Here is a 57,671-nt window from a genome sequence, read left to right as displayed (position 1 = left end):
ATCGTAATGACTGGCTGTTCATATTTTGAATCAATATTAATCTTAATTTCCAAATAGCATCACCTCATATAGAAGTATCTCATATCTCAAATCGCAAGTACCATAATATGGGATAAGATGACTTGAATAACGTTTAAATATGGTGAATTTTTTACTTAAATGTTTATTTCATTTAGCTAAGGGTAAATAAATGGGTGGACCATCAGAAATAAAGATAATAAGATTTTTGGAAATGAAAGGTTGGTCATTCACTTTGTCTATTCATCTAAAATCAGCACTTAAAAATAAATCGGTTAAAAACTTTGAAGAAGCTACCGATAATATCCTTCAATTTATGAGTAAACTGATCAACATTAATACGTTGTTTATTGCAAAGAACGATAAACAAATAAATGAGATAAAAAAGGCAGTTAATAAAGACAAGGTATTGATTTCAGAAGGTACAACCATGCCTTTTCAGGAAACGTTTTGTAAAGTGAGTGTTGATCAAGGCAATGAAATCCTTTTAATTAAAGATATTACGGAGAACGAACGAACGAAGCACTTGAACGTGACAACAGATTTAGGTGGGGGAAGCTTTATTGCGATACCGATCTATTATGAAGATGGTGAAAATTATGGGACCATCTGTGGTTTAGATACTGAAAGCTTTGAATTTACAGATCAACACATCGAGCTTTTTCAGACGATGTCCTCCTTATTGACATACGTATTAGAGTTGGATAAAGCAAATAAAGAGATAAAAGAACTTTCAGTGCCGATCGTTCCTTTAACAAAAGGTGTAGCGATTCTTCCAATCATTGGTCACATCAATGAATATCGAGCAGAAATCATCATTCAAAGCACGCTTGAAAGCAGCATGAGTTTAGAACTTGAATATATGATTATTGATCTTTCAGGAGTGAGTCGAATTAATAATTCTGTTAGTGAATATCTTTTAAATATTGTAAAGTTGTTAAGATTAATAGGTGTTACTCCGATTCTAACGGGATTCAGACCTGATCTTGCGCTAACCACTCTACATGTAGATGTAGATTTTAAAGGAATCATGATCACGAACAATTTAGAGAGTGCACTCACGCAAATCGGATTCAGTCTAAATAAAAACGAAAATAACCATTCAAGATCACAACCTGTTATGTGATCTTTTCTTTTTAAAATTTTCAGGTGTTTTTGGATTCTGGCCTGAGCTTTCCAAAGAGTGAGAGAAGAGCTTTCTTTTTACATACATGCTATAGAAGTTTCTAAGGTGGTAGCACGCAACGTAATACAAGGTGAACTATAAATATAGTCATCAAAGAAAACAGTAGTCATAATATTCATTTTTTTATATAATTGTAATAATATAAACTTATCAGTCGTTTTTATGTATTTACCAATCGGAGGGGAAATAATGAAGTCGTTTGAAGAGAAGTTAGATCAATACGCTGAATTAGTGATAAAGGTTGGATTAGGTCTTAAAGAGGGACAAAGATTGCTCATCAGTTCGCCGATTGAAACGGCAGAATTTACGCGTAAGGTGACTAAACATGCGTACGAGAACGGTTGTAAACGAGTGATGGTCGATTGGACTGATACACAAACAAGCCGCATTCACCTTACTCTTGCAGAAGAAGAGGTTCTTAAAAACGATCTGCCTTCTTGGGAGATTGATAAATATAACAGCCTTGTGGAAAATCATGATTGCTTTTTGATGATTACTGGGAATGATCCAAATGCATATAAAGGGGTTCCTTCTGAGCGAATGATGTTCGTTCAAAAAAATCGCGGTGAGAAACTTCAAGCTTTTTCAGCCGGACAATTAAGAGGAGATATGCACTGGGCGATCGCAGGTGCACCTACAATTGGTTGGGCTAAGAGCGTATTCCCTGATAAAACCGATGAAGAAGCGGTGGATGCATTATGGGAAGCGATATTTAAAACCGTAAGAGTCGATCAGAATGATCCTGTAGCAGCATGGGACGAACATGTGAAAACACTGACTGATAAAGTGAACTACTTAAACGAACAGAAGTTCAAAACGCTTCATTATAAGTCAGAAGGTACTGATCTAAGCATCGATCTTCATCCAGATCACACGTGGATCGGTGGAGGTCACCATTCAACGTTCGGAACGTACTATATACCGAACTTGCCAACGGAAGAAGTGTTCACGACACCGAGAAAATATGGTGTGAACGGTAAAGTTTCAAGCTCAAAACCACTTTCAGCGATGGGTAATATTATTGATAACTTCAGCTTAACGTTTAAGGATGGAAAAGTGATTGATTTCACGGCTGAGGAAGGGTACGACACGTTGAAACAACTGCTTAGCATTGATGATGGAATGGGGTATTTAGGGGAAGTTGCATTAGTTCCTCACGATTCGCCGATCTCAAACTCAGGAATCACATTTAATAACACGTTGTATGATGAAAATGCTTCTTGTCATCTAGCGATTGGAACATCAATCACGATGTCAGTGAAGGATGCAGGAAATCTTTCACCAGAACAAATGGAAGAAAAAGAAATAAACTTCAGCCGCGGCCACACTGATTTTATGATCGGTTCTGCTGATCTTGAAATTGAGGCTGAATATGAGGATGGGAAACGTATTCCGTTATTTAAGAATGGAAACTGGGCGATATAATGATTAAAAGACTCCACGCTGGTGGAGTTTTTTTTGATCTGTTTTTGAACACATGGCCGCTGTTTGTAAGTGGTTGATTTCCGCTCCAGGTTGCACGCTTTCCACGGGGCGAACGGTGAGCCTCCTGCCGCTTTGCGCCGTTATGAGTCTCCACCTGACCGCTCGTCCCGTAGGAGTCGGCAACCTTCCGCTCCAATCAACTTGCATAGGAAGTAAACATTCAAAAGCAAACCAATCTTGTAGTAATTGCCGCTCTTTAGGACACAAGGTAGTTGCTTTTTTGTAACTCATGAAAGCTAAGAAGCTAACAGAGTTGAAGGTACGGGTTATCAATTTTTTAAAAAGAGAATAGGACAAACCTCTTCATGGAAAAATAACGAAAATGAAGGAGGTTTGTTTATGAAAAAGATAGTCGCGCTATTAGCGACGTTTATTATTGTACTTAGCGGCTGTGGCAACTCTAATAATATGAAGGAAAGCGAAGCCGCTCCAAAGAACATGAGTAACGAAACGCGAAATAGCCCAAGGTTAGAACAGATTAATTCGCCACAGAAAAAACAAGTGGATATCTCAAAAGCCGAAACGAATCATGGTAAAACGAAGATTGAGACTTTAGGATTCTTAGAGCCAATCGAAGCGAAACAATCCATAAAAGATGTACAAGAATCGGTAAATGATCTAACATACGTAGCGTTTTTTAGTTATCAAGTAAATAAAGATGGATTACTTAAGCCGATTAAGGATTATGCGGCGCTTCAAGAGGTGAAGAAATCTAAAGCAATGCCGATGATGGTGTTAACAAACTTTATTGATGGGAACTTTTCACCTGAGATCGCACATAACATTTTCACAGATAAAACAGCTTCAAAAACGCTGATTGGAAGTGTTATCAGCACGATGAAACAAAAAGGGTATAAAGCACTGAATATTGATTTTGAACATATTAAAGAAAAAGATCGAGAGCTTTATAACGGCTTTTTAGAAACGATCATTCCACAAGTTCAAAAAGAAGGATTTAAAGTTTCAACTGCATTAGCTCCAAAAACTAGTGATGAACAAAAAGGACCGTGGCATGGAGCACATGATTATAAACGTCATGGAGAGCTAGCAGACTTTGTGGTTCTAATGACGTATGAGTGGGGCTGGTCTGGTGGACCTCCAATGGCTGTTGCACCTGTACCACAAGTAGAGAAAGTAGTGAAGTATGCAACTTCAGTCATTCCTCCAGAAAAAATTGTGATGGGTGCACCGTTATACGGATACGATTGGACACTTCCTTATAAGAAAGGAAATAAATTTGCAAAACGCGTAGCGCCTGCTGAAGCACATGACTTGGCACTAAAAGAAGATGCTACAGTAAAATATGATAACGAGTCTCAAGCGCCGTTCTTTAATTACAAAGATGATAACGGTAAAGAGCACGTTGTATGGTTTGAGAACGAACAAAGTGCAGAAGCAAAGAATCAACTTGTGAAGAAGTATAAATTAAGAGGTCTTGCTTATTGGGTGCTTGGAGAACCTTTTCCTGAGAACTGGACACTACTTAGAGACCAATTTAACGTTGTGCACAAATAAGACAAAAAGGATTAAGCATTTTCGATGCTTAATCCTTTTGCTTGTTTAAGTTATAGAGCGGCAGACAAACATTTTTCGACAACAACACCTCTTCGATCTGGAAAAACCGTTTCAAAGTGGTACTGAGGAAACAGTGCAGTCAGTTGTTGTGTGATCGCTGCTGCTTTTTGGTGAGGCGTGAAACAGACGATGGATGGTCCTGAACCACTTATAGCTGCACCATATGCACCGAGCTCAATCGCTTTTTCTTTTAGTTCAGTATATAAAGGTACCCATTTTGAACGAAACGGCTCGTGAAACAGATCGCGGTTCATCATATCGGCTGCTTTCTTCCAATCGTTCTTCATTAAAGCAGCAACAAGCACGTTACTGATCGCACTGCCTTCAACCGCTTTGTTGAAGGGAAGAAGGTTTGGCAGAGAGCCTCTTGATTGTTTCGTATGCAGAACTCCATCAGGAATAGCAATGATCATCTCAACTGCTACATCAGGAACATGAACCGTTTCTACCACTTGACCATTGTAAAAGCTAATAGTAAGACCACCAAAGATGGCAGGAATTACATTATCAGGATGTTCTTCAAGTGAGCTTGCAAGGAGAGATTTTGATTCCTTGGAAAGTTCAAGATCTAAAAGAATGTTCGCCAGTTCGATTCCTGCCACAATTGCAGATGCTGAACTTCCCATCCCTTTAGATGTTGGAAACGTACTAACCACATCTAACTGACACGGAGGCAATTTCTTTCGAAAAGAACCTGCGGTGAAATGTGCAGCTTGTATGATTAAGTTGTTTTCATCCTTATTGAATGCTTGAAGTTCTTCTCCGTGAAATGTTGTTTTACGGGGAGCGAACGGTTGAACGTGAACCGTTAAGTATCTGTTTATCGCAAGTCCAACAGAATCAAATCCCGGACCAAGGTTGGCTGTACTTGCTGGAACGTGGATAGAAAAAGGTTCTGCTTTCATTTATACAACACATCCTTTTAGTTGTTGACGTAGTGAATCAAAATCATTCGGAATGACGATCGGTTCTTGTGAAACTGTTTTTAGTGCGATATCAGGGTCTTTAAGACCGTTTCCTGTTAGAACGGCGACAACGGTAGCTCCGTTTGGAAGCAGTCCTTGTTTGTGTTGTTTATACAATCCAGCAATCGTACTGCATGAAGCAGGTTCTGCGAAAACGCCTTCTTTGGAAGCGAGCATCTGATACGCTTCTAAGATTTCTTCATCTGTAACAGAGTCGATTACTCCACCCGATTCTTCTAATGCCGATGAAGCTAACTTCCAGCTGGCAGGATTCCCGATTCGGATGGCAGTTGCAATCGTTTCAGGTTTTTTTACAATAGATCCGTTTACGATAGGGGCTGCACCTGCTGCTTGAAACCCATGAATGCGGGGGAGACCAGAGGATTTAACCGCATCATACTCTTTGAACCCTTTCCAATAGGCACTTATATTACCGGCGTTTCCGACCGGTATAGCTAGAATATCAGGTGCTCCGTCAAGCGCATCAACCAATTCGAAAGCAGCTGTTTTTTGTCCTTCAAGACGATATGGATTTACAGAGTTAACAAGTGTGAAGTCTTCTTCTTCACTCATTTTCCGTACCATCTGAAGAGCTTCATCAAAATTTCCTTCTAAGGCAAAAATCTCTGCGCCATACATTTTTGCTTGAGCTAGTTTTCCTTGAGCGATTTTACCGTCAGGAATGACAACGATACATCTGAGGCCAGCTCTTGCGCCATAAGCTGCAGCTGCAGCAGATGTATTTCCTGTAGATGCACAAATGATCGCTCTGCTGCCTTCTTCTTTCGCTTTTGCTACAGCCATGACCATCCCTCTATCTTTAAAAGAGCCTGTAGGATTCGCTCCTTCGTACTTCGCATAAAGGTTGATGCCCCATTCCTTTGATAGATGTGTTAGAGGAATAAGTGGAGTATGCCCTTCGTTTAAAGATAGAAGGGGAGTAGACTCGTTAACTGGCAAATATTCTTTATATTGATGTAGTAGTCCTTTCCAATGCATGTTAAGCTCCCTCCACACGATAGTGACTTTTAATTTCTTGTACCACTTCAGAGTCACGAAGCAGGTTGTAGACGTGGCTGTCTTGTTGCTTGTTCGTCCCGTGTGTTACGATTACAATTTCTGCTACCCCTTTATGATCAACAGGGCTTTGAATCAATTTTTCAAGTGAGATGTTGTGCAGTGCAAACAGTGAAGTGATCGAAGAGAAAGCACCTGCCTCATCTTTTACGTACAAGCGGTAAAAGAATTTTCCGTCGATCTCGTTCGGCTGTTTTAATTGTTTATCAAACTGTGGAGCAACAACGCTTTTCCCGTTTACTCCAAGTCGCATGTTTTTAACAACAGCTACTAAATCTGAAACAACTGACGTAGCAGTCGGGAGCTGTCCGGCACCTGGACCGAAGAACATGGTTTCTCCCACAGACTCACCGTACACATAGACTGCATTGTATTCATTTTGAACACTTGCTAGCGGATGAGAGTCAGGTAGGAGAGTAGGCTCAACACTGATCTCCACTTTTCCGTTATCCTTTTTTGCATTTCCGATCAGTTTCAGCGTATAACCGAACTGACGAGCATATTCAAGGTCCTCTTGTGTAACTTTTGATATTCCCGACACAGCTACATCATCTAGATTGATGTGCATGGAGAATCCGAGTGTAGAGAGAATCGCCATTTTTCTCGCTGCATCAATCCCTTCTACATCTGATGTGGGGTCTGCTTCTGCGTACCCTAGGTCTTGAGCTTCTTTTAGTACTTCCTCATAATTGCGCTGTTGTTTATCCATTTTTGTAAGAATATAATTTGTTGTTCCATTGACGATGCCCATCATTTTCGTAATTTTGTCTGAAGCTAGCCCATCAACGAGTGAACGAATAATAGGGATACCTCCTGCAACACTTGCTTCATAAAATAGATCACATTCATTCTCATGTGCCACTTGCAGGAGCTCTGCACCATATAGGGCCATCAAATCTTTGTTCGCCGTAATCACATGCTTTTTATTTTGAAGAGCAAGTGTGATATATTCACGTGCTAATTCAATACCACCCATTACTTCTATCACGACTTGTATATTTGGATTTTGAATAACATCCTCAGGATGCTGCGTTAACCAATCATTGTTAATGGAGACAAGGCGTTCTTTTTCTACATTCTGAACGAGTATCTTTTCAATAAAAACAGGGCATCCAACTCGGTGCTGCAATTCTTCGCGATTTCCTTCAATCATTCTAACAACACCACTGCCGACAGTTCCTAATCCTAAAAGTCCTACTGAAACGTGAGTAACCATTTTATCCGCCCCTTTTGTATTTTTGGAAAGTACACATGTATGTTTGATACGGACATTTTACATGGAGTTGGAACATCATACAACAGGATTCTTTGTAAAGATTTAGATAGCGCTTACATTCAGTGTGCATCTCTAGTCTTTTTTATAGAGTAATAGGATAATCTCGGATATGATAGGAACAGGACTGTAAAAAAAGGGAGCGCTTCTTATGGCTTATGAGTTAGAAGAATCGGTTAAGGATACACTGAATTGTTTAGAAGAGAATATCTTTTATATAGATCAAGACCTTCACATTTCATGGATGAATAATAACAGCAAGAAATTAATAGAAATGATGAAGACATACCTTAAAATAGAAACTGCAGAGGACATTCTTGGTTTACATATTGGTAGTTTTCATAAGAGCTCTTTTCAAGAGGATCTGTTGAAAAAAGGTGAGTTTCCGATTGAAATGCAGATAATTCTCTTTAATAGATTTGTTGCAAGGTTGATTGTGAAAGAACTAATCGTGCAGAACCAAAACCGGGGATTTCTGTTAACGTGGAAAGATATAACAGAGCGCGAACAAGAAAGAGAAAGAACAAAAGAACTTCTTAATGAACTAGCAACACCTATTCTTCAAACAATCGCAGACCATACGCTGTTAGTGCCGCTGATTGGAGAGCTAACACTCGAGAGACTCGAGACGTTGACTACAAAGCTATTAAAGGAATGTTTAAACAATGGAGCAGATTATGTCATCTTAGACTTTTCAGGTGTAACATCCATTACAGATTCTGAGCTGGAACATGAGATTCAAAAGCTTACAGATGCGATAAAATTGATGGGAGCAGATGTATTATACTGCGGTTTTCCAAAAGAGATGGTCAAAGATATGGTCTCTCTTGGTGTGCATACGAATCAACTTTCATTTGTCTCTTTTCGATATGCTATTCGTTATGTTGTTTCAAAACAACAAAAATAAAGAAGCAGCCGTTTAGTGGGGCTGCTTTGTCTTTTTAATATTTTTAATTGCCTCTTTATAGGAAAGTGGGCTTAACTCCTCGTTATGTACGAATTCCCATACCCAATCGGCGTCTGTGTAGGCATATTCTCTTAACGCCCATCCAATGCCTTTTCGAATAAAGAAATCTTGATCGTACTTTGTATCCTTAATAATTTTTGCTAAAAGCTCTTTATCAGTTTTGTCCTTATATCCTAGTTGAAATAGGATTGCCGATCGCATAAGCCAGAGATTTTTTGATTCGATCCAACGTTTTGTAACGTGTTCAATCTCTTCTGGAAACTTCATTAAATAATACCCAGCGATATGTTTAGCAATATGATCAACCGTATCCCACCAGCTTTTATTCACGATGGTATACTCGATCCATTCTATATCCTCTTTTGTCATCTGCTTCTTTAACTTTTCAATAATTGTAAACGTCGCATATTGCATTTCTCGTTCCGGCCTAGACCAAGCTTCTTTAATAAGTGAAGGTAGTTCTTCTTTTGAAGGCAATCCATACTCCTTTAAAAAATCCTTCATACTTTGTTTCAAAATGGGAGAACGAATTCCGAAAAATTCGAACTGATCACGCATATACTTTTTCATTGGTTCTGCATCTTCTTGATTAGCTTGTCTGTTTAAAAACTGCCACAATTTTTCTTCATACATGGGATTTCACTCCTTTTAACAAAATTATACAAAATATTGTTAAGTAACTGAAACTTTTTTCTGTAACCCTCGTAAATATCTATATAAAACCAATATTGGAAATTAGTTATTGTCGACAAAATTCCACAATCTTTTTTGTTTCACTTTGTTAAAGTTATATCAAATTCGACATAAGGGCGTGGTGATTAAAAGTTTTTCAACAAAAAGTATATGAAGACAGGAGAGAAGACCATGGAGCTATTCGGATATCCGCTGTCTACGATCTATTTAGGAAGCTTTATCGTTTTTGGATGCATCACTTTCGTGTACATCCTTTTTGGTGACATGCTTGATGCAGCTTTGGACTTTTTGCATCCATCGCTTATCTTATCCTTTTTTACAATCGGGACGGCTTCTGGCTATTTGTTAGAGATCATGACGGAGATTAACAGCTGGTTCATCATGGTATTCAGTGGTTTACTTTCGCTGTTACTCGTGACTCTACTAAACGTTTTCGTCCTGATGCCGATCCGTTCATCAGAAGAATCATTAGCTTATCGAGATGAAGATCTTAAAGGAAGAGTGGGCACCGTACTAACTTCGGTTCCGACAGATGGGTTTGGAGAGATCTTAATCGAAGGCATCAGCGGAAGGATTTCAAAATCAGCGATTAGCATGGATAACAAACCAATTTCTCAAGGAGAAAAAGTGTTGATCATCGACATCCAAAAAGGTGTTGTATCTGTTATGCGTTATGAGCAAGTGGAACAAACATATATTCATTAAACTGGAGGGGTTATTATGAGTTTTTCACCATTGTTTATCGTTATCGGGGTTGCCGTATTCTTAGTCGTTGCTCTTATTAGTGTTTTTATTACAAAGTATAGAACGGCGAGCCCAGATGAAGCATTGATCGTAACGGGAAGCTTCTTAGGAAGCAAGAACGTTAATATTGATGAAGCGGGTAATCGTATCAAGATCGTTCGCGGTGGCGGTACGTTCGTACTTCCTGTCTTTCAACAAGCAAAGCCGCTTAGTTTATTAACAAGTAAGTTAGATGTGCAAACCCCAGAAGTATATACAGAGCAAGGTGTTCCCGTTATGGCTGACGGAACAGCAATCATTAAAGTAGGAAGCTCAATCGGTGAAATTGCAACTGCAGCTGAACAGTTCCTAGGTAAGTTGAAGGAAGATCGTGAGAATGAAGCACGTGAAGTTCTTGAAGGGCATTTACGTTCTATTTTAGGATCGATGACGGTTGAAGAGATCTATAAGAATCGTGAAAAATTCTCGCAGGAAGTTCAACGTGTAGCTTCTCAAGATCTAGCTAAAATGGGATTGATCATCGTATCATTTACGATCAAAGATCTTCGTGATAAAAATGGATACCTAGATTCTCTTGGTAAGCCTCGTATCGCACAGATCAAGCGTGACGCTGACATGGCGATGGCAGAAGCTGAAAAAGAAACGCGTATCAAACGTGCTGAAGCAGATAAGGAAGCGAAGCAGTCTGAGTTAGGCCGCGCGACAGAAGTAGCGGAAGCTGAAAAAATGAATCAGTTGAAAGTGGCTGAGTTCCGCCGCGAGCAAGATGTTGCTAAAGCTCGTGCTGATCAGGCATATCATCTAGAAGAAGCGATCGCAAAACAGCAAGTAACAGAGCAACAGATGCAGATTAAGATCATCGAGCGTCAAAAGCAAATCGAGCTTGAAGAAAAAGAGATTCTGCGTCGTGAAAAGCAATACGACTCAGAAGTGAAGAAGAAAGCCGACGCAGACCGTTATGCGGTTGAACAAAACGCAGAAGCAGACAAACGTAAACAGGTCGCTGAGGCAGATGCTCATAAGTATCGTGTTGAAGCTATGGCAAAAGCCGAAGCTGAGAAAGTACGCCTAGACGGTCTTTCAAGAGCAGAAGCGGAACGTGCAAAAGGGGAGTCCGAAGCAGATGTTATTCGTCTGAAAGGTCTTGCTGAGGCTGAAGCTAAACAAAAGATCGCAGAAGCATTCGAATTGTACGGTCAAGCTGCGATGATGGATATGATGATCAAGATGCTTCCAGAATATGCGAAGCAAGTGGCAGCACCACTTTCTAACATCGATAAAATTACAGTCGTGGATACAGGTGGCGGTGAAAATGGTGGAGCAAACCGCATCACAGGCTATGCGACAAACTTAATGTCCTCACTTCAAGAATCTTTAAAGGCTTCATCCGGCATTGATGTAAAAGAACTGTTAGAAAATTTCTCTGGTAAAGGGAATGTTCGCAACAGCATCGACGATCTTCGCATCGAATTTGCTAAAAAAGAGCCAAATGCAGTGGCAACAAAGGAAAAAGCTGAAGTAAAAGCATCAAAGGGTGAATAAATAAAGAAAAAGCTTACTCTGGGTGAGGCGAATAGCCTTGTGAGAGTAAGCTTTTTTGTAAATATGGTTGCTAAGGAGACGGTGAGCGGAATTTATGCTCGTTCACGAAGATTTATGCTCGCTCGCGAAGATTTATGCTCGTTCACGGAGAATTATGCTCGTTCGCGGAGATTTATGCTCGCTCGCGAAGATTTATGCTCGTTCGCGAAGATTTATGCTAGTTCGCGGAGATTTATGCTCGTTCGCGAAGATTTATGCTCGCTCACGAAGATTTGCCATATACCAGCCGATTCAACAGTTACTCCGTATTCATCCGAGCCTCGACAGCTTCTAGCTTTCCGGACATCGTGGATTTTTTATCGCGGCGGTCATCAATGCGAATGTTTGTTGCTACTCGCTGAATGCCTTTTGAAAATGGTACTTCATGAAGCTGCTGAATCACTTGAAAGAGATCAGGAAGTTCGCCTTCAATCAGTGTACTCATCGGAGTAAGTTGGTAATTTACTTTATCTTTGTTTTGCTGAAGAACTTTTTGTATTTCAGCTACATATTCACTAACACTCGGAGTTTCAGTACCGATCGGGATGATCGTAATATCTACAATAGCCATGAATAGAACACCTCAACTTTTTTCTTTATTGTAGCAAACCCAAACGTAATGACAAACAAAAGGATGATACACATGGAAATACATAATGCGAAGAAACACGATCTCTATAAAATAATAGAGTTAGATAAAAAAATGATAGGAAGTGATCATAGGAAAGAAGAGATCAATCAGGCGATAAAGGAGGAAAGGTGCTTCATCATGTATCAGGAAGAGAAAATCGCTGCATTTTTAATCTATCACACTCATTTCTTTGATTGCTGTTTTATTTCTCTCATCATGGTTGACCCTGAACATCAAAGAAAAGGACTAGCAAGTAGTTTGTTAACGCACATGACTGAGGTTTCACCCACAACCAAATTATTTTCTTCCACAAATGAATCAAATGAATCTATGAAAAAGGTATTTCTCAAGAACCAATTTAAAAAGAGTGGTTTTGTAGATAACTTAGATGAAGGTGATCCAGAGATTATTTATTTTAAACGTTGTAACTAAAGGTGCGTTCAACAAATATTTTCTTTTTAAAGAAAGGAAGAAAACAAGATGGTGAAACTAGACAGAATAGATTCAGCGATCGATGAACTTTTTACATATAGAAAAATTGGAACAGATCCAGCCTTCAGTAGATATATTCCGATGGTGTACGACCCCATAAATTTTGATTGGCGCCATACGTTTGAACCCGAGTTTACAAAACTGTTCAACGGACTCATGCTTAAAGGTGCTCAAGAGGTCAAGCGTGTATTTTTAGCTGTTTTTCCTACAGACGAAATTTTAATGAGATTCATTTCTGAAAGTAGTCCTGGTGATCTTTTATTTATGCATCACCCGATTGTTATGGAATGCGGAGATCCAAAAGGGAAATGGGGTAGAGGCTTTTTGCCGATCCCTTCTCATTTTATTCAACAGATGAAGAAGAAACGTTTATCTGTGTTTACGCTTCATGTACCACTCGATTATTCACGCGTGATCAGCACGAGTGATGCATGGGGCGAAGCATTGAATGCAACAGTGATTGGAGAGCTATTGAGTGATGACAAAGGTGCATGCGGCATCCTTTGCGAAGTGTCTCCAACTTCCACACAGGACTTGATTCATCGTTCAACCGAAATGTTCGGAATTCCTTATGCAGATGTCCATGGTCCAATCCATAAACACATAACGAAGATTGCGATTGTAGCGGGGTGCGGTGATAAAGTAGAAGCGATGATAGAGGCAGAAAAGATGGGAGCAGAAGCTTATTTAACAGGAGAGGTACACTGTCACATCGATAATGATTATGGTAAAAAGAAGTATGAACAGATGAAAAGTTACATAGCTCAAACAACAATGAGCTTAATCGGAGTATCGCATTCTGCTTCTGAATATCTAGTACATGCCACACAGTTGAAATCTTGGTTTGAAGAGAAGTTTCAACTGCCTGTAACGCTTTTGCCTCAAAGTAAATGGTGGGTATGATCACAAAGAATTGAGGGATAAACATGAATATAAGACTTGCCCATGTAACAGATGCAGCAGAAATAGCGAAGGTACATGTGAAAAGCTGGCAGCAATCATATAGAGGTCTAGTAGATAACAATTATCTATCTCAGATGTCAGTTAAGGAAAGAGAACAAAGGTGGAGTGAATGGTTGGTCCAGAAATCACACATTGTCCTTGTGTTAGAAGATGAGAATCATCTTTGTGGGTTTATTTCTGGAGGTCCTATCAGGTCACAACATCAATATGAGAGTGAAGTGTATGCTTTTTATTTATTAAAAGAAGTGCAACAAAAAGGATATGGAACAAGAATGCTTAAAAGGTTCTCGGAAGAACTTCTAACATTAGGTAAGAAGAGTATGATCGTGTGGGTGTTAAAAGATAATCCATCAAAACAAGCATATATTTCTTTAGGTGGGAAAAAGATAGATGAAGAAAAGATCATGGTAGGAAAGCAGCAACTGTTAGAAGATTGCTATGCATGGGATGATATAAAGTTTATACTTACAACGAGTAAAGAATCAGGCAACCTAAATACATAGTAATTAATATACCTGTATATTACTTAAATGTATTTCCTTCTTTCCAAATCACCCAATTTATCGTTACAATGGTAGAAGGTGTAAAAAAAGAAGTTGGTGACGTCATGGAATTTGACTTGGTAAATATCATACATCAATATAGCTACTTTGGTATCTTTTTATTATTGGCATTAGGTATTATCGGGTTGCCTATTCCGGATGAGATCCTTTTAGCCACTGTAGGATACTTCATTTTTGCAGGAGATCTTCCAGCTATACCTGCTGTAATGAGTGCTTTTTTAGGAGCGATAACAGGTATTACTGGTAGTTATTATTTTGGAAACCTCTGTGGTAAACCTTTATTAAAAAAGATAGGGCCAAAATTAGGGGTTTCTGAGGAAAAGATAGATAAAACACAGAATTTCTTTTTGAAGTATGGAAAATCAGCCTTGTTTTTCGGTTACTTTATGCCAGGAATCAGACACCTTACCGCTTACTTTGCTGGAATGTATTCATTAAATTGGAGACAATTTGCACTATACGCTTATAGTGGTGCCATATTCTGGTGTTCATTCTTTATGTTAATCGGCTATCAGCTTGCAGGTCGATGGGCTTTAGTCATGGAAGTGATCCATAAGGTTGGACTGTTCGCATTTACAATCGTAATCCTTAGTGTTGTTGCGTGGATCATCTTCAAGCCGAAAAATAAAGGTTCCTATTCGAATGGCTGGTTTAAATAATAATGTCTTCCAATGCTGGAAGGCTTTTTTTATGTCTGAGTTTAAATCATTTTTATGTATATTTTCTCTTCAACAAACAAATTTTATTAGATGACAGTCAAAAATTTTTAAAAGGAGTGTCATTTAATGAAAAAGACTATTCTCGTTACCTCAATGGCGGTAATGCTATCGTCGTTTCTAGGTGCTTGTGGAATGAACAATAACGACAAGGACATGGGGAAAGAAGCGCGTAACAACATGACTGAAGTAAACTACGACAATCGTGCTGACCGCAATATGGATAACATGAATAATAACATGGATATGGGTATGGATAATCAGTACGACGAAAATACTCGTATGGATGTAGCAGATAAAGCGGCAAATAAAGTAACAGACCTTAAAGAAGTCGAAGATGCAACTGTTATCGTTACAGAGAACAATGCTTATGTAGCTGCAAAGCTTAAAGGCGGCGAGAGCATGAAGCTGTCTAGAGAAACAGAAAAGAAAATTGGGGATACGGTTCGAAAAACAGATCCTGATATCAATGATGTCTTTGTTTCAACGAACCCTGACTTCATCGATCGTATGAACGGATATGCAGACGAGATCAACAAAGGAAATCCTGTTTCAGGTTTTGTAAAAGAGTTTAACGATACGATTAAGCGTGTGTTCCCAACGAATCGTTAAATGAGTGAAAGGGCTGAGTATTTCTCAGTCCTTTCCTTACGAAAACATTTGTTAGAAAATTCATTATATCTGAATATTGACTCCAATCTCATATCGTGTTACAAATACATATGGATAAAAAAATATTTCGACAAAATTCGATAAATACAATAAAAACGAAATCATATAGATGACCACGGAGGAGGAATTTAATATGCAGAAGCGGACGCTCTCGGTGGGCTTAATGTTATTTGCTTTATTTTTTGGAGCAGGAAATTTAATCTTTCCCCCAGCATTGGGTCAGTCAGCAGGTGAAATGGTCTGGCAGTCCATGATTGGCTTTTTCATAACAGGTGTTGGATTACCTTTATTAGGGGTAATTGCATTAGCACGTACAGGTGGTGGTCTCCAAACCTTAACGGAACGAGTTAATCCGTTATTTGGTTCTGTTTTCGCGATCATCCTTTATTTAGCCATAGGACCGTTCTTCGGAATTCCAAGAACAGGGACTGTTTCTTATGAAATGGCAGTCGTACCTTTCTTACCAGAAAGTATGAACAATGGTCTGACGCTTTTCTTATTTACTGTTGTATTCTTTGTGATAACGTATTGGCTTTCGTTAAATCCATCAAAGCTTGTTGACCGAATCGGTAATATCTTAACGCCGTTATTATTGCTCATTATCGTATCCCTTTTAGTTAAAGCGGTAATAACACCGGTTGGAAAACTAGGAACTGCATCTCCTGATTATGCAAGCAATCCTTTAGTTAAAGGGTTTATGGATGGATATTTGACGATGGATACACTAGGAGCACTTGCATTTGGTATCGTAGTCATCACAGCAGTGAAGCGACCAGAAATGAAGAAAGAACAAGTGACAAAAATGGTTATTAAAGCAGGCTTGATCGCAGCTACATGTTTGGCTGCAGTTTATGGCATCTTAGCTTATTTAGGAGCAACAAGTCAGGCGCTAGGTCAAACAGACAATGGGGGTCAGATCCTTACGAATGTTGTAGCAGAGTTGTTTGGACCATTCGGAAACGTACTACTTGGTCTAGCTGTAGCACTAGCTTGTCTGACAACTTCAGTAGGTCTTGTAACAGCTTGTGGTGAATTCGCAAAAAAAATGTTCCCAAATGTCTCTTATAAAACAGTTGTACTAATTATGAGTGTTTTTAGTGCAGGTGTTGCAAACTTAGGATTAACACAATTAATCTCAGTTTCTGTACCTGTTTTAACAGCGATCTATCCGATTGCGATCGTTTTGATTCTGCTTTCTTTCTTACATGATTTGTTCTCTGGGCGAAAGGAAGTATACATCGGTGGAATCGTCGCAACTGCACTGGTCTCGATAGCAGATGGATTAAAAGCTTTTGGACTTAAACTGGGTGCGATCGAACAGATTTATTCGCACATTCCTCTTTATGCAGATGGAATCGGGTGGCTAATCCCAGCCGTAATAGGATCAGTTGTAGGTTTTATCATTGCGGTAATAAGGGGTAGAATCGTTATCTTCTCTACAAATTAAGCAAATACGAATGCCTTAGGATCAGAATCCTAAGGCATTTTTTGATTTTATTTAAACCAACGCAGGTGTCTTTTCTTTTATCTTAGCTGCAACGTTTTGAGCGATCCATACGCCACATGCACTCGCTTGGGCGAGACCACGCGTAATCCCTGCACCATCCCCACCAACATAGAGTCCATTGATCTCTGACTCAAACTTATCATCTAGCTTTGGACGTGCAGAATAGAACTTAGCTTCTACACCATAGAACAAAGTGTGTTCTGATGCGATGCCTGGTGTTACTTTATCTAATGCCTCAGTCATTTCGATCAAACTTTTCATCGTGTTATAAGGAAGCACGAGCCCTAGGTCGCCAGGAACAGCTTCTTTTAATGTTGGACGAAGGAAACCTTCTTTTATACGCTTATCCGTAGAGCGACGCCCTTTTAAGATATCTCCATATTTCTGAACGACAAGTCCTCCCATAGAAAGCTGGTTCGCAAGTCTAGAAACTTCGTGAGCGTATTCAGTTGGCTGATCAAACGGTTCAGCGAATTGATGTGATACGAGCAGCGCAAAGTTTGTGTTCTCACTTCCTAGCTTAGGATCTTTATAAGCGTGACCGTTCGCAAGCATAATACCAGAATGGTTCTCAACGACTACATGTCCGGATGGGTTGGAACAGAACGTTCTTACTTTCGTACCGACCGATGTATTAAAGACAAATTTACCTTCATAAAGATGCTTGTTGATCTCTTCCATCACTAAGTTGGAAGTTTCAACTCGAACACCGATATCGACTTGGTTAGCTGTCATTTTTATACGTCGTTTCTTAAGGATTTTCGTAAGCCAAGTTGAACCATCGCGGCCAGGAACAATAACAACTTTCTCGGATGTAAGAGATGTTCCGTCTTTTAGAAGGATTCCTTTTGCTACATATCCTTCTGCTGTTCGTTCTGTTATGAGATCTTCAACCTCAGCTTTATATTTCATTTCAATACGTGTTTTTAAGTACTCATAGATGCTTTTAAGTATTTCAAGGTTTTGTTCTGTACCAAGATGACGAACTTGAGCTCTTAGAAGCTTTAAGCCAGCTGCATAACCGCGCTTTTCAATATCTTTTACTTCTGGTGTAAGAGGGTCTGTAATGGAATCTGTGGCTCCATGCTCTAAATTGATATCATCTACATATTTAATAAGTTCAACCACTTGTTCTTCTGAAAGATAATCTGTCATCCATCCACCAAATTCGCTCGTAATATTGAACTTTCCATCCGAATAAGCTCCAGCTCCTCCAAAACCGTTCGTTATCGAACAAGCTGGTAAACAACCCGCAAATTCTTTTCTACCTGCTGCTGGTGGACATTTTTGAATCTTTTTCTCTAAAATTGGACACGAACGCGCATAGATGTCATGTCCTTTATCTATTAATAAAATCTTTGCATCAGGAAGCTGTCTCGTTAGTTCATAGCTCGTGAAGATCCCTGCAGGACCTGCGCCAACAACAATTACATCATAATGGGTATTCATAATAATCCCCCTTGAAATACTTGGTAATTTTTCTTGAATTGTTTTTTCCCTTGGTAAATATAACAATTATTAAACCGAATTTCAACTAAAATACGAACAATTAAATAAAAAAATATATTTTTATTCGTGTTTTTTGATCTTGAGAGATGATTTGATAAGAGGATTAGCCGTAAATCAGTAAATAAGATCTTATTGTAAATCAAGTGATGAATCTTGATGGGCTAGCCACTGCAACTAGACAGGTGAGACACTTAAAAGTGAAACGCCAAAATGTGGCTCACCGCCTGCCGCGTGGAAAGCGAGCAGCCTAGAACGGAAATCAACACTCCCAAAAGCAACAAAGTTTACGAAAACAGTAAAAAAAAAACCTAAAGAAAAAGCTCCTTCAGGTTTTTAGAATCTGATCTTCATAATCTTCCAGCCGTCTGTCATCGATTTTCTTTCCATCAAAAAGGTAAAAGTATCCGTTTGTAATCCATTATCATCGTACTTTTTTATTCTTGCTCTTATTTCGGTTCTTACAACAGGAGGATACCTGGAGCTTGGGGACCTGATTTCATACTGCATGCTTGTGATTCCCTTGAATAGATCTGTAACGGTTGAATCTTCTAGCATCGTCTTGTTGAGGACAGGTGTGGCTATTTTAATGTCTTGTTGTTTCATACCAACTAAAAACATAGAAACAGCTTGTTTTGCGCTTGCTCCAGCTGCGTATTTGGATAATTGTCCACCAGCTTTTAAGATCATAAATTGATGAGAAGGATCAATATTGCGTGAACGGTGTGTTGAACTACCTAAAAAATGGATGCAAAAATGGCCTGGAAATCCGTTTTCTAATGCACCTGCTCCATGAGGCATCCCATGCATGCTGCCAGCGATCATCTTGCCTTTTACGGGAATTAATATGGCGCGTCGATTCCAGCTCCATTTATCGTTATATAGATGCTTTAAAACAGCTGTATCATCACGAGTCAACGGTTGTACGTCAGCATGCTTATTGCCTGCTCTTCTTTGTACTTGAAAATAAAAGCCGGTCTCTAAATCCACGACTTTAAATGTAGCGCCTTTAGGAAGGAGTTTGTTTACTTTCTCCCACTCTATAACCTCCCCCTTTTTTACGATAGGGAAATAAGTAAGGGGTTCTTTTGCTTCAGAGGCGAGGGGAAAGAAGAAGCTAAAACAAGCAGTTAATAGAACTCCAGTCATAATCTTATTCCACATAGTCAGTCCTCAATTCCGTATGTTTTTCTCTTCCTTAATATGGATTGTTTTGTCCTTTTTATCCTCCGAAAGTAAAAGAGTGAATGAAAATTAAGGGTTCGAACGTCTAAATGAGTAGAAGAGGGGGAACGTTATGAAGATTGTTAAAAAACTTTTACTGCAACTCGTTTTAACTATCATTTCCATTATTTTAATCAGTGGATTACCGGAGTTGATCATGAACAAGGATGTAAGTATGTATTTCAATAAAATTAAAGTTGTGTCCAAAGATATCTTTCAATTGAACGAAATGACTTACATCAACCAAGGCAAGCACAGATTATTTTTAGATGATATATGGTCACCTTATTTTTATTCACTGACCATACTTTTCGGAGCACTGTTAATAGCCTTTTGTATGGCACAATTGCTAACCTGGGTCACGCTAATGCTGCCCATGTTCATAAGGGGAACTGTTAAGAATCTACTTACCTTTTTAGAATCACTGCCAGATTTGCTTGTTTTTGCACTCGTACAGATGGGGATTGTGCTTATTTTTAAGAAGACAGGAGTTCTTGTTTCGAATGTGGCTGCAATGGGGTCGGAAGAGAGAATCTATATCGTACCTATTGTTTGTTTGATGATTCTGCCTTTTGTTTACTTCTATAAGATGATGATACTTCTTGCTGAAGAAGAGCTTGGCAAACAATATGTTGAGATGAGTTTAGCTAAAGGAATGCGAAGAATATACGTTCTTGTTGTACATGTTACGAGAAATACGAGCGAGGGCATCTTCCATTTTTCAAAAACAGTTTTATGGTTTATGATCTCTAACTTGCTTCTTGTTGAGATCATTTTTAACATCCATGGAATCACACATTATATGTATAGTGATTTTAGACCAGAGATGCTTGCAGCTTGTCTCATTCTTCTCGTCATTCCATTTTTTATTTTGTACGCTCTTTTCGAATGGGTCATTCTGCATTTTACGAAGAGAGGAGAATTGGCATGATTCGTAGTATGAAATTTTGGATAGGTTTTTCTATATTAATCGTGTTCATCTTCTCAAGTTTAGGTTTCGAACTGTTTTTTGATAGCAAAGTTCGTCAAGTTCAGCTGCTTTATGATGATCAGAAGAACCTGATAGGCGGTGCACCTTTTGACCCTTCTCTCATGTTTCCTCTAGGAACAGATCCACTTGGATATGACATCAGCGATAAAGTGCTCCAAGGTGCAAAATTCACCTTAATTGCCGTTATAGCAATCGGTATATTTCGTGTTCTTTTCAGTTTTATAGTGGCTATTCCTCTTGCTTTTTATCTACCAGATAAGATTAGGAAAGGTTTAGATCAGCTTCTTAGTTCGTTTTATTTTATTCCACTTACAATCATCGCCGTTTTTATATTAAGTCCCATTTTAAGGGAGCAGCTGAATGCTCAAGGGGAAGAATTTTTCCTTTATTCGTTTTTTGCAAGAGTAAGTCTTGAGGTTATCATTCTTACGTTGCTCGTAGTACCACTGCTAGGTTCGATGATTGGGAACATGATGGCTTCACTATTGAAAGAAGACTTTATTGAAAGTGCAAGATTGTTAGGTGCATCTAGATGGCGCATATTTAAGAAGCATGTAATCCCTCACATGCTTCCAAAGCTTGCTATTGTTTGGTGTCAGCAGTGCGTGCAAGTGTTGATTATTTTTGCTCATCTTGGTTATTTAAAGTTGTTTTTCGGAGGGACGGATATTGATTTTAACCCGATGATGGCCGATCCACCAAAATCAATGTCAAATGAGTGGTCAGGTCTTGTTGGCGACTATTACACTCAGATTCATGCCAATCCTTACATCGCACTAGGTCCAATCATCATGTTTGGTATCGCAATCTATGCATTTCAGCTGATAGGTGAAGGTTTTCAAAAACACCTTCAAACAAGGCGTTTCAAAAAGAAGAAAGATGTTAGCTTGTCTGAGGATCGAAAAATGAATAATGAACGTCTCTCATTATTTGATTTCTTAGAGAAAAGAGGCGCTTAATTTTAATTAAAGGAGGATAATCCAATAATTAAAAATTATAAATTTTGGATAGGTCTCACTATCATTGTTGTCCTTATTCTATCTAGTATTATTTTTGAGTTGAGCTTTGATAGTAAGATTCGTCAAGTTCAGGCTATTTATGATGAGAATGGTATACCAATAAGCTCTGCTCCATATAAACCCTCATTGATGTTTCCGTTTGGGACTGATGCACTAGGCTATGACATAGGTATGAAAATTCTTGAAGGAGCGAAGTTTACATTGCTTAGTGTTCTTGGGATTTCCTTTCTTAGAATCATATGTAGTTTTGTTCTCTCCATTCCTTTAGCCTTTTTTGTACCAGATCGGATAAGAAGGATACTTGACCAATTTTTAAGTTCATTCTACTTTATTCCTTTAACCATCATTGCTGTTTTCCTTTTAACACCTGTATTATGGGAACAATTAAGGATGCCTGGATGGGAGGAATATTTTATTTACTCTTTCAATCAGCGTATCTGGCTTGAGGTATTGATCTTAACTATCCTCGTAATACCATTGTTAGGTTCAACCATTGGAAACATTCTTGCTTCTATACTGAAGGAAGACTTTATTGAAAGTGCACGTATTTTAGGATCAAGCAAGTGGAGGATTTTCAGTAAGCATGTAATTCCACACTTGCTTCCAAAGTTGGTGATCGTGTGGTGTCAACAATGTGTTCAGTTGTTGATAATATTTATGCATCTAGGTTATTTTAAGCTTTTCTTTGGGGGAACTGATGTGGATTATAATCCTGATGTACCCGATCCACCAGTATCTTTGTCAAATAAATGGTCTGGTCTCATTGGAGATTATTATAATCTAATTACTGTGAATCCCTCTATCGCACTCGGTCCGATCATCATGTTCGGTATCGCCATTTATGCTTTTCAACTGATTGGTGAAGGTTTTCAACATCATCTGCAAACGAGACATCATAAAAAAGTGAAAGATAATCGTGTGTCAGGAAAACAAAAATTCGTGAGTGAATCAAGATCACCTTTCAATTTCCTGCATAAGAGAGGCGCTTAAAAAAACACCACTTTTCTCTTCTCGCCATACTATGTAATATCCTGTGCAGACAGGGGGGAGAGAAATGATTTTTGTTAATGGGTATCCAGTAAAAACGGCTCAAATCTCTGGTTTCAACGCGCTCACACCTAAACAGAAAGAAGTAGGCGAAAAGCTTCAAAAATCCAGAGAATCATTTTATTACACAAGTCCACATCAATATTTATTTGAAGTGGTCATGCGTACAAATATTGTAGCAGCTGCAAATGCTATGCGTGACAGCGGAGCAGGGTTTGCGACGTTCGTAAACGCGCGCTGTAATCCGCAATATTGGAGAAGAACAGCTTATGGCGGTTTTTTGCTTCGATCAGATGCCCGTCCTTCTGACGCCATCTCAGATATTTTTATCAATGGAAAACGGTACGGGTTCGAATGCACAACAGCTATTATGATCATGATGTACAAAGCGATTCTTGAAACAATTGGAGCGGGTATGTTTGATCAATTGTTTAACGGATTGCTTCTCTACAGTACGGAACATGATGAAGATCTACAGATTATTGCTGTGCCTAGTGGCGATTCGTTACCGGGAGATGTGAGATATGTTAAAAATCCAGAACATCACCCAAATACGCCTCAATGGCAAGGTGAAAACCTAATCGACCTTGGAAACGGCCAATTTTTTGGTCATGGCATCGGAACAGGAACAATTGGTGAGGTTATCGATGTACTTAATCAAAAAAGAATGCCTGGCGCAACGGTTTCAGCTTTTTTAACAGCGGAGATCATAAGGCCAAACTATCGACTAATGTCGGAATACACACGTCATCCAATTCGAAGACTGCTTGGTGGAGTTATATAAAGTTCGTTTTAATTCTATAGAAAAGGCTTAAAAGAGGTTGATCGACATTCAAGCGCTTGCTTTTCGGGGGAACGGGCGTGCGATGAGCCACCCCAAAGCAACACCTTATAGGATTGAGACATACAAAAAGACGCAGAGAATTGTAATCTCTGCGTCTTTTGTATTTTACATATGGAATTATTGAAGGTATGGTCTAGGATCGACTGCATTTGATTTTGAGCCGTTCCATGGGCCTTTGTGCAATTCAAAGTGCAGATGCTGTCCTCTAGAGGCACCTGTGTTACCTTGGTAGCCTAAGAATGTCCCTTGAGATACAGATTGACCTTGGCTAACAGCAGGTGTAGATCTCATGTGTGCATATAGAGTTGTGTACAGCTGACCGTTAATATAGTGCGTAATATACACAACGTTTCCATAAGAGCTCGAATAATAAGCTCTCGTTACCGTTCCAGATGCTGCTGCTACGATAGGAACAGTACTTCCGCCTTGAGCGATATCCATTCCGTAATGCATGCCCGCGCTTCTGTTACCAAAACCAGAAGTGATGAATCCCTGTGAAGGCATGATAAAGTCACGACTCACTGGCGCTGGAGCAGGAGTTGGTGCTGGCGGTGGAGTAGGTGAAGGCGAAGATCCAGAACCTCCAGAGTTGGATTTGTTCTTCTCTCTAGCCGCTGCTTCTTCACGAGCTTTTTCCGCGGCAGCTGCAGCCGCAGCTCTTGCTTCAGCTTCTCTCTTTTTACGTTCAGCTTCTTCACGTTTCGCACGTTCGATCTCAGCTTTAATCGCTGCTTCTTGTGCGGAAAGAAGTTCGTTCGTCTCATCCAGCTGCATAATATGATCATGTAGATGGTCTTCTTCCGTCTCTAGTTGAGCAAGAAGCGCATTCTTCTGTTTTTTCTGATCCGTTAGCTTTTGGTTTAACCCTTCTAGCTCAGTTAAATCTGTATTTAAAGACAAGAGTTCACTTTCAACTTGTCCTTTTTTCTTTTCAACAGACTCTTTATCTTGTTTGTGTTCTTCTAAGATGGCTTTATCTTGTTCAGCAATCACGTTTAGTGCAAACACGCGATCAAGGAAGTCACCGAAATCTTTAGAACCTAATACCACATCTAAATAATTTACCGCACCTCCGCTTTCGTACATGGAAGTTACGCGTTCTTTTAGAAGTGCATCACGTTCTTTGATTCTCTTTTTAAGAACATCAATTTCTTTTTTTAGTTTTTCAATAGAAGCTTTCGTTTCTTGGATAGATTCTTTTTTGTTTCCAATATCTTTAACAGTCTTGTCTATAGAACTCTCTAATTTTTGAATTTGATCTAACGTATGATCTTGCTGATTTTGATTCTTTTTTAACTCACTCTGCTTTTCCGTTTGCTCAGAGCGATTCTTTTCTTTTTTTTCTTTAATAGAAGACAGAGTTTCTGCCGATACCGTATATGTACTAAATACTAGACTGAGAGACAGTGTAGCCATAACTAGCTTACGTTTCAAGATGGGTACTCCTCCTTGTAAGTGCAAATGTTGCCAATTTCTTTACTGAAGTGATTATACCATTGATTAATCATCAGTTATCGCGAAATAATATTACATTTATATTTCAAAATATTACACGTTGAAACATATTTCGACGGCAATCCTGTAGAGATTTGTCTGTATTAGGAAATAAAAAGGTAAAATCAGCGGGGTAATCGAATAAAAGAGTAGGTATATAGAATGGTGATTTATTACAAGATTAAATAGAAAGTAAGTTTAATAGAGGCTCAGTTTTTTACAATGAATGTGAAAAAATGAGTAAAAATATCAAGGTCAGTCGTCATATAGATAGGTGTTGTTAAAGGGGGGAAGTTCTTGAAGATCAATCGGAGCTATAATAACGAAGGCATTGATTCTCGCTCTCTCAGCCAAGAAGAGTGGATCATACAGATTATGGATGTTTACCAAGATAAAGTAATAAGACTAGCATATACGTATGTTAAGGACCGAAAATTGGCAGAGGACTTAGCACAAGAAGTATTTGTGAAATGTTATATACATAAAGACAACTTTAGAAATGATTCCTCAGTTAAAACATGGGTATATGCCATTACTGTTAACTTGTGTAAAGATTATTTAAGAAGCGGTTGGAAAAAATACATCCATGTAATGGACCGGTTCGGAAAGTCGAGACCATCCTCTGTTCTAACGCCAGAACTTTCACTCGTTCAAAAAAGTGAACATGAGGCGTTAGCCGAACAAGTCTTAACCCTTCCTCTTAAATACCGAGAAGTTATTCTTTTTTTCTATTATAAAGAACTAACCGTATGCGAAATCAGCCAAATTTTAAATAAAAAAGAAACGACAATCAGAACATTATTGCAGCGTGGAAGAGAAATGTTGCGTCGAAAACTGGAGAAGAGTAGGTGAGATCATGGAAGATCCTTTCAAGCAGCTGCCTGAAATTTTGAACAACGGCCGTATGAGAACAATAACGTTTAAAGAGGAACATAGACAGAAAGTTCTTCAGAGAACAAGGGATCTCCACAAGCCTCCTGCACCAAAAAGCATTTGGTATCACTGGTTTCATCAAAGTTTAAGTTTGGCACTTGGCGTAGCGTTCATCTTTATATTCATACAGTTTGCCGAAAGCATGCCATTTCCGCTTCATGAGAAAAAAGAAGCTCAATCTATAGCAAAAATACCATATGCGAATCAAGCGATCTTAACAAAAGCTAGGCATGATATGCGAAACCATCACAAAATCTCAGGAGTGGTGGCCGATCAAAAGAAAGATATTCTTAACGTTTTCATCACGTTTCCGGAAAATCTTTCACAAGAGAAGCAAATATTTCTTACTGAATCATATTTAAAGGAAGTATCACATCTTACACTAAACGAACCTTACGAAGTGCAAAAGAATTTGGGAGAGCTATGGAACTATGTTAATGTAAAGGTCTATACAACAACAGAATCTGAAGATGACATGCTAAGGCAACTGATGCACGTTGAACAAAACTTTGAATGGCTTGGTTCTATCAACAAGCATGATGGAATATTGAAATGGGAACGTATCTCTGGATATAATTAAACAACCTGTTAAAAGGTTTTCATTGAAACAGCTAGAAAACAGATAGGAAACAAGCAAAAGCGGTGAAGAGAATGAAAAAAACACACATTAATTTTTTTACAGAAGTAGGAGCTCAAAAGCCTAATAGTATAAGAAATAAAGAAACGCCTTGTCCGTTTTGTCGTATTGATGAGCTAGAGGAAGTCTTAGATAAGCAAGATTCAATTATTCTAGTTAAAAATAAATATACCGTTCTAGATGGTGCCTTTCAAACTGTCTTGATTGAAACAGATGAATGTGAAGGGGAACTATCCAATTATAGTAAGGGTCATCTCTACAGCGTCCTACGATTTGGGCTAAAACATTGGCATAACATGTTGAACAGCGACAAATACAAGTCGGTGATGTTCTTTAAGAACCACGGTCCATTATCGGGTGGAACGATTCGCCATCCTCATATGCAGATCATTGGATTAAACGAGGTAGATTGTCTTCATGATTTTTCCGAAAACCAGTTTAAAGGATTGCCTATCCTAGAAAAAGAAGGGGTAAGGTTTACTGTATCAACTGAACCAAGAGTTGGTTTTTATGAACTGAATGTTATTTGGGAAAAAGACGCTGAACTTTCTTTATTCGCGGACTGTATTCAAGCAGGTGCACATTTTTTGCTGAATCATTTTCATAGAAGTTGCACAAGTTACAACCTTTTCTTTTATAAACAGAACGAAAAGACATATTGCAAGATCATGCCTCGTTTTGTAACGTCACCACTTTATATGGGCTACGGGGTACAGCAAGTAGCGAATAATATAGAAGGAATTGCTCAGAGCATTAAAGATATATATTTTAAAGCATAAGAAAAACCAGATCTTTCCTCAGATCTGGTTTTTTGCTTGATTAAATAGCGTTTCCATCGCAAAAATGATTAACGGGTGTGTTTCGTCCACTACTTTGTTGATCTCGAGTCGTTCTGTCCACTGATGCGCATCTTTTCCAAGTGGTCCAATGTTAATAACAGGAATATCTAGCTCTCTCATATCATCAAATGGAATATGATAGCGAGATCCTAGTAATGGGAAGTTACTCGTAAAAGATGAAAGATCACGAGAATCCCCGTGAAACCCAATATAACTCAAGTCCGATAAGCCGCTAAAATAATGGACATTAACGAGCTCGCTATTAAATGTGTTTTTTGCATGATTGACTACCTTGTCCGACGTAGCTTTAATGAGCGGGTGGTCGCTTGAACATACAGCAGGATAAAAAGGCGGTGTGTAGAACAAGACGATCATCGGAGAAATGTCTCTGCAAAGACTTGCTAGCTCAAATACATATTGTATCGTCAGCTCTCTTTCATCCGCATTTGGATTGTTCGTCTGAAGCATGTTCTCTCTGCGATCAAGTTCTTCTTGTCCATATTTAGTTACGGCGTGTTCATATAGTTCATTAAAGGTAAGTACTTTAATACTCTCTTTTTTCGGAGTGAATGGTACGATCTCAGCAACGTTTTTGCTTCTTTCAAAGAGCCGATCTTCTAATCTAAGCGCTGCGCTCTTTGCGCTACTTATTAACATTTCAGTAATATCCGATAACGATCGATTAAAAAGCATAAGGTTAAAGAGCGTTACAGCAGCGTGGGGAATCTGGACAGAGTAGTGATCTTTTAAATCTTTTTGAATTAAATTCGTTGGGACTGGAGTAGCCTCATCACGAAATTTCTCTACATAATCGACGTTCCATTCTAGTTCTCTCGTAATCTCAGCGGCCATCACATTCCCGTTCATACCTGCTAGTGGCTCGCCTACGTGAGTCTCCTTACCATAACAGAGAAAACCAGGTAGAATCTTCCCTGTTGAACCAGTATACATATAAGAAGTTGTATCTCCTGGATATTTTGTGAAACTAGGTTCTCCGTTTAAACATGTGATGTACTTTATATCATACTCCTCTTGAAGCTGCCGTAAGACGCTCACACCCGCAAGCATACCTTCAGAGTGTACTTCTTCATCTGGAACAGAAATCATGAGAACGTTTCCTTTGAAATGGCCGGTTGTCGCTTTTTCGATCATGGACATATGAAGAGCGACGCCAGCTTTCATATCCATGATGCCGCGGCCGAAAAGCCAATCTCCACTATTCAGATCATCCTGAACAAAAGAATGTAGCAGGTCTTTATTTTCAATGATTTTGTCAGTCAGTTCTTCTGGCCGGAAAGCGAGATGCTTCCATTCACCATAATCCTCAACTGAAACAACATCAAAATGACTGAGCAAAATAATGGTTTCTTTGATAGAAGGATCGTTCTGTACAAATGCGGTGATCAATTTTCGACCATCTGGAAGAGGATGATGGCGGATGTAATCAGGATGCTTCGTGAAATAGTCTAATGATGAAAGCGTATGGTGAAGGTGCTCGGCCATAAATAATTCTCCGTCATGATGGGTAATGCTGGGAATAGAAACGAGGTCTTTCAACAATTTCTTGTATCCTTCTTTTGTTTGCCACTTTAACATAGGTGTACCTCCTAGATGTATGCCTTTGTTACCTATACTCTTCTTTCCCTATAAATCCTTCTTTAAAAAGTTATTGGAATGTATTGACAGATTATTAACAGAAATGATATATGTGTATTATAACGAGTAGTACACATAGGACGAAAGGGGTGTTAGAATGATTTCTGTAAGTGATTTATCATATGCTTTTAAAATCGGTAAAAAAGAAAAAGAGAATATTGTACCTGTTCTTCATCATGTTGATCTACATGTAGCAGAAGGTGAAATCGTAGCGATCGTGGGCAGAAGCGGATCAGGAAAGTCGACGCTATTAAACTTGATTTCTGGTTTTATCCGGCCGCAAACAGGAGAGATTATCATCGATGGAAAACAAGTTAGCGGATTTTCTGAATCGAAGTGGGCTGAATTTAGACTAGAGCATCTAGGGTTTATTTTTCAAAGCTTTCAGCTGATTCCTAGTATGACAGCTTATGAAAATGTAGAGCTACCATTGGTACTAAAGGGAGTTAGTGAGAAAGATAGAGGAGAACAAACGATAAAGATGTTAAAGAGAGTTGGTCTAGAACAGTATCAAAGCCATTATCCTGGAGAGCTTTCGGGAGGTCAGCAGCAACGCGTGAGTATAGCACGGGCACTGATTCTGAATCCGCCACTTATCTTGGCAGATGAACCAACAGGAAGTCTTGATTCTGAGAATGAGAAAGAGCTATTAAACTTTATTAAAGAGTTAAATGAAAAAGACGGGATTACGTTTTTAATCATCACACACGATCATGAAGTAGCTTCTATCGCTCATCGAAAAGTCGAGATCAGAGACGGTTACTTGAGAGAAGGGAGCAAGCTTCATGAAGTTCAAAGATAAACATCGATTTGTAAGAAGCAATATGAAAAGAAACAAAACACGTGTATGGATGACAATCCTAGCATCTACGATGGGGTGTGCCTTTTTGATCATGCTCGCCTCAGTAGGATTTGCGATTCATAAGACTGCAGTTGATGATGTGATGAGTTATCGATTGATGAATGAGATTGAAATACAGAGTGAAAACGGTCCTTTGATTGAGGAAGACGTGAAAAAACTCCAAGATATTAAGAATGTTAAAGCGGTTAGCCGAAAGAAATATGTACCTGCGAATGAACTGTCACTTGGAGAATACACAGGGTATGCTGACGTAAGTAGCGCAAACATCCCTTCTGAGAGAAAAGCTGGATTGCAACTTGAAAAAGGTAGAATGCCTAAAGATAAAAATGAGATCGTCATCGGGTACCATTTTGCTCAAGAATTAAGAAAAGAGATGCCTGAAAACTTCACGGAAGGAATGAGTGAAGAAGAGGCACAAAAGAAAATGAAGAAATTAGCTTATGATGGAGATTTGTTAAATAAAACATTAACCTATCATATGAAGGTAGATAATCCGGAAATCAAAACAGAAACACAGATAAAAACGGTGAAAGTCATAGTTGTAGGTATTAAGAAGAAGCCTAATAAAGAATGGATAATAGACAGTTCGGTGCTGATTACGGATGATCTACATGGTGAAGTGATGCCTCTATTGAGTGAAATAGATCCTGAACTTAAGAACAGTGACGATTCTTATAGTTCTGTTAAAGTATATACGTCATCAGCCGAAGATGTTAAAGCAGTATCGGAAGAGATTAAAGATAAAGGTTATCTTACTTATTCTGTTGTAAGTGAACTTAAAGAACTGAACATCTATTTTACATTGTTTAAAGCAGGCTTGATATTTATCGGTGGTATTGCTGTGCTGATTGCTTCTATCGGAATATTTAATACGATGACGATGGCTGTAACGGAACGTTCGCAAGACATTGGTATCATGAAAGCAATTGGTGCTACACCAAAAACGATCAAACGCATCTTCCTTCTTGAGAGTGGATATATCGGATTATGGGGAGTGGGTTTAGGAACAATATTAGCCTATCTCATCAGCTATGGTGTCAATTTCGCGCTTCCTATCATCGTTGAACAGTTTCTGAACGAAAAACCACCTGAAGATTTTATTTTATCTTATATACCGTGGAGTCTGACTGTAATCGCCGTTACGATTTGTATGAGCGTAACTTTACTGTCTGGGTGGCGCCCTGCAGCAAAAGCTACCACAGTTGATGTACTAAAAGCATTAAGAAGAGATGTATAAGGGAGCATCAGCCGATGTAAAAATCGGCTGGTGTTTTTTTGTATAACTAATCAAAATGGATTAGCTATTATTAGAGGATAACTCTAAATCAAAATCGAAAGGGATATAACAGAGGAGTGAAGGAGCATATGAAACAAAACATTAGGAAACAAATTATAGCGCTCGGTGGCGGAGGCTTTTCCATGGAGCCGGAAAATAAACGATTAGATCGATATATTCTGAAGCAAAGTAAGGCGGATAAACCACGTGTTTGTTTTATTCCAACAGCAAGTGGAGATGCAGATGGATATATCGAACGATTTTATACAGCTTTTCAATCGGAAGACTGCCAGCCTACACATCTTTCTCTATTTTCACCACCTGAACATTTGGAGAATTTTGTAGAGCAGCAGGATATTTTTTATGTAGGTGGCGGCAATACAAAAAATCTCCTAGCGTTATGGAAAGAGTGGGGACTAGATGTTCTTTTAAAGAAAGCTTATGAAGAAGGAAAGATCTTAGCGGGACTCAGCGCGGGATCTTTATGCTGGTTTGAAGAAGGCGTAACTGATTCGTTCGGTCCACTCACTAAGCTGGATTGTTTAGGTTTACTAGCAGGAAGTCATTGTCCGCACTATGATGGAGAAACAGAGCGAAGACCTGCTTATCATAAACTCATAGTGAATGGACTGAAGGCGGGATATGCTGCAGATGATGGTGCGGGACTGCACTTTGTTAATGGAGAATTACATAGCGTTGTAAGTTCTAGAGAAAACGCGAAAGCCTATTTTGTAGAATTTGATGGAGAAAACGTGCACGAACGGGAGCTTGAGACACTTTTTTTAAAGTAAAGGTTTAAAGTTCTGATGATTAGGCGGAAAATATACTATTCGTTAATCATCAGGAGGTAAATCGCTTTGAAAAAATTAGGAACGGTTTTGTTGTACATGATGCTCTTACTATTACTCGCATCATGTGGAAACAAAGATAAAGAAAACGAACATAAAAATCATGATATGGAAGAGTCCAAAGCTCAATCTCAAGCTGCATCTAGTAAGGTGAAGGGCGGATCTTATATCGTAAATCTTGTTAATGCAAAAGGAGACAAAGCTGGAGAAGCAACGTTAACTCAAACAGGAGATGGCGTTAAGGTAGAAGTAAACGCGACTGGGGTAAAGCCAGGGAAACACGGCATTCATTTTCATGAAAATGCAAAGTGTACTCCACCAGACTTCAAGTCTGCAGGAGCACACTTTAATCCAACAGAAAAGAAGCATGGATTTCTTAATCCGAAAGGACCACACGTGGGAGATATTCAAAATGTGAAGGCTGATAAAAGCGGAGTCGTAAAAGACGAAGTACTATCTAACCTCGTGACACTTTCAGAAGCTAGTGCCAACTCACTTTTTGCCAACGGTGGTACATCGCTTGTTATCCACGACAAGGCTGATGACTATAAAACAGACCCTTCAGGTAATTCCGGCGATCGTGTTTTGTGTGGGGTTATTAAGAAGTAAGGCTATGCTCGTGGAGTATCGTTTCTGTAAGTACTTTCAAACAGATACCAAAAACCAAGCTGGCACCTCATCGTTTATTATTGATGAGGTGCCAGCTTTCCATTTAACTTTAACTTCCTGTGCTCGTAAATGCCTTGAGTCCTCTATTCCAAAACCAGTACGCAACGATACAAGAGACGATTGCGACAACGGGTGTTAAAAGAGCCAACCTCTCGTACCCTGAACCTTTGATAAAGTATGCCGCGGGATAGAACGCAGTAAACCCATAAGGAACAATCCACGTTAGAAAATGACGAATTCCTTTATGATAAATCGTTAAAGGATAACGAGCGAAGTCACTCAAATTAAAGATCGTCCAAACGATCGGTAGGCTGTCTACCATCCAAAACGACAATGTCGCAAAAAAGAGGTTAATCGCTACGAAGATGAATCCAGATGCGATAATCATGACAACAAGTAACAGCAATTCAAAAATACCCCATGAGATGCCTAAGTGTGGCATAGCTGTACTGATTACAATAATTCCGATGAACAGCTGTCCTAAACCATCTTGCTGCAGGCGGTCTGCAATAAAATGAAACAGAGGATTGATTGGTCTAATCAAGAGACGGTCGAACTTTCCAGGCCGTATATACTGCCATCCAAGTGTCCAAAGATTATCAAAGAAAATATGATGGATAGAGCGGCCAGTAGCAGCAATTCCGTAAATAAATAGAATTTCATAAAAAGTCCAACCGTTTAAAGCATGGATATGATCAAAAACAATTTTTACGAAGAAGATTCCTGCAAATTGCTGAAGCATAACGGATAGTACGCCAAGTAAAAAATCCATCCTGTACTCTAACATGACTTTGAAGTTTTGTTTGCAAAATAAATAATATAATTTTATGTACCGTGATAGCATAAGCGTAACCTCCTAACCTCCAAAAATAGTTACCTTTTTTATTGCGATTGACCATAACACTCGTAATAGAACAAAGAGTGACACCGCCCAAAAACTTTGTGAACCGAGCGCAAGCCAAACTTCTGTGCCTGAGAGGATGCCAGTGTAGATCGCAACTGGTACATACACCATCGCTTGGAATGGAAGAAAAAGACTTATCGTCTGAAACCACTCAGGAAATAGAATTAGTGGAACGAGTGCGCCAGAAAAAAAGGAGATAACCGCTTCTTTCATAACTTGAAGACCCCAAAGATTTATAGTCCAAAAAGCAAGTATCGCAATCAATAGATCAAAAAAAGTACCAATCCAAATTCCCATAAATGCGCTAAGTAAGAATAATAAACCACCTTGCCATGTGGTTGGCAGTGTGATATCCATAAAAATAAATGCAAGGATGCTAAGGGGCAGAGCACCACGTACAAAATGAATAACTTTGTCACCTATATCCATAGCTACCAAGCGAGTAATTAAGTTGTAAGGCCTCATCAGTTCAATCGCGACATTTCCGTCCTTGATCGTATGCGCCAGTTCTTGACCCACGCCTGAAACAAACATCTGTAAAAACATTGCAATGATAATATACGTGATCATTCCATCAAAAGGCAGTCCTTCTATTTCTGTACGACTGCTGTAAACGGCTTTCCAAAAGAAATAGATAACAAGCATCCGTAGTAAAATTGAGAAAGTATTAGCCCAAAACCATGCTGAATAGGCAGCGTGTACTTGCATTTGCACTCTAGCAAACTCAAAGTATTTCCTCATGCTGAACCTCCTTTTTCATTCCTCTTCCATAAATCTCTTCAACGATCGTTTCAATTTTTGCATCGGCAATGGTTAAATCAGCAACAGAATAATGGTTCATCATAGTATGGATGACTTCTGCGCCAGATATATTTTTATTGCTGAACGATAGTGAAACAAGATGAGGGTCTTCTTCGCTTCATGGAAGAACCTCTGTTGTGTCACTAATTTCTTCCGGTAAAACAAAAGATTCAGCAGCATCTTCTATTTCGAAATGAATAACACGCTTATCACCAAACTGCGATTTAATATCTTGAATAGACCCATCGTAGATCACACTTCCATCATCAATAATGATGATTCGCTGACAGATCTCTTCGATGTCCTGCATGTCATGAGTAGTAAGAAGCACAGTTGTACCGTATCTAGCGTTCATCTGTTTAATGAAAGCTCGAATTCGAACCTTTACGGCAACGTCCAATCCGATTGTAGGTTCATCCAAATAAACTACTTTTGGGCGGTGCAAAAAAGCGGCAGCAAGTTCACAGCGCATCTTTTGACCTAACGAAAGCTGCCTTACAGGGATTCCGAGGAGTGGCTCTAAATGAAGTACATCAACGAACTCTTTTAAAGTCTCCTCATATTGAGCTTGAGGAATCTCGTATATGTGTTTAAGAAGCTCATAGCTTTCTCTAACCGGAATGTCCCAGAATAATTGTGTACGCTGTCCGAATACAGCTCCAATATGACTTGCGTTTTGTTGTCTGTTTTCGTAAGGGATGATGCCATTTACTTTAACCTCACCTGAAGTTGGAGTGAGAATGCCTGTTAACATCTTAATGGTTGTAGATTTTCCGGCACCGTTCGCCCCAATGTATCCAACCATCTCTCCTGCTTTAATATGCATGTTAATCCTCTTAACCGCTTTTTTAGTTTCAAATTTTCTATGAAACAACGATTTTATAGCTCCTCTTAATCCAGGATCTCGTTTGGCAACTTTATAATGTTTTTCAAGATTTTTTACAACAATCATGTTAGATCTCCTTAAAAATGAACACAAAAAAACCACAGACAAATACCTGCGGATATGTGTGCATATGTAATTTTTTGCTCACCAAAAAAACACGCCAGGTTATAAATCAAAGGGATATGAAGTTAGTTTGATTGAATGATAGAAATCCACATGTTATCCTTCTCCTTTTTGAAAACGGTTGCACTCAGTATACCGAAAACAACAGAAAATGTAAAATATATCCTTGTTTTCAAATAGAAAACGCTAGTTTAACGAAATCAAGCTTTGGGAAAGTAGAGCTAATGTAGACGTTTTTATGAAAGGTTCTTTTCTAGAGCATTGTTGTTTTTGAGTTTACATCTTCGAAAAGTTGATTGAAGCGCAAGGTGGAGACTACTATGGGACGAGCGGTAAGTTCGAAATGTGGAAGTGGCTCGTCTAGCCCCGACAAGAAAAAGTTGAATGGGCTATGAAGGCGCATTTTGCCTTCTTGACCGTTTAACTTTTGACCTCGAGGGGCTAGCCACTGCATCTAGACAGGTGGAGACTCCTAATGGCGCAAAGTGGCAGGAGGCTCACTGCACGCCCCATGGAAAGCGAGTAACCTGGAGCGGAAATCAACTGCTTACTAGTACAACAGTGAATAGAAAAACAGCCTTATTAAATGAGAAAAAGGAGGACGAAATATGTACGATTACAATGGAGTTACAGATTCTTGGATGGCTTATTTAGGAAGATTACCAGATTTACTTCTCGCTATTTTAGTTTTATTAATTGGTTGGCTAATCGCCTCATTGGTTGCAAAAGCAGTAAAAAAAGCTTTACACAAAACAGATTTTGATAACAAAGTTGCTAGGTGGATGCAGCCTGATAACCATGAAGATCAGGTAGAACAAACGCGCGCTCGTAAGTATTCTTCTGAAGAAGTGATTAGTAAGGTTGTATTTTGGATTCTGATTGCAGTAGCCGTTGTCATGTTTCTGAACATGCTTAGTCTACCTTATGTTGCACAACCGATCTCAAATGCATTAGGTGTAATTGCTGCAGCGATCCCTAATTTACTAAAAGCAGCACTTATCGCGGCAGTTGCTTGGCTGATTGCATCAGGTTTATCGATCGTCGTAAGAAAGTTAGGTCAGAACACCAGATTTGAAAGTTTGTTACACCGTTGGAAATTGACTCGTGATCCTCTTCAATCTAACAAAGCAGTATTCTCTGCATCAAAAGCTATATTTTACCTCACATTGTTATTGTTCCTGCCGGCAGTATTATCTGCTTTAGGCATTGATGCCATTTCTGAACCATTAGAAGGCATGCTAACAGGTCTATTCGCATTCTTGCCTAAACTGCTCGGAGCAGCAATCATTCTTTTTGTAGGATGGCTAGTTGCTAAGATCGTTAAAGAGATCTTAGTTAACTTCTTAAAGAGCATTGGTACAGACCGTTTAGCTTCAAAACTCGGTGCCGAACGTGCACTAGACAAAACATCCCTTTCTCAAATCATTGGAACAATCGTATATGTTTTTATCTTAATTCCAGTTGTGATTTCAGCTTTAGAAACGCTTGATGTTAATGGTATTTCTGGACCTGCAATTGGTATGTTAGGTCAAATCATGGACATGGTTCCAAAGATAATTGTTGCGATTCTTTTAGTAGCTGTTGGATTATGGCTTGGAAAATGGGTGAAACAAACTGTTACCTCATTATTAGAACGAGTTGGATTCAATGGCATCTTTTATAAGATGGGGCTAGGATCACTTCATAAAACGAATCAAACGTTTACGATATCTGAGATCGTTGGATATGCAGCTCAAGTCGTTGTTGTGCTTTTGTTTACGATTGAGGCTCTTCAGCTCGTTAAGCTAGAGAGTTTAGTCAATATTTTATCTGTTGTTCTTGCATACATCCCTATGGTATTAACGGCTGTGTTGATATTAGGAATCGGTTTCTATGCTGGAGACCTTTTAAAACGTGTTGTTCAGAGTATGATCAAACAAAAAACAGAAGGAAAGCTGCTGGGCAACATCGCGAAATATACAATTATAACACTGGCCTTCTTCATGGCTCTTGATCAGCTTGGAGTAGCGAAAACGATTGTAAATGCTGCATTTATTCTCATTTTAGGCGGATTTACGATTGCGTTTGGTCTAGCCTTTGGACTTGGTGGTCGTGAAGCGGCTGGACGTACTCTTAATAAGTGGAGCCGAAAGATGGAAGAGACAACGATTCAAAGTCCAGACCCAGCAGAATGGAAAGACAAGACGCGTTTAAAGGATTTCCGTACAGACTCATCTAAGCCGGAAAGCAATCTTATAGATGTAGATATAAATAAACCCCATACAATCGAAAAAGATCGCCAGTTTGATCATTTAAACACACCTAGTGATGAATTCGGGATAAACAATAATCCAAAACGAAATGATTAAATAAAACAATAGAATGAAACCGGCTCATAGAGGTGAAACTATCCCTTTATGAGTCGTTTTTAATCAGAATGTCATGCAGATAATAAAGAGGAAAGGAGTTAAAGAGAATGCTAATTGCCGCCTTTTGGGGAGGAATAGCAGGTTCAGCCGTACTATTAGGGTGTTTTACAGCCCTCGCTTTTCGAATTCCTAAAAAATGGACAGCCTGGATTATGGCTTTTGGAACGGGGATATTAATAGGTGCCGTTTCTTTTGAACTCTTAATTGAGGCAGTAGAGCAGAGTGATTTAATGGTTACATCTGCTGGCTTTATTTTCGGTGCAGCTCTTTTTACCGGCATCAATAGTTTTCTTTCTAAAAAAGGTGGCCATGAAAGGAAGAAATCAGGCGATAAGAAAACAAAGGGGGTAGGCATGGCAATCTTTCTTGGAACTTTGTTAGATGCCATTCCAGAATCCGTATTAATTGGTGCGAGCCTGATCGATCACAGCAAAGTAAGCTGGCTCCTTGTAGTGGCCATTTTCTTAAGTAACTTTCCTGAAGGGCTATCAAGTTCGATCGGATTGTTAAGAGAAGGTTTTTCCCGCCGTAAAATTCTTGGGATGTGGGTATCTGTTTTCGTTATCTCTGCACTCGCAGCACTAATCGGTTATGTGATCCTAGTAAATGCAACTGTATCCTCACTTTCTTTGATTGGCGCATTTGCTGGTGGTGCCATCATGGCGATGGTAGCGTCTACCATGCTGCCTGAAGCCCATGAAGATGCTGGAGTAGCTGTTGGTTTTATCACTTCCTTAGGACTTTTATGTTCGTTACTTCTGACTCACTTATCATAAAACCTAACTAATAAAAGTTGATAAACAAAAAAGCTGCCAAAAGTAAGTATCCTTACTTTTGAACAGCTTTATGATGATTAAAGCTTGAACCAGCCTCTAGATTCTAAATCTTCAGAGTTTCTCTTCTTGCGCTTCTTTTTCTTCCAATGATCGTGTGTTGAGGAAGATTCTTTGCACCAGCTAGAAGAAGATGAAGATTCTTTTTTGCACCACAGTACAGAAGAACTGGAGGAAGAGGATGAAGATTCAGGTTTACACCATATGATGGATGAACTTGAAGAAGATTCTTTCTTACACTCTACTTTACATTCTACTTTACATTCTTTTTTGCATTCTTCTTTCTTCTTACCGCATGGATTCTCTTTCTTACAACATAAGATTCTGCAATTGCTGCTTTCGTCGTCGCCGATCTCGCCTGCTTGAGAAATAAAGTTGATAGAGCCGATTGCGATGATTACTAGTTCATCATCTTCTACCACCTGGATGGATGTACGGTTAACGCGAGTAAGGACACCTTCTACCTGGCCGTCATCGTCACTTCCATCATTTACTCTTACTTTGCAATTGATTAATTTTCGTAAGATACTTTGGAAAGTATCATTACAAACTTTCTTTCTTTCTGTGTTGCAACAGCTTCTGTCTGTAGCTACCGAAACGGATCTTACGTTATTTAAAGGAAAATAAAGAACCTCTCTGTCATCTGTCTTGATTGCGATAAAATCTCTTCCAACACAGACAAGTTTGCCAGACTCTTCTACATCTTCCCCTGCTCTGACTGTAACATGCTTACATAATAAATTAGCAAGCTCTCGAGGTGAGAGTTTGTTTTTACAATTCAAAATATTGCCTCCTGGTAATGGTATTGACTATTTCTTGTCCATGCATTATATGTAACGAGGTTTGAAATGGCATGTGACACTTGTCTATAATTATGATAATTAAACGTATTTTTTTGTTTTTATTTGTTTTAGCTAAAAGTAAAGTTAGATTTCACCTCAACCCATTTTTTGTATATAATGGGTGAAAAGAAGAAAAGAGGAGGGGTTGTAATGAACGGGACACGAAACAAAAATACTCATTCCATTACAATCCGTCTTATTAATCGAAAGAACAAATGACATATTTATTGTCATTTGTTCTTTTTTTGTACTCATTTTCTTTATGTGTATGAAGAAGGAGGAAAAGCAGATGCGGTATAAACGAGTATTAATTAAATTGAGTGGTGGGGCTTTGGCTGGCCAACAAGGATCAGGTTTTGATCATCTTTCTTTAAACCATATTGCAAAAGAAGTTTTGTCCGTTTTAGAAAAAGGTATTGAAGTGGCTATCGTGGTAGGCGGAGGAAATATTTTCAGGGGGAACTTAGCTGAATATTGGGGAATTGAAAGGGTAGAAGCTGACCAGATCGGAACGCTAGGTACAGTCATCAATAGCTTGATGTTAAGAGGGGTCCTGAAAAGTAAAATAGACCAAGAAGTAAGAGTCATGAGTTCTGTTCCGATTAGCGCTGTTGCAGAACCATATATTCGGTTAAGAGCAGTACATCACTTGAACAAAGGATATGTAGTCATCTTTGCTGGCGGAAATGGTCAACCATATGTTACGACCGACTATCCAGCAGTTCAAAGAGCGCTAGAGATGAACTGTGATGCTATACTCTGTGCGAAGCAGGGTGTTGACGGTGTATATGACAGCGATCCTAACCGTTTCAAACAAGCAAGAAAATATGCTACTTTGCATTACGATGAGGCTATCAGGAATAATTTAAAAGTGATGGATCAATCTGCTCTAATCCTCGCTCGTGATCATGGATTGCCGATTCATCTCTTTGATTTTAATCAAGAGGGATCGTTTCTTAAAATCTGTAACGGTGAAGATGTAGGTACATTCATCAGTCACAATATAGAAACAGCTCTCGTATAAATACGTTTTAAAAGCTAATTTTCGCATACTTCAATGTTGCTCTTGAAAGTTAGTTGATTTCCGTTACAGATGCTCCCTTTCCACGGGGCGAACGGTGAGCCTCCTGCCGCTTTGCGCCGTTAGGAGTCTCCACCTGACCGCTCGTCCCGTAGGAGTCTCGCATCTTTCACTCCAATCAACTTATCAATGAAGTAACCAAAGCTTCTATAAGCAACAATCCTTTAGTAAAGAAATTTTATAAAGATTCATTTCGCATACATTGTTGCTCTTTGAAAGTAGTTGATTTCCGTTGCAGATGCTCGCTTTCCGCGGGGCAGGCCGTGAGCCACATTCGTATGGTTCCGTATAAGTGTCTCACCTGCCCTCCTGTCCTAGCCGAGAGTCTCGCACTTCCACTTGAATCAACTTATCAATGAAGTAAAAAGCAAAAGATATGATAAGCATCAACCTTTTAGGAAAAACTTTTTCAAATAACTGTTTTGGTTTACGAAAAGATTCTAATGGGGGCACTTTAATCAACTGTCTTTCGTAATTATCAAAAGCATTCCTGTCATGGGCTGGGATGCTTTTTTGTATATAATCACTCACCTCATCTCATATTAAGAAGTAGAAAAGAGGTGTGAGACGTTATGATGAAATGGTTAAAAAAGAAGCCGAAAGAGCAGAGCCACACGATTGATCTTTCTGATAATACATATACCGATATTAGAGAACTAGTGGATAATGCCAAGGAGTCTGCTGATTTTATCCATTATCCTCAAAAGACGGTTTATCACAATATTTTTATTTCTTATTATAAGGCGATGATTGATGGAGAACTGCTTCATCGAGATCTGCTTCCTTATTTAATACACAGCAAAGATTTTAAGAACATCAAAGATTTAAAAGATATTTTGCCGATCGAGAGCGTTACGATAACCAATGATATAAAAGAGATTCAAAATAAGCTGTTACGTGGATTTATTGTCGTTCAACTCGGTGAATACGACGAAGAATGTGCTGTCATCCGTGCAGAGAACTTTGCGACGAACCGCCCAGTATCTGTTTCTGAAATTGAATTCTCTGTTATTGGACCGAAAGAAGCTTTTATTGAGAACTTAGATAGCAACCTCTATTTAATTCGAAGAAGGTTACCTGTTCCTGAACTTCGTTTTAAAGAAGTAATACTCGGAAAGTTCTCTAAAACACGCGTTATAATCGCCTATTTAGAAGGTGTTGCTGAAAAAGAAAACCTGAATACCGTGATGCAGAGAATAAAGGATATTGAGTTAGAAGTCATTCCGGATAGCTCCTATTTGGAGCAAATTATTTCGGATAATACGAAGTCAGTGTTTCCGCAGTTAATAACAACCGAACGACCTGATAGGGTTGTGTCCATGTTGAATTATGGTCAAATTGCCATTCTCTCAGAAGGCTCACCTCAAGCTCTCCTAGGACCTACTGGTATCACGGAATATTTTGCATCACCAGAAGATTATTATCTATCATGGCTCCTAGGTTCACTGTTCCGGTTTATCCGTTTTATTTCTGTAATTTTCTCAACCTTTGCAACACCGCTTTATGTTGCCGTTCTTACTTACCACTATCAGATGATTCCCAAAGATCTACTGGCGCCATTAATTTCGTCACGAGTAAACATTCCATTTCCACCTATATTAGAGGTGTTGTTCTTAGAATTGACAATTGAACTGTTGAGGGAAGCAGGAGCTCGTCTTCCTACGAAAGTTGGTCAAACGCTCGGGATCGTTGGAGGTATCGTAATCGGTCAAGCGTCTGTAGAAGCGGGGTTAACAAGTAATATTCTTTTAATTATCGTATCACTTTCTGCCCTAGCATCGTTTACAACACCCATTTATAAAATGGCCAATACGATTCGAATCCTTCGTTTTCCATTCATCTTTTTTGCGGCACTTTGGGGAGGAGTAGGTATCGTACTTGCTATGTCATTTATTTTAGTTCATCTTTTGCGACTTGAATCATTAGGAAGGCCATACTTACAACCGATCTACCCACCACGTCTATTAGATATGACAGATACGATTTTTCGACTTCCATACAATCGATTATTAAAGCGTCCCATCTCATTAGGTACTAAGCTGCCATCTAAAGATAAGGTTAAAGAAATGAGAAAGAAAAAGGATATCGACGAATGAAAAAAATTTATAGACTGTTTATCCTTTCACTTATCTTTATATTGGCAGGCTGTGTGCCTAAAGAGATCATCGATGAAGTACAGCTCATACATGCTATTGGTTTTGATAAAAAGCCCGATGAAAGTATCCAAGGCACGATCACTTATCCCGTGTTTAACATGGATGGAAATGTTCGAGTTGAAACATTAACAGCAGTCTCTCATACGAGCCGGTTTATTCGGTCTAAACTCAATACACAATCACCTAAAACACTCACGACTGGACAGCTGCGTGTGGTTCTTTTCAATGATCGTTTTGCCGAAAAAGGAATATTGGAGATCGTGAATTCACTTTATCGAGATCCTAATGTAGGAAATCGGCTTTTTTTGACTGTTGTAAATGGTAACACAAATGAACTTTTGACTAAGAAGTATACAGCCTCTGCTCTTCCATCCATGTATTTAGCAGATTTGCTCGATCAGAATATAAAGAGTGAGAATTTACCAAAAACGAATTTGCATGTATTTCTTTATAGCTATTATGGAGAAGGAATCGATCCATTCTTACCAATCGTAAAAACTCATGAAAAATCGATTCAGCTAGAAGGAATAGCTCTTTTTAAAGGAGACGAATATGTAGGAAAGTTAAATCATCGTCAATCCTTTCCGTTTAAAGTTCTTCTGGACGGCTCCAAGTCAGGTAACTATGAGGTGGAGATAAAAAAAGAAAAAAGGAAAGGTCATGCTGTTATTCGAAACATAAAAGGCACAACAACCTACAAACTTAAAAAAGTGAATGGTATCCCACAATTTCATATAAAGATGAAGATTCTTGGTGAGATTCATGAGTATCCACATTGGTTGAACCTTGAGCAACCAGCTAACATTGCTCTTATTGAAAAGACGTTGACAAAACAATTACAACGAGAAGCGCAAGGGGTCGTTAAAAAGTTCCAAAAATTAAAAGTAGATCCCCTTGGGTTAGGAGATCAAGTGAGAAGACGTGAAAAAGGTTGGGACTATAAAGTTTTTCAGAAACAATATCCCTCCATGAAAATTAATGTATCAACTGAAGTAGAAATAGTAGAATCTGGAGTTATCGAATAGTCTATCTGAGCAGCTTTTCATTTGTTATGAACAGCTGCTTCTTTGTATTCTCATTTCTGCGGACAAAAAAAACAATCAATCACGAATAAATATATGGTTATTCCTTTATAGGATAACGAGTTAAAGGGGGCAATTGATTTGAAGACAACAGATGAGAAAATCAAAATTCGTAATCATTGGTTCAAAATTATTTTAATTAGTCTAATATCTCTAGTATTTATGTACAAGTTAGTGATTACTGAATTTACATTTCATTTTTCTGATTTGCTTGCATTCCTTGTAGGTGTTTTTGCGATAGGAATCTGCAGTATGTTTTATGTGAAAGTAAATGAAGCACTCATGGCTTTTGTATCTGCTGGGAAGTCGGTTATGCCGATAGCTAACCAAAGTAAGATTGAGTCAGAAACACAAGAAGAGAGCATCGAAGAAGTTTACATACAAGATGAAGAGGTCACATTAACAGAATCTGAAGAAGAAGAGCTTGTTCGTGAATTATTATCTCAAGAAGAGCAGATTAAGCGAATGAAACAAGTTCAGAATGAGGTTAAGAACCGTTTAGTAACCGAAGACCTTCATGAAGAAGATAAAAAAGATTACATAGACTATTTGCTGCAAAAAGAAAAAGAGATCATGTTAGCAAAACAAGAGATAATCCGTATCACTACTTTACTAGAACCTCTAGAAAAGCAAGAGCAGGAAGATGTTGAAGAAGAGTTACAACAAGAATATGTCGAAGAAGAATACATAGATGAAGAAGCTGCTCAGACTGGAAACGCGAAAGATATTGTGCAGTTATTAGGGAAAGAGTTCGTGTTGAATGCTAGTTTAGAGCAATTCAATCACAAGATGAGAGAAATTCAACACTCCATCACGATCGAAACTGCCAATCAACTTAAAGAAGAAGGACTCATTGATGCATATTTCAACGTCACGCGTAAAGGCCTTAAAGAGTTTAGACGTGCTGCAAGGAAATTCAGTTATGGTGATGGAGTAAAATTCCTATCTAAAGTCGTGCAGCGAGGAAACCGATAATTTCATATTAAAGCTATACATATTAAAGCTAATAGATGCGAGAAATACGCTGTTCTATTAGCTTTTTTTAATTTTTATAAGAGATTTCATTTTATTGTCATTCTTAATTTTTGTTACTTTCAAAATCCCTGATACAATAAGCATAGATTGTTGTGAAGGAGCTTTGTTTTATGTTTTTTGTCGCTAAAGCCATGCTATATGTATGTTTTTCGTTATTGATGGGTGCTTTTATCTTATACACAGTTCCACGGACAAGTCGTCCGGAAATTTATATTACGAAAAAACTCATCTTAATTTTAATTGCTATAATACCTTTGTTTGGTATTGGTGAGCTTGTTAGACTTACGATGCATCTTGGAGAAGATTTCGGATATTGGTTAACGTTTCAGAACATCGTTTTTAGTTTTGAAGTAGGAAAGGGTTGGCTTTTCTTAACCGGGATCTCCGTGTTATTGTTTTTCATGGTTCTATTTAATGATATAAAAGAAGATCGATTCTTTGCCGGATTAGCTGTCTTCTTGATAGGGGGAATGGGAGTTTCCGTTGGTTATGCGAGTCATGCTGCAAGTTTAGAATCGTTAGGTTTCTTAGCCCACTCCCTACACTTTATAGCTGTGATCACTTGGTCTGGCGTACTACTCGTAAGCGGATATTTCAGCAGAGGCGAAGGACCAAACTTGTCATTCTATAAATGGTTCACGCCATTGGCAGTTGTCTGTTTAGCAACCGTGATCGGTGCTGGATTGTGGTTGATGAACTATATTGTTCCTGAATATGTGAACAGTTACTTGTTGGACTATGGCCAAGCACTGTTGATCAAACACATTCTATTGTTTATTATCGTTTTTTATAGTCTTATAAACGGGATATGGCTAAAAAAGAGATTAAATCAAGGAATGAGTGGATTATCACTTAAAAAATGGATGAAAGCAGAAGGTATATTATTGTTTTCTGCGTTTGTAGCAACAGCGTTGATGACTCAGCAAACACCACCTCATGATGTAGCGGATACGTTAAAGATGGAGGATCCTTCTAAGCTGTTTACTTTTTCCACTGGTTTAATCCCAGGTGATAACCCAATGCTGTCATTCAGCTTCTCGTTGATGAGTCTTGTTTGGCTAGCATTAGCTGTAGTACTTGTATTATCTATTTTTGCCACGATAAAACGAAACAAAAGCATGATACTTGCAGTAGTCGCTTCTTTCTTAGCAGCGAGCGCGATTTATATAGCCGTCATGTCTTCAGTCTCACTATAAGAACTTTAGTAAATAATAGGGGGGAATTTTATCATGGATGATAAATTAAAACTACAGATGGAAGGTTTAATAGAGAAATATGCTGAGCTTCTTGTAGGAACTTCAGATCCCAAGCATGTAGAAATGGTAAAAACGTATGCTCTCTATTCGTTCATTGCAAAAAGTATGCCGCCATTAGTAAAGCACTGGAACGAAGAATCCCCGGAAGCAAAGGAAGCGATGAAGAATATCGTTCATGAGATTAAAGAATTGAACGAAAAGCACCGAAACGAACAGAAATAAATAACATGTAACATGAGGCAGTCATATAGACTGTCTTTTTTATTGCTAGCTATTCTTTTTGTGAATTGTACCGTCACTTACATGAAAATATTTTTAATATTGCAAAATCGACAATATTCGCAAAAAAAATGATATATTTAAAGCGGTTACATCATAGAAAGAATTTAACCAATCTTATTTTATATTTTAAGGGTATTAGGGGGTAATTGGATTGGAACAACTTATGCGCAATTTTTTCTTATTTCTTGCTAAAAATAAATCGTTAACCAACCTTGCTAAAAGATACGGTCTACGTTTCGGAGCTGGTCGTTTTGTGGCAGGTGCAACACTGGATAGTTCTATTTCTGCTATCAAACGTTTGAATGAAAAAGGAATGCCAGTTACGATTGACCATCTAGGTGAGTTTGTTGATAACGAACGCGAAGCTGCCGAGATGACTCAGCATTGTATAGATGCAATTAAAGCTATCAGTAAAGAAAAGCTGGATTCTCAGCTTTCTCTTAAAATGACTTCTATGGGGCTAGACATTAGTGACGAACTCGTGTTGAGCAACATGAGAAAGATCATGGATGCAGCCACGAAACATAATGTTTTCATTACGATTGATATGGAAGACTATTCTCGTTGTGAAAAAACGCTTAAAATCTTTAAGATGCTAAAAAGCGAATATGATAACATCTCGACTGTTATCCAAGCATATTTATATCGTTCACTAGAAGATGTTCAAACGTTGGATGAATATCACCCGAACCTTCGACTAGTTAAAGGTGCTTACAAAGAGCCTCAGACTGTAGCATACCCGGAAAAGAGCGATGTAGATAATAACTTTAAAAAGTTGATTGAAACTCATCTTTTGAACGGAAACTATACCGCGATTGCAACACACGATGATGAGATTATCCAGTATACAAAAGACTTGGTTGAAAAACACAATATTCCATATGATCAATTTGAGTTTCAGATGTTGTACGGAATTCGTGTAGAGCGACAAGACCAACTGATGCAAGAAGGCTACAAGATGCGTATCTATGTTCCATACGGAAACGACTGGTATGGTTACTTTATGAGACGACTTGCAGAACGTCCTGCAAACGTTGTGTTCGTGTTAAAAGGTGTGTTTGGAAAATAAAGAGTAGTAAGCAAGAGGAGTCTGTGTTTAAACACAGGCTCCTCTTTTTAATAGGCTGTTTTCTAAAAGATTGTTGCTCATTCCTTCTTTGATTGTTGATTGTAGTGGAAGGTGCGAGCATCTGGAACGGGAATCAACTACTTTCAAAAACAACAAAGTTATACGAAGTACTTTGGCGACGATCCTCTAGATAAACGATAGGCAACCTTCCTGCATAAGATAGAAACAAAAGTTTGATAAAAGAAAAACCCTCAACTATTGCTAAAATTCAGAATATATTTTATATTAGATGTAGGGTAACAAATTTTTTTATGGATAAAAAATGAATGAGTATTCATTCAATAAAGGAGGAAGACCATCTTGTCTCGTGAAATCCGTAAAGCAGCCGTACTGGGTTCTGGTGTAATGGGATCAGGCATAGCCGCTCATCTAGCAAACGTCGGAATACCAACATTACTATTGGATATTGTACCGCCTTCTTTAAGTGAAGAGGAAAAAGCAAAAGGGATCACTGAAGATCAACCTGCATTTCGCAACAAATTCACTTTATCTGCCACACAAAAACTATTGAAGCAAAAGCCGGCTCCACTTGCCGTGAAAGAAAATCTTGAATTAATCTCAATCGGTAACCTTACCGATGATCTAGAAAAATTAAAAGAGGTAGACTGGATCATTGAGGTAGTTGTTGAACGCCTAGATGTGAAGCAAAAGCTTTTCGAAAAAGTAGATCAGTATAGAAAACCAGGAAGCATCATAACGTCTAACACATCAGGCATCTCAATTCGTGCTATGGCTGAAGGACGTTCTGAAGATTTTAAAGCAAACTTCTTAGGTACGCACTTTTTCAATCCACCAAGATACTTAAAGCTTCTTGAAATCATCCCAACAGAGGATACAAAACCAGAAGTTGTTCAATTCATGCGCAACTTTGGTGAGAACGTACTTGGTAAAGGTGTAGTTGAAGCGAAAGATACGCCTAACTTTATCGCGAATCGCATCGGAACATATGGATTGATGATTACGATGCAAGAGATGATAAAACAAGGATACAGTGTCGGTGAAGTCGACTCTGTTACGGGTCCGTTAATCGGCCGTCCAAAATCTGCAACGTTTAGAACTCTTGATGTTGTCGGATTAGATACGTTCCTACATGTAGCGAAAAATGTTTATGAGCAAGTAGATGGAAAAGAAAAAGAAGTGTTTGAAATTCCTGATTTCTTGAACGAGATGGTGGACAAAGGGTGGACGGGAAGCAAGACAGGTCAAGGTTTCTACCTTAAACAAAAGAGTAAAGCAGGTAGTGAAATTTTAGAGCTCGATCCTGCTACTTTGGAATATAAACCGCGCTCCAAGATGAAGACAGCTACACTCGAAGCTGCAAAACAAATGAAAACAACAAACCAAAAAGTGAAAGCGCTTTTATATAGTGATGACCGTGCAGGTAAATTGTTATGGGACATCATTAAACCGGTACTGCTTTATTCAGCGGAAAAATGTTATGAAATCGCTGATGACCTTGTCGCGATCGATCAAGCGATGAAATGGGGATTCGGATGGGAGCATGGTCCGTTTGAAATTTGGGATGCGATTGGCGTACCTGAGTCAGTAGAGCGAATGAAAGCTGAAGGAGAGACAATTCCTGGCTGGGTAGAAGAACTTCTTCAATCTGAAAAGAACTCTTTCTACACTAAAACAGAGGGTGATCGTTCTTATTATCACCACGGTAGATATCTTCCTGTGGAAGAGAACAAAAAAGTTGTTCATTTAAGCCGTTTAAAAGAAAAAGGTAATGTGATCACAAAGAATGGCGGAGCAACACTGATCGATCTTGGTGATGATGTTGCGGGTCTAGAGTTCAATTCACCAAATAATGCGATCGGACCTGAAATTATTATGATGCTTCATCAGGCGATCGACGAAGTAGAAAAGAACTATAAAGGCCTTGTGATCGGTAACCAAGGTAAGAACTTCTGTGTTGGTGCCAACTTGATGCTTATTCTTATGGAAGCGCAAGATGATAATTTCTTTGAACTCGATATGATGGTTCGTCAATTTCAGCAAGCGATGGCAAGAGTGCGCTATAGTGCAAAACCTGTCGTTGCGGCTAACTTCGGAATGACGCTAGGTGGAGGAGTTGAAGTATCACTTCCTGCAGCTAGACTTCAGATGTCATCTGAAACATACATGGGACTTGTTGAGACAGGAGTCGGGTTAATTCCAGGCGGAGGCGGAAACAAAGAGCTATATCTTCGTTTATTAGAACAGCTGCCAGAAGGGGCTAAGGGAGATCTGCAAAAAGTTGCAAACCAAGCTTTTGAAACGATTGCGATGGCTAAAGTTTCAACTTCAGCTCAAGAAGCACGCAAGCTAGGGTTCTTACGAAAAGAAGACAGCATCTCAGTAAACGGTGACCACCTGTTACATGATGCAAAAACACAAGTCCTTGCATTAGAGGGGATTGGCTATACACCACCAGTTAGAAAGAAGATTCCTGTAGTAGGTGAGGCAGGATACGCAACACTTGCTTTAGGAGCACAGACGATGCACTTCAGCCAATATATTTCGGAGCACGATTTAAAGATCGCGAACAAACTAGCTTTTGTTTTAGCTGGAGGAAGAGTGCCAGAAGGAACAATGGTAGACGAACAATACTTACTAGATTTGGAGAGAGAAGCGTTCCTAAGTCTTGCTGGAGAACCGAAGAGTCAGGCAAGAATGCAGCACATGCTTGTTAAAGGCAAGCCGCTAAGAAACTAAGGGGGGAAGAACTCAATGTTAAAAGAGGCAGTAATAGTAGCAGGTGCTAGGACAGCGGTTGGTAAAGCGAAAAAAGGTTCTTTTGCACATATGAGACCAGACGAACTAGCAGCGGTAACCATCAAAGAAACGTTGAAGCGTGCAGGTGATTATAACGGAGAGATTGATGATTTGATCATCGGATGTGCCGTACCTGAAGCAGAACAAGGTATGAACATGGCTCGTCTGATCGGCGCTAGAGCTGGATTACCTGAAACGGTTCCTGCGATTACGATCAATCGTTTTTGTTCATCGGGTCTGCAGAGTATTGCATATGGTGCAGAAAAAATCATGCTTGGTGCGGCGGAAGCGATTCTTGCAGGTGGAGCTGAATCCATGAGTCTTGTTCCTGTAGTAGGTCATGTCGTAAAGCCAAACCCTTACTTAGTTGAAACAGTGCCGCAATATTATATGGGCATGGGTCATACAGCGGAAGAAGTAGCGAGACGTTTTGGCATCTCAAGACAAGATCAAGATGAATTTGCTGTACGAAGTCATCAAAAAGCAGCGGCAGCGATTAAAGACGGTAAGTTTAACGACGAGATCGTTCCTGTACATGTTATGAAACGCTGGTTAGATGAGCAATCAAAGCTAGTTGAAAAAGAGATTGCTGTTTCCGTTGATGAAGGTGTCCGTGCTGGAACAACTGTTGATGTACTTAGTAAGCTTCGTCCGGCATTCACGCCGACTGGTTCTGTAACAGCTGGGAATTCCTCACAAACAAGTGATGGCGCTGCGACGGTTCTTGTTATGAACAGAGAAAAAGCAGAAGCAGAAGGTTTAACGCCTTTATTAAAATTCCGTTCTTTTGCAGTGGCTGGGGTAGCTCCAGATATTATGGGAGTAGGTCCAGTAGCAGCTATTCCAAAGGCATTGAAAATGGCTGGGTTGGAACTTTCAGACATCGGATTGTTTGAGTTGAATGAGGCATTTGCTTCTCAAAGCGTTCAAGTCATTCGGGAACTGAATCTTCCAGAAGACAAAGTAAACGTGAATGGCGGTGCGATCGCACTCGGCCACCCACTAGGTTGCTCAGGAACAAAACTCACACTAACGCTCTTACATGAGATGAAGCGACGCAACGAACAGTTTGGTGTTGTAACGATGTGTATTGGCGGTGGAATGGGAGCAGCTGGCGTATTCGAACTAGTAGGATAACAAGGAGGAGAAAACATGTCTAATACAGCAGAAAAACAAATTATTGGTGGAAGCTTTTTAATTGAAGACATTTCGGCAGCAGATATTTATACACCAGAGGATTTTTCTGAAGAACATTTGATGATCGCGAAGACTACGGAAGATTTTGTTGTGAAAGAAGTTGTACCTCAGCTTGAAAAGATGGAAGATCATGATTTTACCGTTTCACGAAAATTATTAACAAAAGCTGGAGAACTAGGTCTACTAGGTGCGGATGTACCTGAAGAATATGGTGGCTTAGGTCTAGATAAGATTTCTTCTTCACTCATCACTGAAAAGTTCGCACGCGGACGCGGCTTCTCGATCAGTTATGGAGCACACGTAGGAATCGGATCACTACCAATCGTTCTTTTCGGAAACGAAGAACAAAAGAAAAAGTACTTACCTGAACTTGCAACAGGTGAAAAAATTGCAGCTTACGCATTAACTGAGCCGGGTTCTGGATCTGATGCTCTTGGCGCAAGAACGACAGCAAAGCTTAATGCTGAAGGCACTCACTACGTATTGAATGGTGAGAAGCAGTGGATCACGAACTCTGCATTCGCTGACGTTTTTGTAGTATACGCAAAGATCGATGGTGAACAGTTTACAGCATTCATCGTTGAAAGAGATTATAAAGGCGTTTCCACAGGACCAGAAGAAAAGAAGATGGGAATTAAGAGCTCATCAACGCGTACTCTGATCCTAGAAGATGTAGAAGTACCAAAGGAAAATCTGTTATGGGAAGCAGGAAAAGGGCATCTGATCGCCTTTAACATCTTAAACATCGGTCGTTACAAGCTTGCGTTAGGATGTGTAGGAGCTGCCAAAAGAGCGTTTGAAGTATCTGTAAAATACGCAAACGAACGTCAACAGTTCAAGCGTAAGATCAGTTCTTTTAGCCTAATTCAAGAAAAGCTTGCGAACATGGCTGTTCAAACGTATGCAGCTGAGAGTTCTGTGTATCGTACGGTAGGTCTTTTTGAAAATCGTCTAGGAGCTTTGTCTGAAGAAAAGCAAAAAGACGGACGTGAATTAGCGAAAGCAATCGCAGAGTACGCGATCGAATGTTCACTGAACAAAGTATCAGCTTCAGAAGTGTTGGATTATGTAGTAGATGAAGGCGTTCAAATTCATGGTGGATACGGCTTCATGTCTGAATATGAGATTGAAGGTGCATACCGTGATTCTCGTATCAACCGAATCTTTGAAGGAACGAACGAGATCAACCGTTTGTTAGTACCTGGAACGCTTGTGAAAAAAGCGATGAAGAACGAGCTTCCGCTTATTCAAAAAGCAACTCAGCTTCAACAAGAGCTTATGATGTTAATGCCTGTTGAAGTAGGTACGGAAAGCTTGGATCAGGAAAAATACCTTGTTTCTATGGCTAAGAAAATTTTCTTGATGACAGCTGGATTAGCGGTTCAAAAGTTCGGGCCGAAGTTAGAGCAAGAGCAAGAAGTATTATCAAACTTAGCAGACATTATCAGTGAAGTGTACAACATGGAATCTGTTCTACTACGTACTGAAAAAGCAATCGAAAGATCTGGAGCTGAAAAGGCAAAACAAAAACTGTTATACACAGAGGTGTATTGTCAAGAAGCATTCAACCGCATTGAAGCTCATGCTAAAGAATCCATCATTGCTGTTGAAGAAGGCGACATGCTCCGCATGATGCTGTCCGCATTAAAGAAACTAACGCGCCACACACCAATTAATGTGATTAAGAAGAAGCGTGAACTTGCAGTTCAGCTTCTTGAAGAAGAACGCTATATCGTTTAATTGATCTGTATTTACGCTAACCTTCAAAATATCTTATCTTTCCCTCCTGCATTTGTAGGAGGGCTTTTTTTAGTAGGCTAATGTTGTAGTGGAAGCGGCTGATTTCTGTTCCGTGTGCTCGCTTTCCACGTGTTCGGTAGGAGACTCACGCCTTGCACTTCAATCAACTGTTACAGTAGATAAAAAAATGAATTTGGAAGCAATTTTCCTTAAAAAGATGCTTAACAAAGCAAGTTTTGATTTTATACATCGGAAAATGCCCAGATAAGGTGCAGTTTGGGGTGCCGAAGTGGATATCAGAGGATACCTAATAGGGTATGAAGGCGCATTCTAAAAACTGAATCCACAAAAAAGCGGCTTCAATCCACAAATATAGACAGTTTATCCACGAATTTTAGCACCCAATCCAAAAGTTTCGGCTGTTTATCCACGAGTCTACAATCCTCGACAATTGCCATGCCTGACTATACCCCCGATCTTTTAAAAGCTTGCGTCCTAAGAACAGAACTCTCGCTTTCATATACTTCACTGAACACATGACAACATCCTGATCAAACAAATTACCACCCGTGCAGAATTTCTTGTTTTATTGGTAACACTAGTTTGTGGTACTATGAGAAGGGGTGATATAATGCTACTGAAAGTGTATGAATATCCAAAATGCTCAACTTGTCAAAAAGCAAAAAAATGGCTAAAAGAAAACGATGTAGCCTTTGAGCCTATACATATTGTGGAGAACCCGCCTTCTGCTGATGAACTGAAGAAACTGATCGATCTAAGTGGTTTAGAGATCAAGAAGTTCTTTAATACGAGCGGAATGAAATATCGTGAGTTGGGTATGAAAGAGAAGATGAAAACGGCTACAGAAGAAGAATTGCTTGAAATTTTAGCAAGTGATGGCATGCTTATTAAAAGACCGATCGCAACAGATGGTAAGCAAGTCACAGTAGGATTTAAAGAAGATCAGTACGATAACACGTGGAAAAAATAAAAATGTTACTGACTATGATAAATCATTTATTGTAGTTATTATAAAACCAAGAAAAGCTGGAGGGATTACACATGGAATTTCCAAAAGAGTTACGCTATTCAGAAGAGCACGAGTGGACAAAAACAGAAGAAGGCAATAAAGTTCGTATCGGTATTACAGCATTTGCCCAAGACGAACTAGGAGATATCGTATTCGTTGAACTTCCTGAAGTTGGAGATGAACTTACTGCGGACGAGCCTTTCGGAAGCGTAGAATCTGTTAAGACTGTTTCTGAGTTATATGCGCCTGTTTCTGGAAAAGTTGTAGAAGTAAATGCAGACCTTGATGATAGCCCTGAACTTGTTAACGAGTCTCCATATGAAAAAGCTTGGATGGTTGTTGTAGAACTTTCAGATGCGTCTGAGGTTGAAAAGTTGATGACTGCTGAACAGTACGAAGAATTAATTAAAGAAGATTAATGAAATCAATCTCTTCAGGAAAGAATAGACATACTGCTATTCTTTTTTGGAGGGATTTTTTTATGGACCAAGATAGACGAGATGTTACAGCAAGAGTTTTTGGTAAGATGAAGGGTGGATCTATGTCCCTTTATTTGGACAAGGATGAGATTGGCCAGATTCGCTTTACAAATCAAGGGAACATGTATGAGATGGCTGAGGGTTTTGAATTTGATGCTGATAAGATATATAAACGTGAAAAGCCTGTAGAATTACCAAATCCGTCTAAGTATGTGGATGAGTGTGATAAAGGTTGGTGCTGATTTCAGCATCAAAAGAGGATGATGTCAAAGTGTTTATCTTGGCAATCATCCTCTTTTTGATTTTAATTTAGTTTGTTTCGTTCGGCACTTCCGCCTTTAGATCCGATTTTTTGATAAAAACTTTTATCTTGGTTTTGGGATGTGGCCGTACCGCCTTTCTTTCCGATTTCCTGATAAAACGTTTTATTATGAGTGCTAGAAGTAGAACTACCACCTTTTCTACCGATTTCTTGAAAGAAAGTTGTGCTATGTTTTTTTGATGTGGAGGTACCGCCTTTTTTTCCAATCTGTTGGTAGAATTCTTTTCCACGTAATTTGGATGTTTTCTCGCCACCTAATCTTCCTGCATCAGCTCGGCTCATTTTGGGTTCAGTTTTTGCCATATGATGACTCCTCCAATATTCGTTTTATGACTCCTAATTTCCCTTTTATTACAGGATGTCAAACACGTTTGAGGCGAATTAGTACAAAACGCATACACCGAATAGAAATAGGTAGGAAAATAGGAAAAAGGGGTATAGTAATAAAGAACATCTCTTGCAGGATTTTAATAAAATAAAGCAAATATATAATCTAAGCGATGCATTCATTTTATAGTCTTCAAAGTATAGGAGAGATGAGTAATGAATGAAATCAAAAACAAAGTAATCATTGTCGAAGGTAAATCTGATAAGGAGAAGTTAGCCGCAATCTTGGATGAACCGGTTGAAATTATTTGTACGAATGGAACTTTAGGTTTGGATAAATTAGAAGAGCTTGCATTAGCTATCGAAGACAGGGATGTTTATATCCTAGTCGATGCTGATGATGCTGGCCATAAACTAAGAAAACAACTGCAACGTGAATTACCTAATGCAGAGCATTTATATATTAATAAGATGTACAGAGAAGTTGCAAAAACCCCTCTAATGTACCTAGCGAAGGTATTGGTAGGTGCACACTTTAATATTCAAAAGAATTGTTTAGGATAAACCATGAAAAAGAATTGGTTGAGTCTAATAACTGCTTTTTGCATAGTGAGTGGTTGCAGTCCTTCAAATAAAGAGGAAGTAAAGACATCTTCTAAAGATATTATGAGCAAAAACTTAAATATTCCTTGGCAGATAAACAGCACCCCAAAACAAATGTGGATCAGTGAACGAACTGGGGGGCTTGTTTTACTAGGGCAAAAACAAAGTAAAACCTCTTATTCCCCAAAATTTTCAGAAGCAATAGCTGATGATGGGGAGGGAGGTTTTCTTGGCTTTCTATTAGATCCTAATTACGATCGCAATAAAAAAGCTTATGGATATTATACATATGAAAAGTCGAATCGTTTAGTTAATCGAATTGTTGAAATGCGTTTTCTAAATGAAGAATGGAAAGAAAGCAGAATCCTTCTAGACGATATTCCTGGTGGATACACGCATAATGGAGGAAGAATGGAATGGGGACCAGATCAAAAATTGTATATAACAACAGGGGATAGTGGGCAAGAAGAACTTTCCCAGAATATAAACAGTCTGGCTGGCAAAATTTTAAGAATGAATAAGGATGGTTCTGTTCCAGAAGATAACCCTTTCTACCCATCTCCAGTTTATACATACGGTCATCGTAACCCACAAGGAATGACATGGGGTGATAAAGGCACGATGTTTGCTGCTGAACATGGGTCATCTAACTATGATGAGATTAACAAAATTGCTCCAGGTAGGAATTACGGATGGCCGATTATTCGTGGTAACGAAAAAAAGCAAGGATTAGAATCACCTTGGATTCACTCTGGCAGTGAAACGTGGGCACCATCAGGCATCGATTATAAAAACGGGTATCTTTTTGTCGCAGCATTGCGAGGGGAAAGTGTTATGAAGGTCAGCACATCTACAAAAAAGATAACCACTATTGTTTCCAATAAAGGTCGAATTCGTGATATTCTTATTGATGATAATGAGATGTATGTAGTTACGAATAATAAAGATGGTAGAGGGCAGCCATCGAGCGATGATGATGTGTTGCTAAAAGTTTCACTAAAAAAAGTAATGGAGTAGTACCATGAAAGAGATCACTCGAAAAAATTGGAATACCGTTATCGAACAATCGTTGCAGAATCCGTACTTTATTTACCTTGAGACTCCACTATGTGGAACTTGTAAAATGGGGAAAAGAATGTTTGAGGTAGCAGTGGAAACGATACGTGTTCAAAAAGATGAAAATATAGCTGTAGGTGTGAGTAATATAAATGAGATGCCCGAGCTTGCATCCAAATATGGTGTAACAAGCGTACCATGTCTCCTCATTCTTTCTAGAGGAATTGCGATCGATCGCATATATGCACTTCAATCTGCAGGGAATATCTATAAATCCATGTTAAAACTAGTGGAAAAGGAATATAAAGGGTGAAAAAAATGTGGGATAAACCCCACATTTTTCATTTCATCGTCTAATTCTACAAAAAAACATATTTTTCGGGGGTTAA

At 38.9% G+C, this 57,671-nt stretch carries 56 protein-coding genes (1 of these 56 cut by a window edge); 41 read left to right on the top strand and 15 right to left on the bottom strand.

Annotation, left to right across the window (positions count from 1 at the left end):
• On the bottom strand, positions 1–53 hold the beginning of the coding sequence (locus tag P4V41_RS02010; protein WP_328083186.1) for a LytTR family DNA-binding domain-containing protein. Its footprint begins 409 nt before the window's first position; 53 of the gene's 462 nt are visible here — the first part of the coding sequence; it begins with the start codon at positions 51–53; the stop codon falls past the left edge of the window.
• 200 nt (positions 54–253) lie between these two features.
• Between P4V41_RS02010 and P4V41_RS02005 the strand changes: the two genes are divergently transcribed.
• The 3 genes from P4V41_RS02005 to P4V41_RS01995 all read left to right on the top strand — a co-directional run bounded on the left by P4V41_RS02005 (position 254) and on the right by P4V41_RS01995 (position 4,204).
• Positions 254–1,144 (top strand): GAF domain-containing protein, encoded by an 891-nt coding sequence (locus P4V41_RS02005; protein ID WP_328083185.1) that lies wholly within the window; start codon positions 254–256, stop codon positions 1,142–1,144.
• Positions 1,145–1,393: 249 nt separating this feature from the next.
• Positions 1,394–2,629: an aminopeptidase gene (locus P4V41_RS02000; RefSeq protein ID WP_328083184.1), complete on the top strand. Its 1,236-nt coding sequence runs from the start codon at positions 1,394–1,396 to the stop codon at positions 2,627–2,629.
• A gap of 399 nt (positions 2,630–3,028) precedes the next feature.
• Positions 3,029–4,204 (top strand): glycosyl hydrolase family 18 protein, encoded by a 1,176-nt coding sequence (locus tag P4V41_RS01995; RefSeq protein WP_328083183.1) that lies wholly within the window; start codon positions 3,029–3,031, stop codon positions 4,202–4,204.
• Between the two features lie 50 nt (positions 4,205–4,254).
• Here P4V41_RS01995 and thrB read toward each other — a convergent pair whose 3' ends face one another.
• From thrB to P4V41_RS01980, 3 genes are read right to left on the bottom strand one after another with little or no spacing between them, the layout of a single operon-like run.
• Complete coding sequence (gene thrB, locus P4V41_RS01990) at positions 4,255–5,169, bottom strand: homoserine kinase (protein WP_328083182.1); 915 nt, start codon at positions 5,167–5,169, stop codon at positions 4,255–4,257.
• Positions 5,170–6,228, bottom strand: a complete 1,059-nt coding sequence (thrC, locus tag P4V41_RS01985) for a threonine synthase (protein WP_328083181.1) — start codon at positions 6,226–6,228, stop codon at positions 5,170–5,172.
• Between the two features lies 1 nt (position 6,229).
• Positions 6,230–7,522: a homoserine dehydrogenase gene (locus P4V41_RS01980; RefSeq protein WP_328083180.1), complete on the bottom strand. Its 1,293-nt coding sequence runs from the start codon at positions 7,520–7,522 to the stop codon at positions 6,230–6,232.
• Positions 7,523–7,730: 208 nt separating this feature from the next.
• Between P4V41_RS01980 and P4V41_RS01975 the strand changes: the two genes are divergently transcribed.
• Positions 7,731–8,486, top strand: a complete 756-nt coding sequence (locus P4V41_RS01975) for an STAS domain-containing protein (protein WP_328083179.1) — start codon at positions 7,731–7,733, stop codon at positions 8,484–8,486.
• A 12-nt stretch (positions 8,487–8,498) separates the two neighbouring features.
• On the opposite strand, the gene P4V41_RS01970 is transcribed toward P4V41_RS01975, so the two are convergent.
• On the bottom strand, positions 8,499–9,179 hold the full coding sequence (locus P4V41_RS01970; protein ID WP_328083178.1) for a DNA alkylation repair protein: 681 nt from the start codon (positions 9,177–9,179) through the stop codon (positions 8,499–8,501).
• A 231-nt stretch (positions 9,180–9,410) separates the two neighbouring features.
• Here P4V41_RS01970 and P4V41_RS01965 point away from each other — a divergent pair, with 231 nt between their 5' ends.
• Together P4V41_RS01965 and P4V41_RS01960 are read left to right on the top strand one after the other, a co-directional pair.
• Entirely contained in the window at positions 9,411–9,944 is a 534-nt protein-coding gene (locus P4V41_RS01965; RefSeq protein WP_328083177.1) for an NfeD family protein, read from the top strand.
• Positions 9,945–9,959: 15 nt separating this feature from the next.
• A complete protein-coding gene (locus P4V41_RS01960) occupies positions 9,960–11,525 on the top strand; it encodes a flotillin family protein (RefSeq protein ID WP_197129465.1) in 1,566 nt (521 codons plus the stop codon).
• A gap of 298 nt (positions 11,526–11,823) precedes the next feature.
• Here P4V41_RS01960 and P4V41_RS01955 read toward each other — a convergent pair whose 3' ends face one another.
• Positions 11,824–12,135 carry an MTH1187 family thiamine-binding protein gene (locus tag P4V41_RS01955; RefSeq protein WP_328083176.1) on the bottom strand — a complete coding sequence of 104 codons (312 nt, stop codon included), beginning with the start codon at positions 12,133–12,135 and terminating at the stop codon, positions 11,824–11,826.
• A gap of 72 nt (positions 12,136–12,207) precedes the next feature.
• Between P4V41_RS01955 and P4V41_RS01950 the strand changes: the two genes are divergently transcribed.
• The 6 genes from P4V41_RS01950 (at position 12,208) to brnQ (ending at position 17,048) form a co-directional block, all read left to right on the top strand.
• Positions 12,208–12,627: a GNAT family N-acetyltransferase gene (locus P4V41_RS01950; protein ID WP_328083175.1), complete on the top strand. Its 420-nt coding sequence runs from the start codon at positions 12,208–12,210 to the stop codon at positions 12,625–12,627.
• Positions 12,628–12,675: 48 nt separating this feature from the next.
• Positions 12,676–13,590, top strand: a complete 915-nt coding sequence (locus tag P4V41_RS01945) for a Nif3-like dinuclear metal center hexameric protein (protein WP_328083174.1) — start codon at positions 12,676–12,678, stop codon at positions 13,588–13,590.
• Positions 13,591–13,613: 23 nt separating this feature from the next.
• On the top strand, positions 13,614–14,153 hold the full coding sequence (locus P4V41_RS01940; protein WP_328083173.1) for a GNAT family N-acetyltransferase: 540 nt from the start codon (positions 13,614–13,616) through the stop codon (positions 14,151–14,153).
• A 104-nt stretch (positions 14,154–14,257) separates the two neighbouring features.
• Positions 14,258–14,872, top strand: a complete 615-nt coding sequence (locus tag P4V41_RS01935; protein ID WP_328083172.1) for a DedA family protein — start codon at positions 14,258–14,260, stop codon at positions 14,870–14,872.
• Between the two features lie 126 nt (positions 14,873–14,998).
• A complete protein-coding gene (locus P4V41_RS01930) occupies positions 14,999–15,541 on the top strand; it encodes a YhcN/YlaJ family sporulation lipoprotein (RefSeq protein WP_328083171.1) in 543 nt (180 codons plus the stop codon).
• 193 nt (positions 15,542–15,734) lie between these two features.
• Positions 15,735–17,048 carry a branched-chain amino acid transport system II carrier protein gene (gene brnQ / locus P4V41_RS01925; RefSeq protein WP_328083170.1) on the top strand — a complete coding sequence of 438 codons (1,314 nt, stop codon included), beginning with the start codon at positions 15,735–15,737 and terminating at the stop codon, positions 17,046–17,048.
• Between the two features lie 51 nt (positions 17,049–17,099).
• Here the strand turns inward: brnQ and P4V41_RS01920 are convergent, their stop codons facing one another.
• Positions 17,100–18,557, bottom strand: a complete 1,458-nt coding sequence (locus P4V41_RS01920) for an NAD(P)/FAD-dependent oxidoreductase (RefSeq protein ID WP_328083169.1) — start codon at positions 18,555–18,557, stop codon at positions 17,100–17,102.
• Positions 18,558–18,950: 393 nt separating this feature from the next.
• The gene (locus P4V41_RS01915; protein WP_328083168.1) at positions 18,951–19,778 is read right to left on the bottom strand and encodes a hypothetical protein; all 828 of its coding nucleotides are present in this window, start codon (positions 19,776–19,778) and stop codon (positions 18,951–18,953) included.
• Between the two features lie 133 nt (positions 19,779–19,911).
• On the opposite strand from P4V41_RS01915, the gene P4V41_RS01910 reads away from it, so the two are divergent.
• The 4 genes from P4V41_RS01910 to P4V41_RS01895 all read left to right on the top strand — a co-directional run bounded on the left by P4V41_RS01910 (position 19,912) and on the right by P4V41_RS01895 (position 23,679).
• Positions 19,912–20,769, top strand: a complete 858-nt coding sequence (locus tag P4V41_RS01910; RefSeq protein ID WP_328083167.1) for an ABC transporter permease subunit — start codon at positions 19,912–19,914, stop codon at positions 20,767–20,769.
• Entirely contained in the window at positions 20,766–21,788 is a 1,023-nt protein-coding gene (locus tag P4V41_RS01905; RefSeq protein ID WP_328083166.1) for an ABC transporter permease, read from the top strand. Before P4V41_RS01910 ends, P4V41_RS01905 begins: the two co-directional genes overlap by 4 nt.
• 99 nt (positions 21,789–21,887) lie before the next feature.
• Positions 21,888–22,838: an ABC transporter permease subunit gene (locus P4V41_RS01900; protein WP_328083165.1), complete on the top strand. Its 951-nt coding sequence runs from the start codon at positions 21,888–21,890 to the stop codon at positions 22,836–22,838.
• Positions 22,839–22,902: 64 nt separating this feature from the next.
• Complete coding sequence (locus P4V41_RS01895) at positions 22,903–23,679, top strand: protein-glutamine gamma-glutamyltransferase (RefSeq protein ID WP_328083164.1); 777 nt, start codon at positions 22,903–22,905, stop codon at positions 23,677–23,679.
• Positions 23,680–23,856: 177 nt separating this feature from the next.
• Here the strand turns inward: P4V41_RS01895 and P4V41_RS01890 are convergent, their stop codons facing one another.
• Entirely contained in the window at positions 23,857–25,173 is a 1,317-nt protein-coding gene (locus tag P4V41_RS01890; protein ID WP_328083163.1) for a murein hydrolase activator EnvC family protein, read from the bottom strand.
• 357 nt (positions 25,174–25,530) lie between these two features.
• Between P4V41_RS01890 and P4V41_RS01885 the strand changes: the two genes are divergently transcribed.
• From P4V41_RS01885 to P4V41_RS01875, 3 genes are all read left to right on the top strand, one after another.
• Positions 25,531–26,085 carry a sigma-70 family RNA polymerase sigma factor gene (locus P4V41_RS01885; RefSeq protein WP_328083162.1) on the top strand — a complete coding sequence of 185 codons (555 nt, stop codon included), beginning with the start codon at positions 25,531–25,533 and terminating at the stop codon, positions 26,083–26,085.
• A gap of 4 nt (positions 26,086–26,089) precedes the next feature.
• Positions 26,090–26,746 carry a hypothetical protein gene (locus P4V41_RS01880; RefSeq protein WP_328083161.1) on the top strand — a complete coding sequence of 219 codons (657 nt, stop codon included), beginning with the start codon at positions 26,090–26,092 and terminating at the stop codon, positions 26,744–26,746.
• A 71-nt stretch (positions 26,747–26,817) separates the two neighbouring features.
• Entirely contained in the window at positions 26,818–27,582 is a 765-nt protein-coding gene (locus tag P4V41_RS01875; protein ID WP_328083160.1) for a DUF4931 domain-containing protein, read from the top strand.
• 18 nt (positions 27,583–27,600) lie between these two features.
• Here the strand turns inward: P4V41_RS01875 and P4V41_RS01870 are convergent, their stop codons facing one another.
• On the bottom strand, positions 27,601–29,238 hold the full coding sequence (locus P4V41_RS01870) for a M20/M25/M40 family metallo-hydrolase (RefSeq protein WP_328083159.1): 1,638 nt from the start codon (positions 29,236–29,238) through the stop codon (positions 27,601–27,603).
• Between the two features lie 157 nt (positions 29,239–29,395).
• Here P4V41_RS01870 and P4V41_RS01865 point away from each other — a divergent pair, with 157 nt between their 5' ends.
• The 4 genes from P4V41_RS01865 to P4V41_RS01850 all read left to right on the top strand — a co-directional run bounded on the left by P4V41_RS01865 (position 29,396) and on the right by P4V41_RS01850 (position 32,893).
• Positions 29,396–30,100: an ABC transporter ATP-binding protein gene (locus P4V41_RS01865; RefSeq protein ID WP_328083158.1), complete on the top strand. Its 705-nt coding sequence runs from the start codon at positions 29,396–29,398 to the stop codon at positions 30,098–30,100.
• Positions 30,084–31,397, top strand: a complete 1,314-nt coding sequence (locus P4V41_RS01860) for an ABC transporter permease (protein WP_328083157.1) — start codon at positions 30,084–30,086, stop codon at positions 31,395–31,397. Before P4V41_RS01865 ends, P4V41_RS01860 begins: the two co-directional genes overlap by 17 nt.
• A 128-nt stretch (positions 31,398–31,525) precedes the next feature.
• A complete protein-coding gene (locus P4V41_RS01855; RefSeq protein ID WP_328083156.1) occupies positions 31,526–32,227 on the top strand; it encodes a peptidase E in 702 nt (233 codons plus the stop codon).
• A gap of 66 nt (positions 32,228–32,293) precedes the next feature.
• Complete coding sequence (locus P4V41_RS01850) at positions 32,294–32,893, top strand: superoxide dismutase family protein (RefSeq protein WP_328083154.1); 600 nt, start codon at positions 32,294–32,296, stop codon at positions 32,891–32,893.
• A gap of 109 nt (positions 32,894–33,002) precedes the next feature.
• On the opposite strand, the gene P4V41_RS01845 is transcribed toward P4V41_RS01850, so the two are convergent.
• From P4V41_RS01845 to P4V41_RS01835, 3 genes are all read right to left on the bottom strand, one after another.
• Positions 33,003–33,797 carry an ABC transporter permease gene (locus P4V41_RS01845; RefSeq protein WP_328083153.1) on the bottom strand — a complete coding sequence of 265 codons (795 nt, stop codon included), beginning with the start codon at positions 33,795–33,797 and terminating at the stop codon, positions 33,003–33,005.
• Positions 33,798–33,809: 12 nt separating this feature from the next.
• The gene (locus P4V41_RS01840) at positions 33,810–34,598 is read right to left on the bottom strand and encodes an ABC transporter permease (RefSeq protein WP_328083152.1); all 789 of its coding nucleotides are present in this window, start codon (positions 34,596–34,598) and stop codon (positions 33,810–33,812) included.
• Positions 34,599–34,776: 178 nt separating this feature from the next.
• Positions 34,777–35,610, bottom strand: coding sequence for an ABC transporter ATP-binding protein (locus P4V41_RS01835; RefSeq protein WP_328083151.1), 834 nt, complete (start codon positions 35,608–35,610; stop codon positions 34,777–34,779).
• A 665-nt stretch (positions 35,611–36,275) separates the two neighbouring features.
• Between P4V41_RS01835 and P4V41_RS01830 the strand changes: the two genes are divergently transcribed.
• Together P4V41_RS01830 and P4V41_RS01825 are read left to right on the top strand one after the other, a co-directional pair.
• Entirely contained in the window at positions 36,276–38,015 is a 1,740-nt protein-coding gene (locus tag P4V41_RS01830; protein ID WP_328083150.1) for a mechanosensitive ion channel, read from the top strand.
• Between the two features lie 107 nt (positions 38,016–38,122).
• The gene (locus P4V41_RS01825) at positions 38,123–38,851 is read left to right on the top strand and encodes a ZIP family metal transporter (RefSeq protein WP_328083149.1); all 729 of its coding nucleotides are present in this window, start codon (positions 38,123–38,125) and stop codon (positions 38,849–38,851) included.
• Between the two features lie 77 nt (positions 38,852–38,928).
• Here P4V41_RS01825 and P4V41_RS01820 read toward each other — a convergent pair whose 3' ends face one another.
• Positions 38,929–39,690 (bottom strand): hypothetical protein, encoded by a 762-nt coding sequence (locus P4V41_RS01820; protein WP_328083148.1) that lies wholly within the window; start codon positions 39,688–39,690, stop codon positions 38,929–38,931.
• A gap of 349 nt (positions 39,691–40,039) precedes the next feature.
• Here P4V41_RS01820 and pyrH point away from each other — a divergent pair, with 349 nt between their 5' ends.
• The 13 genes from pyrH to P4V41_RS01755 all read left to right on the top strand — a co-directional run bounded on the left by pyrH (position 40,040) and on the right by P4V41_RS01755 (position 55,216).
• Positions 40,040–40,774, top strand: coding sequence for a UMP kinase (gene pyrH, locus P4V41_RS01815; protein WP_137791752.1), 735 nt, complete (start codon positions 40,040–40,042; stop codon positions 40,772–40,774).
• 629 nt (positions 40,775–41,403) lie between these two features.
• Entirely contained in the window at positions 41,404–42,927 is a 1,524-nt protein-coding gene (locus P4V41_RS01810; protein WP_328083146.1) for a spore germination protein, read from the top strand.
• A complete protein-coding gene (locus P4V41_RS01805) occupies positions 42,924–44,012 on the top strand; it encodes a Ger(x)C family spore germination protein (protein ID WP_328083145.1) in 1,089 nt (362 codons plus the stop codon). Before P4V41_RS01810 ends, P4V41_RS01805 begins: the two co-directional genes overlap by 4 nt.
• Positions 44,013–44,150: 138 nt before the next feature.
• On the top strand, positions 44,151–45,044 hold the full coding sequence (locus tag P4V41_RS01800; protein ID WP_328083144.1) for a hypothetical protein: 894 nt from the start codon (positions 44,151–44,153) through the stop codon (positions 45,042–45,044).
• A gap of 170 nt (positions 45,045–45,214) precedes the next feature.
• Positions 45,215–46,300: a copper resistance D family protein gene (locus P4V41_RS01795; protein ID WP_328083143.1), complete on the top strand. Its 1,086-nt coding sequence runs from the start codon at positions 45,215–45,217 to the stop codon at positions 46,298–46,300.
• A gap of 33 nt (positions 46,301–46,333) precedes the next feature.
• On the top strand, positions 46,334–46,582 hold the full coding sequence (locus P4V41_RS01790) for a DUF2573 family protein (protein ID WP_328083142.1): 249 nt from the start codon (positions 46,334–46,336) through the stop codon (positions 46,580–46,582).
• Between the two features lie 211 nt (positions 46,583–46,793).
• The gene (locus P4V41_RS01785; protein WP_328083141.1) at positions 46,794–47,711 is read left to right on the top strand and encodes a proline dehydrogenase; all 918 of its coding nucleotides are present in this window, start codon (positions 46,794–46,796) and stop codon (positions 47,709–47,711) included.
• A gap of 360 nt (positions 47,712–48,071) precedes the next feature.
• Complete coding sequence (locus P4V41_RS01780; RefSeq protein ID WP_328083140.1) at positions 48,072–50,468, top strand: 3-hydroxyacyl-CoA dehydrogenase/enoyl-CoA hydratase family protein; 2,397 nt, start codon at positions 48,072–48,074, stop codon at positions 50,466–50,468.
• A 15-nt stretch (positions 50,469–50,483) separates the two neighbouring features.
• A complete protein-coding gene (locus P4V41_RS01775) occupies positions 50,484–51,665 on the top strand; it encodes an acetyl-CoA C-acetyltransferase (protein ID WP_144698242.1) in 1,182 nt (393 codons plus the stop codon).
• 15 nt (positions 51,666–51,680) lie between these two features.
• Positions 51,681–53,465 (top strand): acyl-CoA dehydrogenase family protein, encoded by a 1,785-nt coding sequence (locus tag P4V41_RS01770; protein WP_328083138.1) that lies wholly within the window; start codon positions 51,681–51,683, stop codon positions 53,463–53,465.
• 631 nt (positions 53,466–54,096) lie between these two features.
• Positions 54,097–54,456 (top strand): arsenate reductase family protein, encoded by a 360-nt coding sequence (locus P4V41_RS01765; RefSeq protein WP_328083136.1) that lies wholly within the window; start codon positions 54,097–54,099, stop codon positions 54,454–54,456.
• A 71-nt stretch (positions 54,457–54,527) separates the two neighbouring features.
• Positions 54,528–54,914, top strand: coding sequence for a glycine cleavage system protein GcvH (gene gcvH, locus P4V41_RS01760; protein WP_066397386.1), 387 nt, complete (start codon positions 54,528–54,530; stop codon positions 54,912–54,914).
• A gap of 62 nt (positions 54,915–54,976) precedes the next feature.
• Positions 54,977–55,216, top strand: coding sequence for a YusG family protein (locus P4V41_RS01755; protein ID WP_328083134.1), 240 nt, complete (start codon positions 54,977–54,979; stop codon positions 55,214–55,216).
• A 62-nt stretch (positions 55,217–55,278) separates the two neighbouring features.
• On the opposite strand, the gene P4V41_RS01750 is transcribed toward P4V41_RS01755, so the two are convergent.
• Positions 55,279–55,599 carry a general stress protein gene (locus tag P4V41_RS01750; RefSeq protein WP_328083133.1) on the bottom strand — a complete coding sequence of 107 codons (321 nt, stop codon included), beginning with the start codon at positions 55,597–55,599 and terminating at the stop codon, positions 55,279–55,281.
• A 240-nt stretch (positions 55,600–55,839) separates the two neighbouring features.
• On the opposite strand from P4V41_RS01750, the gene P4V41_RS01745 reads away from it, so the two are divergent.
• From P4V41_RS01745 to P4V41_RS01735, 3 genes are read left to right on the top strand one after another with little or no spacing between them, the layout of a single operon-like run.
• Positions 55,840–56,187, top strand: coding sequence for a toprim domain-containing protein (locus tag P4V41_RS01745; protein WP_328083132.1), 348 nt, complete (start codon positions 55,840–55,842; stop codon positions 56,185–56,187).
• Between the two features lie 3 nt (positions 56,188–56,190).
• Entirely contained in the window at positions 56,191–57,243 is a 1,053-nt protein-coding gene (locus P4V41_RS01740) for a PQQ-dependent sugar dehydrogenase (protein ID WP_328083131.1), read from the top strand.
• A 4-nt stretch (positions 57,244–57,247) separates the two neighbouring features.
• The gene (locus P4V41_RS01735; RefSeq protein WP_328083130.1) at positions 57,248–57,595 is read left to right on the top strand and encodes a thioredoxin family protein; all 348 of its coding nucleotides are present in this window, start codon (positions 57,248–57,250) and stop codon (positions 57,593–57,595) included.
• Positions 57,596–57,671 lie beyond the last annotated feature (76 nt).

This window comes from Fictibacillus nanhaiensis, assembly GCF_036213205.1.
GTDB classification, from domain to species: Bacteria; Bacillota; Bacilli; order Bacillales; family Fictibacillaceae; genus Fictibacillus; species Fictibacillus nanhaiensis_E.
The sequence above is the reverse complement of the archived record's forward strand: the minus strand, read 5'-3'. Positions and strand labels throughout refer to the sequence as shown.

Bases quoted from the DNA above. Each gene is read 5' to 3' on its own strand.
- P4V41_RS01840 (WP_328083152.1), bottom strand. From the start codon at position 34,598: ATGAGGAAATACTTTGAGTTTGCTAGAGTGCAAATGCAAGTACACGCT.
- P4V41_RS01845 (WP_328083153.1), bottom strand. From the start codon at position 33,797: ATGCTATCACGGTACATAAAATTATATTATTTATTTTGCAAACAAAAC.
- P4V41_RS01805 (WP_328083145.1), top strand. From the start codon at position 42,924: ATGAAAAAAATTTATAGACTGTTTATCCTTTCACTTATCTTTATATTG.
- P4V41_RS01810 (WP_328083146.1), top strand. From the start codon at position 41,404: ATGATGAAATGGTTAAAAAAGAAGCCGAAAGAGCAGAGCCACACGATT.
- P4V41_RS01880 (WP_328083161.1), top strand. From the start codon at position 26,090: ATGGAAGATCCTTTCAAGCAGCTGCCTGAAATTTTGAACAACGGCCGT.
- P4V41_RS01995 (WP_328083183.1), top strand. From the start codon at position 3,029: ATGAAAAAGATAGTCGCGCTATTAGCGACGTTTATTATTGTACTTAGC.
- P4V41_RS01945 (WP_328083174.1), top strand. From the start codon at position 12,676: ATGGTGAAACTAGACAGAATAGATTCAGCGATCGATGAACTTTTTACA.
- P4V41_RS01920 (WP_328083169.1), bottom strand. From the start codon at position 18,557: ATGAATACCCATTATGATGTAATTGTTGTTGGCGCAGGTCCTGCAGGG.
- P4V41_RS01940 (WP_328083173.1), top strand. From the start codon at position 13,614: ATGAATATAAGACTTGCCCATGTAACAGATGCAGCAGAAATAGCGAAG.
- P4V41_RS01955 (WP_328083176.1), bottom strand. From the start codon at position 12,135: ATGGCTATTGTAGATATTACGATCATCCCGATCGGTACTGAAACTCCG.
- gcvH (WP_066397386.1), top strand. From the start codon at position 54,528: ATGGAATTTCCAAAAGAGTTACGCTATTCAGAAGAGCACGAGTGGACA.
- P4V41_RS01750 (WP_328083133.1), bottom strand. From the start codon at position 55,599: ATGGCAAAAACTGAACCCAAAATGAGCCGAGCTGATGCAGGAAGATTA.
- P4V41_RS01775 (WP_144698242.1), top strand. From the start codon at position 50,484: ATGTTAAAAGAGGCAGTAATAGTAGCAGGTGCTAGGACAGCGGTTGGT.
- P4V41_RS01745 (WP_328083132.1), top strand. From the start codon at position 55,840: ATGAATGAAATCAAAAACAAAGTAATCATTGTCGAAGGTAAATCTGAT.
- P4V41_RS01930 (WP_328083171.1), top strand. From the start codon at position 14,999: ATGAAAAAGACTATTCTCGTTACCTCAATGGCGGTAATGCTATCGTCG.
- P4V41_RS01755 (WP_328083134.1), top strand. From the start codon at position 54,977: ATGGACCAAGATAGACGAGATGTTACAGCAAGAGTTTTTGGTAAGATG.
- P4V41_RS01735 (WP_328083130.1), top strand. From the start codon at position 57,248: ATGAAAGAGATCACTCGAAAAAATTGGAATACCGTTATCGAACAATCG.
- P4V41_RS01965 (WP_328083177.1), top strand. From the start codon at position 9,411: ATGGAGCTATTCGGATATCCGCTGTCTACGATCTATTTAGGAAGCTTT.
- P4V41_RS01765 (WP_328083136.1), top strand. From the start codon at position 54,097: ATGCTACTGAAAGTGTATGAATATCCAAAATGCTCAACTTGTCAAAAA.
- P4V41_RS02000 (WP_328083184.1), top strand. From the start codon at position 1,394: ATGAAGTCGTTTGAAGAGAAGTTAGATCAATACGCTGAATTAGTGATA.
- P4V41_RS01915 (WP_328083168.1), bottom strand. From the start codon at position 19,778: ATGTGGAATAAGATTATGACTGGAGTTCTATTAACTGCTTGTTTTAGC.
- P4V41_RS01795 (WP_328083143.1), top strand. From the start codon at position 45,215: ATGTTTTTTGTCGCTAAAGCCATGCTATATGTATGTTTTTCGTTATTG.
- P4V41_RS01830 (WP_328083150.1), top strand. From the start codon at position 36,276: ATGTACGATTACAATGGAGTTACAGATTCTTGGATGGCTTATTTAGGA.
- P4V41_RS01960 (WP_197129465.1), top strand. From the start codon at position 9,960: ATGAGTTTTTCACCATTGTTTATCGTTATCGGGGTTGCCGTATTCTTA.
- P4V41_RS01875 (WP_328083160.1), top strand. From the start codon at position 26,818: ATGAAAAAAACACACATTAATTTTTTTACAGAAGTAGGAGCTCAAAAG.
- P4V41_RS01905 (WP_328083166.1), top strand. From the start codon at position 20,766: ATGATTCGTAGTATGAAATTTTGGATAGGTTTTTCTATATTAATCGTG.
- pyrH (WP_137791752.1), top strand. From the start codon at position 40,040: ATGCGGTATAAACGAGTATTAATTAAATTGAGTGGTGGGGCTTTGGCT.
- P4V41_RS01740 (WP_328083131.1), top strand. From the start codon at position 56,191: ATGAAAAAGAATTGGTTGAGTCTAATAACTGCTTTTTGCATAGTGAGT.
- P4V41_RS01790 (WP_328083142.1), top strand. From the start codon at position 46,334: ATGGATGATAAATTAAAACTACAGATGGAAGGTTTAATAGAGAAATAT.
- thrB (WP_328083182.1), bottom strand. From the start codon at position 5,169: ATGAAAGCAGAACCTTTTTCTATCCACGTTCCAGCAAGTACAGCCAAC.
- thrC (WP_328083181.1), bottom strand. From the start codon at position 6,228: ATGCATTGGAAAGGACTACTACATCAATATAAAGAATATTTGCCAGTT.
- P4V41_RS01980 (WP_328083180.1), bottom strand. From the start codon at position 7,522: ATGGTTACTCACGTTTCAGTAGGACTTTTAGGATTAGGAACTGTCGGC.
- P4V41_RS01860 (WP_328083157.1), top strand. From the start codon at position 30,084: ATGAAGTTCAAAGATAAACATCGATTTGTAAGAAGCAATATGAAAAGA.
- P4V41_RS01870 (WP_328083159.1), bottom strand. From the start codon at position 29,238: ATGTTAAAGTGGCAAACAAAAGAAGGATACAAGAAATTGTTGAAAGAC.
- P4V41_RS01865 (WP_328083158.1), top strand. From the start codon at position 29,396: ATGATTTCTGTAAGTGATTTATCATATGCTTTTAAAATCGGTAAAAAA.
- P4V41_RS01770 (WP_328083138.1), top strand. From the start codon at position 51,681: ATGTCTAATACAGCAGAAAAACAAATTATTGGTGGAAGCTTTTTAATT.
- P4V41_RS01970 (WP_328083178.1), bottom strand. From the start codon at position 9,179: ATGTATGAAGAAAAATTGTGGCAGTTTTTAAACAGACAAGCTAATCAA.
- P4V41_RS01935 (WP_328083172.1), top strand. From the start codon at position 14,258: ATGGAATTTGACTTGGTAAATATCATACATCAATATAGCTACTTTGGT.
- P4V41_RS01825 (WP_328083149.1), top strand. From the start codon at position 38,123: ATGCTAATTGCCGCCTTTTGGGGAGGAATAGCAGGTTCAGCCGTACTA.
- P4V41_RS01855 (WP_328083156.1), top strand. From the start codon at position 31,526: ATGAAACAAAACATTAGGAAACAAATTATAGCGCTCGGTGGCGGAGGC.
- P4V41_RS01895 (WP_328083164.1), top strand. From the start codon at position 22,903: ATGATTTTTGTTAATGGGTATCCAGTAAAAACGGCTCAAATCTCTGGT.
- P4V41_RS01975 (WP_328083179.1), top strand. From the start codon at position 7,731: ATGGCTTATGAGTTAGAAGAATCGGTTAAGGATACACTGAATTGTTTA.
- P4V41_RS01910 (WP_328083167.1), top strand. From the start codon at position 19,912: ATGAAGATTGTTAAAAAACTTTTACTGCAACTCGTTTTAACTATCATT.
- P4V41_RS01835 (WP_328083151.1), bottom strand. From the start codon at position 35,610: ATGATTGTTGTAAAAAATCTTGAAAAACATTATAAAGTTGCCAAACGA.
- P4V41_RS01950 (WP_328083175.1), top strand. From the start codon at position 12,208: ATGGAAATACATAATGCGAAGAAACACGATCTCTATAAAATAATAGAG.
- brnQ (WP_328083170.1), top strand. From the start codon at position 15,735: ATGCAGAAGCGGACGCTCTCGGTGGGCTTAATGTTATTTGCTTTATTT.